This is a genomic window from Nonomuraea gerenzanensis (genome assembly GCF_020215645.1).
In the GTDB taxonomy this organism is placed as follows: Bacteria; Actinomycetota; Actinomycetes; order Streptosporangiales; family Streptosporangiaceae; genus Nonomuraea; species Nonomuraea gerenzanensis.
Window position 1 is genome coordinate 7931109 of sequence record NZ_CP084058.1, and the last position, 57671, is coordinate 7988779.

The 57671-nt window shown below is 70.6% G+C and carries 55 protein-coding genes (2 of these 55 cut by a window edge); 10 read left to right on the top strand and 45 right to left on the bottom strand.

All coding sequences use genetic code 11. The features are described from left to right. From LCN96_RS36680 to LCN96_RS36690, 3 genes are all read right to left on the bottom strand, one after another. Positions 1-973: the 5' portion of a hypothetical protein gene (locus LCN96_RS36680; protein WP_225267008.1), read on the bottom strand. 77 nt of this gene lie to the left of the window's left edge; 973 of the gene's 1050 nt are visible here — the first part of the coding sequence; it begins with the start codon at positions 971-973; the stop codon falls past the left edge of the window. Between the two features lie 285 nt (positions 974-1258). Further along, positions 1259-2074: a maleylpyruvate isomerase family mycothiol-dependent enzyme gene (locus LCN96_RS36685; protein WP_225267009.1), complete on the bottom strand. Its 816-nt coding sequence runs from the start codon at positions 2072-2074 to the stop codon at positions 1259-1261. Positions 2075-2215: 141 nt separating this feature from the next. Then, entirely contained in the window at positions 2216-3829 is a 1614-nt protein-coding gene (locus LCN96_RS36690) for an endo-1,4-beta-xylanase (protein WP_225267010.1), read from the bottom strand. A gap of 305 nt (positions 3830-4134) precedes the next feature. Here LCN96_RS36690 and LCN96_RS36695 point away from each other — a divergent pair, with 305 nt between their 5' ends. The 6 genes from LCN96_RS36695 to LCN96_RS36720 all read left to right on the top strand — a co-directional run bounded on the left by LCN96_RS36695 (position 4135) and on the right by LCN96_RS36720 (position 9014). Further along, entirely contained in the window at positions 4135-5796 is a 1662-nt protein-coding gene (locus LCN96_RS36695; protein ID WP_225267011.1) for a class I adenylate-forming enzyme family protein, read from the top strand. 59 nt (positions 5797-5855) lie between these two features. Next, entirely contained in the window at positions 5856-6023 is a 168-nt protein-coding gene (locus LCN96_RS36700; protein WP_225267012.1) for a hypothetical protein, read from the top strand. Positions 6024-6317: 294 nt separating this feature from the next. Beyond that, the gene (locus LCN96_RS36705) at positions 6318-6614 is read left to right on the top strand and encodes a hypothetical protein (protein ID WP_225267013.1); all 297 of its coding nucleotides are present in this window, start codon (positions 6318-6320) and stop codon (positions 6612-6614) included. A gap of 142 nt (positions 6615-6756) precedes the next feature. After that, positions 6757-7164, top strand: a complete 408-nt coding sequence (locus tag LCN96_RS36710; RefSeq protein ID WP_225267014.1) for a hypothetical protein — start codon at positions 6757-6759, stop codon at positions 7162-7164. Between the two features lie 73 nt (positions 7165-7237). Next, positions 7238-7591 carry a nuclear transport factor 2 family protein gene (locus LCN96_RS36715; protein ID WP_225267015.1) on the top strand — a complete coding sequence of 118 codons (354 nt, stop codon included), beginning with the start codon at positions 7238-7240 and terminating at the stop codon, positions 7589-7591. A gap of 100 nt (positions 7592-7691) precedes the next feature. Then, complete coding sequence (locus tag LCN96_RS36720; RefSeq protein WP_225267016.1) at positions 7692-9014, top strand: MFS transporter; 1323 nt, start codon at positions 7692-7694, stop codon at positions 9012-9014. A 305-nt stretch (positions 9015-9319) separates the two neighbouring features. Here the strand turns inward: LCN96_RS36720 and LCN96_RS36725 are convergent, their stop codons facing one another. The 20 genes from LCN96_RS36725 to LCN96_RS36820 all read right to left on the bottom strand — a co-directional run bounded on the left by LCN96_RS36725 (position 9320) and on the right by LCN96_RS36820 (position 29166). After that, entirely contained in the window at positions 9320-10063 is a 744-nt protein-coding gene (locus LCN96_RS36725; RefSeq protein WP_225267017.1) for a metallophosphoesterase family protein, read from the bottom strand. A gap of 61 nt (positions 10064-10124) precedes the next feature. After that, positions 10125-10358 (bottom strand): hypothetical protein, encoded by a 234-nt coding sequence (locus tag LCN96_RS36730; protein ID WP_225267018.1) that lies wholly within the window; start codon positions 10356-10358, stop codon positions 10125-10127. Between the two features lie 410 nt (positions 10359-10768). Beyond that, positions 10769-13321 (bottom strand): phenylalanine--tRNA ligase subunit beta, encoded by a 2553-nt coding sequence (locus tag LCN96_RS36735; RefSeq protein ID WP_225267019.1) that lies wholly within the window; start codon positions 13319-13321, stop codon positions 10769-10771. Continuing rightward, on the bottom strand, positions 13321-14361 hold the full coding sequence (pheS, locus tag LCN96_RS36740; RefSeq protein WP_225276142.1) for a phenylalanine--tRNA ligase subunit alpha: 1041 nt from the start codon (positions 14359-14361) through the stop codon (positions 13321-13323). The genes LCN96_RS36735 and pheS overlap by 1 nt, the downstream gene beginning before the upstream one ends. 131 nt (positions 14362-14492) lie before the next feature. Continuing rightward, positions 14493-15584, bottom strand: coding sequence for a sensor histidine kinase (locus LCN96_RS36745; protein WP_225267020.1), 1092 nt, complete (start codon positions 15582-15584; stop codon positions 14493-14495). Positions 15585-15634: 50 nt separating this feature from the next. Continuing rightward, positions 15635-16438 carry a TrmH family RNA methyltransferase gene (locus tag LCN96_RS36750; protein WP_225267021.1) on the bottom strand — a complete coding sequence of 268 codons (804 nt, stop codon included), beginning with the start codon at positions 16436-16438 and terminating at the stop codon, positions 15635-15637. A 74-nt stretch (positions 16439-16512) separates the two neighbouring features. After that, positions 16513-16896: a 50S ribosomal protein L20 gene (gene rplT / locus LCN96_RS36755; protein WP_043622113.1), complete on the bottom strand. Its 384-nt coding sequence runs from the start codon at positions 16894-16896 to the stop codon at positions 16513-16515. Positions 16897-16923: 27 nt separating this feature from the next. Next, positions 16924-17118 (bottom strand): 50S ribosomal protein L35, encoded by a 195-nt coding sequence (rpmI, locus tag LCN96_RS36760; protein WP_090761693.1) that lies wholly within the window; start codon positions 17116-17118, stop codon positions 16924-16926. 122 nt (positions 17119-17240) lie between these two features. Beyond that, positions 17241-17849, bottom strand: coding sequence for a translation initiation factor IF-3 (gene infC / locus LCN96_RS36765; protein ID WP_084772887.1), 609 nt, complete (start codon positions 17847-17849; stop codon positions 17241-17243). A gap of 250 nt (positions 17850-18099) precedes the next feature. Further along, on the bottom strand, positions 18100-18957 hold the full coding sequence (locus LCN96_RS36770; protein ID WP_225267022.1) for a shikimate dehydrogenase: 858 nt from the start codon (positions 18955-18957) through the stop codon (positions 18100-18102). A gap of 87 nt (positions 18958-19044) precedes the next feature. After that, a complete protein-coding gene (gene mltG, locus LCN96_RS36775) occupies positions 19045-20193 on the bottom strand; it encodes an endolytic transglycosylase MltG (RefSeq protein ID WP_225267023.1) in 1149 nt (382 codons plus the stop codon). A gap of 211 nt (positions 20194-20404) precedes the next feature. Beyond that, positions 20405-21595 (bottom strand): endolytic transglycosylase MltG, encoded by a 1191-nt coding sequence (gene mltG / locus LCN96_RS36780; protein ID WP_225267024.1) that lies wholly within the window; start codon positions 21593-21595, stop codon positions 20405-20407. A gap of 70 nt (positions 21596-21665) precedes the next feature. Beyond that, on the bottom strand, positions 21666-22145 hold the full coding sequence (gene ruvX, locus LCN96_RS36785) for a Holliday junction resolvase RuvX (protein WP_225267025.1): 480 nt from the start codon (positions 22143-22145) through the stop codon (positions 21666-21668). Position 22146: 1 nt separating this feature from the next. Next, on the bottom strand, positions 22147-24819 hold the full coding sequence (gene alaS / locus LCN96_RS36790) for an alanine--tRNA ligase (RefSeq protein ID WP_225267026.1): 2673 nt from the start codon (positions 24817-24819) through the stop codon (positions 22147-22149). Positions 24820-24915: 96 nt separating this feature from the next. After that, on the bottom strand, positions 24916-25149 hold the full coding sequence (locus LCN96_RS36795; protein WP_225267027.1) for a hypothetical protein: 234 nt from the start codon (positions 25147-25149) through the stop codon (positions 24916-24918). Further along, positions 25146-25547 carry a DUF948 domain-containing protein gene (locus LCN96_RS36800; RefSeq protein WP_225267028.1) on the bottom strand — a complete coding sequence of 134 codons (402 nt, stop codon included), beginning with the start codon at positions 25545-25547 and terminating at the stop codon, positions 25146-25148. Before LCN96_RS36800 ends, LCN96_RS36795 begins: the two co-directional genes overlap by 4 nt. Before the next feature lie 85 nt (positions 25548-25632). Beyond that, positions 25633-26436 carry an oxygenase MpaB family protein gene (locus tag LCN96_RS36805; protein ID WP_263657368.1) on the bottom strand — a complete coding sequence of 268 codons (804 nt, stop codon included), beginning with the start codon at positions 26434-26436 and terminating at the stop codon, positions 25633-25635. 136 nt (positions 26437-26572) lie between these two features. Beyond that, the gene (locus LCN96_RS36810) at positions 26573-27322 is read right to left on the bottom strand and encodes a cyclase family protein (protein ID WP_225267030.1); all 750 of its coding nucleotides are present in this window, start codon (positions 27320-27322) and stop codon (positions 26573-26575) included. Positions 27323-27344: 22 nt separating this feature from the next. Beyond that, positions 27345-28586, bottom strand: coding sequence for a replication-associated recombination protein A (locus LCN96_RS36815; protein ID WP_397351998.1), 1242 nt, complete (start codon positions 28584-28586; stop codon positions 27345-27347). Positions 28587-28686: 100 nt separating this feature from the next. Then, positions 28687-29166 carry a DUF2231 domain-containing protein gene (locus LCN96_RS36820; protein WP_225267032.1) on the bottom strand — a complete coding sequence of 160 codons (480 nt, stop codon included), beginning with the start codon at positions 29164-29166 and terminating at the stop codon, positions 28687-28689. Between the two features lie 170 nt (positions 29167-29336). Here LCN96_RS36820 and LCN96_RS36825 point away from each other — a divergent pair, with 170 nt between their 5' ends. Continuing rightward, positions 29337-30251, top strand: a complete 915-nt coding sequence (locus tag LCN96_RS36825) for a peptidylprolyl isomerase (protein ID WP_225267033.1) — start codon at positions 29337-29339, stop codon at positions 30249-30251. 57 nt (positions 30252-30308) lie between these two features. Here LCN96_RS36825 and aspS read toward each other — a convergent pair whose 3' ends face one another. From aspS to LCN96_RS36840, 3 genes are read right to left on the bottom strand one after another with little or no spacing between them, the layout of a single operon-like run. Continuing rightward, entirely contained in the window at positions 30309-32045 is a 1737-nt protein-coding gene (gene aspS / locus LCN96_RS36830; RefSeq protein ID WP_225267034.1) for an aspartate--tRNA ligase, read from the bottom strand. Between the two features lie 43 nt (positions 32046-32088). Continuing rightward, positions 32089-33345, bottom strand: a complete 1257-nt coding sequence (gene hisS, locus LCN96_RS36835; protein ID WP_225267035.1) for a histidine--tRNA ligase — start codon at positions 33343-33345, stop codon at positions 32089-32091. Continuing rightward, a complete protein-coding gene (locus tag LCN96_RS36840) occupies positions 33345-34025 on the bottom strand; it encodes an MBL fold metallo-hydrolase (RefSeq protein ID WP_225267036.1) in 681 nt (226 codons plus the stop codon). The genes hisS and LCN96_RS36840 overlap by 1 nt, the downstream gene beginning before the upstream one ends. Positions 34026-34163: 138 nt before the next feature. On the opposite strand from LCN96_RS36840, the gene LCN96_RS36845 reads away from it, so the two are divergent. From LCN96_RS36845 to LCN96_RS36855, 3 genes are all read left to right on the top strand, one after another. After that, entirely contained in the window at positions 34164-35045 is an 882-nt protein-coding gene (locus LCN96_RS36845; RefSeq protein ID WP_311132009.1) for a peptidylprolyl isomerase, read from the top strand. A gap of 62 nt (positions 35046-35107) precedes the next feature. Next, positions 35108-36337 carry a DUF349 domain-containing protein gene (locus tag LCN96_RS36850; RefSeq protein WP_225267038.1) on the top strand — a complete coding sequence of 410 codons (1230 nt, stop codon included), beginning with the start codon at positions 35108-35110 and terminating at the stop codon, positions 36335-36337. A gap of 82 nt (positions 36338-36419) precedes the next feature. Then, positions 36420-37511: a cupin domain-containing protein gene (locus LCN96_RS36855; RefSeq protein WP_225267039.1), complete on the top strand. Its 1092-nt coding sequence runs from the start codon at positions 36420-36422 to the stop codon at positions 37509-37511. A 14-nt stretch (positions 37512-37525) separates the two neighbouring features. Here the strand turns inward: LCN96_RS36855 and LCN96_RS36860 are convergent, their stop codons facing one another. From LCN96_RS36860 to LCN96_RS36950, 19 genes are all read right to left on the bottom strand, one after another. Further along, positions 37526-39718 carry a RelA/SpoT family protein gene (locus LCN96_RS36860; RefSeq protein ID WP_225267040.1) on the bottom strand — a complete coding sequence of 731 codons (2193 nt, stop codon included), beginning with the start codon at positions 39716-39718 and terminating at the stop codon, positions 37526-37528. A 204-nt stretch (positions 39719-39922) separates the two neighbouring features. Then, positions 39923-40441: an adenine phosphoribosyltransferase gene (locus LCN96_RS36865; RefSeq protein ID WP_225267041.1), complete on the bottom strand. Its 519-nt coding sequence runs from the start codon at positions 40439-40441 to the stop codon at positions 39923-39925. A 306-nt stretch (positions 40442-40747) separates the two neighbouring features. Beyond that, positions 40748-41743, bottom strand: coding sequence for a protein translocase subunit SecF (gene secF, locus LCN96_RS36870; protein ID WP_225267042.1), 996 nt, complete (start codon positions 41741-41743; stop codon positions 40748-40750). Position 41744: 1 nt separating this feature from the next. Then, positions 41745-43616, bottom strand: coding sequence for a protein translocase subunit SecD (secD, locus tag LCN96_RS36875; RefSeq protein ID WP_225267043.1), 1872 nt, complete (start codon positions 43614-43616; stop codon positions 41745-41747). Between the two features lie 91 nt (positions 43617-43707). Beyond that, a complete protein-coding gene (gene yajC / locus LCN96_RS36880) occupies positions 43708-44100 on the bottom strand; it encodes a preprotein translocase subunit YajC (protein WP_225267044.1) in 393 nt (130 codons plus the stop codon). Between the two features lie 211 nt (positions 44101-44311). Continuing rightward, on the bottom strand, positions 44312-45346 hold the full coding sequence (gene ruvB, locus LCN96_RS36885; protein ID WP_225267045.1) for a Holliday junction branch migration DNA helicase RuvB: 1035 nt from the start codon (positions 45344-45346) through the stop codon (positions 44312-44314). A gap of 21 nt (positions 45347-45367) precedes the next feature. Further along, positions 45368-45508 carry a hypothetical protein gene (locus LCN96_RS36890; protein ID WP_225267046.1) on the bottom strand — a complete coding sequence of 47 codons (141 nt, stop codon included), beginning with the start codon at positions 45506-45508 and terminating at the stop codon, positions 45368-45370. 141 nt (positions 45509-45649) lie between these two features. Then, positions 45650-46270, bottom strand: a complete 621-nt coding sequence (gene ruvA / locus LCN96_RS36895) for a Holliday junction branch migration protein RuvA (RefSeq protein ID WP_225267047.1) — start codon at positions 46268-46270, stop codon at positions 45650-45652. 151 nt (positions 46271-46421) lie between these two features. Next, positions 46422-46955: a crossover junction endodeoxyribonuclease RuvC gene (gene ruvC, locus LCN96_RS36900; protein ID WP_225267048.1), complete on the bottom strand. Its 534-nt coding sequence runs from the start codon at positions 46953-46955 to the stop codon at positions 46422-46424. Between the two features lie 81 nt (positions 46956-47036). Continuing rightward, on the bottom strand, positions 47037-48179 hold the full coding sequence (locus LCN96_RS36905; protein WP_225267049.1) for a GNAT family N-acetyltransferase: 1143 nt from the start codon (positions 48177-48179) through the stop codon (positions 47037-47039). Between the two features lie 11 nt (positions 48180-48190). Further along, complete coding sequence (locus LCN96_RS36910; RefSeq protein WP_225267050.1) at positions 48191-49921, bottom strand: hypothetical protein; 1731 nt, start codon at positions 49919-49921, stop codon at positions 48191-48193. A 221-nt stretch (positions 49922-50142) separates the two neighbouring features. Beyond that, positions 50143-50895, bottom strand: a complete 753-nt coding sequence (locus tag LCN96_RS36915; protein ID WP_225267051.1) for a YebC/PmpR family DNA-binding transcriptional regulator — start codon at positions 50893-50895, stop codon at positions 50143-50145. Between the two features lie 3 nt (positions 50896-50898). Further along, complete coding sequence (pdxT, locus tag LCN96_RS36920; protein WP_225267052.1) at positions 50899-51477, bottom strand: pyridoxal 5'-phosphate synthase glutaminase subunit PdxT; 579 nt, start codon at positions 51475-51477, stop codon at positions 50899-50901. Between the two features lie 65 nt (positions 51478-51542). Then, on the bottom strand, positions 51543-52385 hold the full coding sequence (locus LCN96_RS36925; RefSeq protein WP_225267053.1) for an endonuclease/exonuclease/phosphatase family protein: 843 nt from the start codon (positions 52383-52385) through the stop codon (positions 51543-51545). A 14-nt stretch (positions 52386-52399) separates the two neighbouring features. Continuing rightward, positions 52400-53578 carry an MFS transporter gene (locus LCN96_RS36930; protein WP_225267054.1) on the bottom strand — a complete coding sequence of 393 codons (1179 nt, stop codon included), beginning with the start codon at positions 53576-53578 and terminating at the stop codon, positions 52400-52402. A gap of 80 nt (positions 53579-53658) precedes the next feature. Continuing rightward, entirely contained in the window at positions 53659-54093 is a 435-nt protein-coding gene (locus LCN96_RS36935) for a MarR family winged helix-turn-helix transcriptional regulator (RefSeq protein WP_225267055.1), read from the bottom strand. A 287-nt stretch (positions 54094-54380) separates the two neighbouring features. Beyond that, the gene (locus LCN96_RS36940) at positions 54381-56063 is read right to left on the bottom strand and encodes an alkaline phosphatase D family protein (RefSeq protein ID WP_225267056.1); all 1683 of its coding nucleotides are present in this window, start codon (positions 56061-56063) and stop codon (positions 54381-54383) included. Positions 56064-56291: 228 nt separating this feature from the next. Then, on the bottom strand, positions 56292-57206 hold the full coding sequence (pdxS, locus tag LCN96_RS36945; RefSeq protein ID WP_225267057.1) for a pyridoxal 5'-phosphate synthase lyase subunit PdxS: 915 nt from the start codon (positions 57204-57206) through the stop codon (positions 56292-56294). 105 nt (positions 57207-57311) lie between these two features. Then, positions 57312-57671: the final stretch of a DUF3048 domain-containing protein gene (locus LCN96_RS36950; RefSeq protein ID WP_225267058.1), read on the bottom strand. Its footprint extends 657 nt past the window's final position; the window shows 360 of its 1017 coding nt (coding positions 658-1017); its start codon lies off the right edge, out of view; its stop codon occupies positions 57312-57314.

Sequence of the window (57671 nt, forward strand, 5' to 3'; positions counted from 1 at the left end):
TCCGCTCTCCGAACTCATGCCGAAGCGAAGTGGTGCTGTCCGCTGACAAGAAGTATCTGACATCGGCGAGACTCGTCCAGGAATAGTACTCGCCTTTGACGGAGTTCGCTTGCCCGATGAAGGCCGTGCCCGCCACCCCGCCTCTTCCGGTGAGGCATGCCACAATCAGATCCCGCAACGCTTCCATGTGATCCCAGGAGGAGGGCGGATTGTGCTCCCTGGCGACCTGGTCGGCAAGTCGGAGCGCCTCCTTCTCCTGACCGACGGCGGCGGCCATCAAGCCCACGACCAACCTCGCACCTTGGGCAGTGACGCCTTGAAGCTGGATATCCGCCTGTGCCGCCTGGAACGACTCCGAGAGATCACCTTCCTTTGCGTAGAGCCTGTAGAGCACCGCAAGCGGGGGCACTACCAGTTGGTCCGATCCAGAAGGTTGCCGCGACCAGAGCTGCAACCAGGCGTCCTGCTTCGAGTGGCGTGCGCGGGCAAGTGACGTGATCGAGCGCTCGAGATAGGAGATGTACCGACGGGTGTCCAGACCCAGGTGATATCGCGTGTAAGCCAGATTCGCGACGGCTACGGGTTTCCACCAGGTTTCCTGAATCGACGGTATCTGGTGGAACAGATTGAGCGCGTCGTTGAACTGCCCGTCCCACACAGCCGCACACGCAACGTTGTTGAGCCATCGGGCGAACTCCTCGCTATCCCTCGCAGAATGGCGAAGAATGTCTTCCAGACCGACCTGATAGGCTTCCGGATAGCGCTCCGAGTCGAACAGGAAGAAGAAATAGTCGATACTGTTACGGAGATCTTCCGTCTTGGTCCAATTGAACGAGGCAATGTTCCCCAGAGTGCCTCCGAGGACGGCGAGCGTCGTGGCCGCGATCGCCCCGATGAAGGCGCGACGCGTTTTGAGCAGGGTCAATCCGGTTGAGTCGGCAGTGTCGTCCGGAGCGGGAGCCGCCTTCTCCACGGGCCGAGTCGCCTCCGGCGATATCGCTCGGGCCGGCGCCCTGGACGGAGCATTTCGCCCAACAGGCACGCTGCGTCGCATCTGACCCTTTCTGGAACGACGCTTCTTCTTTCGCCCCAACTACATCATCTCCATCAGAAGATCGCCTGAAGTCTCGGCATACCTCCTGAACGCTCAACAATCGCCGCAGGTTCCTTTTCGCCATTGCGGATCTATTGATATACGGCCCTGCTCGGTGACCCGTCGGCGCCCTCGACCGACAGGTCACAAATCCGCAGGGCAGCGTCAGATGCGGAAGAACAGGTTCAGGTACCGATCGGCGACCCCCAGATCACCGCGCACCGTCCCCGCGTTGCTCCGCCCGAACGTCGTGAGCACCATGCTCCCGGCATCGAACTCGATCACCGCCGGCAGCCCCTCCAGGCCACCCGGCTCGTACGTCATCCCCTGCGAGCCCACCGAGACCCGGAAGTCACCCCCGTTGACCCCACCGACCCGGATCCCGATCTCGAACGGCGTCAGATCGGCCCCCTGCCGGATCGTGGACTGCCACAGCACGAACATGAACGGCACCAGCAGATCGGCCGCCTCCCCCGGCAGCCCGTGCGCGCGCCCGCTCCCCTGCCGGATGTCCCACGAGTGCACCGCGTAGTCCATGAGCTGGCCCGCCGCGTAGAAGTAGGCCGGCAGCGGCCCCATGTAGAAGTGCGGGACGGTCAGCCCGGCCCACTCGGGCTCGGCGAGCCCCCGCAGGATCTGCTGCATCCGCTCGAAGTCGGTCCTGAGCCGGTCGAGCAGTTCCTTCTGCGGGACCCCGCGCAGCGCCAGGGCCTGGGAGTTGACCCGGTCGCCCATCCCGGGCAGCCCGTACGCCGTCCCGGGGTCACCGCCGCGCCGGGCGACGTCGAAGGCGGCGAAGTACCCTTCGGTCGTGTCGACGAGGTGCGCGACGACGTCGCGCGTCGTCCAGCCCGTGCAGGCGGTCGGTGCCTCCCAGGCGTCCTCCGGCTCGGCCAGCGCGAACAAGCGCTCGGCCTCCTGGCGGACGACTCGCAGGATCGTGTCCTTTCCCGCGTACGAGGTGGCATCCCATTCGTTCATGCCGTTCACCTCCTACGGCGAACGACAGTCCTCGACGGTTCACATGTCAATGTTCCAGGCGGAGAGAATCCCCTGGGGCGGGTGCCGATGCCGGGCGGGCAGGCGGGCAGGCCCCAGGGGATCCCCGATCAGGCGCCCGGATCAGGCACAGGTGTAGCCCGACGGCGTCTGCGTGTTGCCGTTCGGGCGGTTGACCTGGAAGCCGAACGTGGTGCTGGCGTTCGGTGCCAGGTTGCCGTTGTAGGCGGCGTTCCTGGCGGTGACGGTCTGGCCGCTGACGGTCAGGGCGGCGTTCCACGACCCGGCGAGCGTGTGGCCGGCGGGCAGCGTGAACGTGACGGTCCAGCCGGTGATCGCCGACGAGCCGCTGTTGGTGACGGTGACGGGCTGGACGACGTAGCCGTTGTTCCACTGCGTCTGCACGGTGCCCACGGCGGTGCATCCGCCACCCACGGGGCCGGACTGCGTGGTGAACGTGGCCAGCGCGGAGTTCGCCGAGAGGTTCCCGGCTCCGTCACGGGCGCGGACGTACACCTGGTACTGGGTGTTCGGGGTCAGCCCGGTGAGGTTGATGGAGTTGCTCGTGCTCTGGCCGAGCTGCGTGTCGGTCGTCCCCTGCTCGCGGTAGACGTTGTAGCCCGCCAGGCCGCTGCCGCCGCTGTCGGTGGAGGCGGTCCAGGTCAGCGTGGCGGAGTTGGACGTCACGTTGCTCGCGGTGGGCGTGCCCGGCGTGGTCGGCGGGGTCGGGTCGGTGGTGGTGCCGCCCGCCAGCGCGTCGTGCACGGCGGTGTAGGACGGCTTCTGCTGGTAGTTCTCGTCGTAGATCAGCGCTGCGCCCTCGCCGGGGAACGTGTCCGGCACCCAGGAGTACCTGTCGGTGAAACCCCAGATCGTCACGCCGGCGCAGGCGGTGACGGCGTTGCAGGCGTTGATCACGTTGCGGTAGTAGGTGGCCTGGGTGGTGTCCTTGCTGGTGCTCCTGGGCATCTGCATGCGCACGTCCAGCTCGGTGACGCGCACCTGGACGCCGAGGTCGGCGAAGCGCTGCATGTTCTGCTGGATGTCGCTGGGGAAGCCGTACTGGATGGCGAGGTGGCCCTGGAAGCCCACGCAGTCCACCGGCACGCCCTGCTGGCGCAGCGACGAGACCAGGTTGTACATCGCGGTGCTCTTGGCGTTGATGCCCTCGACGTTGTAGTCGTTGATGCACAGCCGGGCGTTGGGGTCGGCGGCGCGGGCGGCGCGGAAGGCGTCGGCGACGAAGCTCTGGCCGAGCGTGTTGTACCAGAACGAGCTGCGCCAGCCACCGTTCTCGTCGAAGATCTCGTTCACCACGTCCCACGACACCACGGCGGCGTTGCTGGCGTAGCGGCCGACGAGCTGGCTGATGTGGTTCTGCATCGCCGTACGCATCGCGCTGGCGCTCAGGCCCTGCACCCACCCGGGGGTCTGGCTGTGCCACACGAGGGTGTGGCCGTGGACCTGCTGGTTGTTCTGGGTGGCGAAGTTGACGATGGCGTCGGCGCCGGAGAAGTTGAACTGGCCCTGGCTGGGCTGGACGGTGTCCCACTTCATCACGTTCTCGGCGGTCACCTGGCTGAACTCCGTGGCCGCGATGTTGCGGTAGGCGGTCTCGTTGGCCAGCGGGCTGGTGGCGAGCGCCGTACCGATGAACTTGCTCCTCGCGGCGGCGTGCGTGCGCAGCGGCGCGGACGCTTCGGCCGAGGAGGCGGGCAGGAGGAAGGCTGCGAACATCCCCACTAACGTGAGGAGTCGTAGGAGCGAGGACGAATGCACGGTCATGACCTCCGGATGCAGGCACTCGATTCCGAAAGTTTCGGCCTGCTTCAGGCCGCACGGCAGACGGTATTGACATGCGAATCGCCGGTCAATGGCAAGCTCACAGCGACGCTAAAGCAGCAGTTGGAGAGCAGAAACTATCGGTAGATCAATGAAACTTTCACGTGCCCGGGGTGCTCGATCGACCGTCTAGCGCTACGTACCTACCGGTCGGTACTGTGAAATCTCCGGAATAATCGTCCAATGCGGGAGTTCTGCGTATGTCTCTTTCGCACGCCCAGGTCCAGGCCCAGCTCACCGCCCCCGGCCAGCTCTTCGAGATCGAGGAGATCGGCGACACCGGCGTACGCACGTGGAAGCATGCTCCCGCCCACTTCCGCGCCCTGCTGGAGATGAGCAGGTTCCACGGCGAGAAGGTCTTCCTGGTCTACGAGGACGAGCACATCACGTTCGAGGAGCACTTCCGCCGCGCCGCCACCCTGGCCAACCGCCTGGTCGAGGAGTACGGCGTGGCCAAGGGCGACCGGGTGGCCGTGGCGATGCGCAACTACCCCGAGTGGGTGGTCTCCTTCTCGGCCGTGCTGGCGGCGGGGGCCATCGCCGTACCACTCAACGCCTGGTGGACGGAGGCCGAGCTGGCCTACGGCGTGCGCGACTCCGGAGCCAAGGTGCTGATCGCCGACGGCGAGCGCGCGGTCCGGCTGGCGGCCACGGGCGTGCCGATGATCGTCACCAGGGGCGAGGTGCCGGCGGGGGCGCGGGCGTTCGACGAGCTCCTGGGCGAGGTCGTGGCGGACGTGAAGCTGCCCGACGTCGAGCTGGCCCCGGAGGACCCGGCGACGATCTTCTACACCTCGGGCACGACCGGCAGCCCGAAGGGCGCGCTCGGCAGCCACCGCAACATCGGCCAGTCGCCCATGACGGTCGCGTACGGCCTGATGAAGGCCGTCGCCATGGCCGGCAAGGACGTCGGCGCGGCGGCGGGCACCCGCAGGATCACGCTGCTGACCGTCCCGCTCTTCCACGTGACCGGCTGCTTCTCGGCCATGACGACGACGATGTTCAGCGGCGGCGGCCTGGTGCTGATGTACAAGTGGGACCCCGAGCAGGCGCTGCGCCTCATCGAGCGGGAGCGGGTCACCGCCATGATCGGCGTGCCGACCAACGCCTGGCAGCTCATGTCCCACCCGGACTTCGGCAAGTACGACCTGTCGTCCCTGGCCACCCTCGGCTACGGCGGCGCCCCCGCCCCGCCCAAGCTGCTGGAGCGCATCACCACGAACCTGCCCAACCGCGCCCCCTCCAACGGCTACGGCATGACCGAGACCTCCGCCCTGGCCATCGGCAACGGCGGCGCCGACTACCAGGCCAAGCCCGACAGCATCGGCCTGCCGTCCGCCGTGGTGGACGTGCGCGTGGTGGACCCGATGGGCACCGAGCTGCCGCCGGGCGAGGTCGGCGAGCTGTGCGTGCGCGGCCCGAACGTCATCCTCGGCTACTGGAACAAGCCGGAGGCGACCGCGCAGACGTTCGTCAACGGCTGGCTGCACACCGGCGACCTGGCCAAGATCGACGAAGAGGGCTTCGTCTACATCGTCGACCGCGCCAAGGACATGGTGATCAGGGGCGGCGAGAACGTCTACTGCGCCGAGGTGGAGGCGGCCCTGTTCGAGCATCCGGCCGTGGACGACGCCGCCGTGATCGGCGTGCCCCACGACGAGCTGGGCGAGGAGGTCGGGGCGGTCATCCGGCTGGCGCCCGGCAAGACGGTCACGGCCGGGGAGCTGCAGGCGTTCCTGGCGGAGCGGATCGCCAAGTTCAAGATTCCGGTGCACGTCTGGTTCCGGGAGGGTGAGCTGCCGCGGAACCCTGGCGGGAAGATCCTCAAGACGCATCTGCGGCGGGAGGTTCTGGGCGGCTGAGCCTGATCATCCTCCTGGGGGATCGCTAGGTTGGGCGCCTCCGTCCCCCAGGAGTGCCGGTGCGCCGCTACCGTTTCGGGTGGTTCGCCGCCTTTGTCACTGTCGTTCATCTGGGCGCGGTGTCGGTGCTCGCCGGAGTCGCGTTCGTGGGTGGTGACGGCGAGGGCTTGTGGTGGCTCGTCATCCGGGACGCGCCGCCCCTGCCCGTCTCCCCGGGTGGCTGGTGATCCTCCTGGCGGCGGCGACGGGCGGCTTGCAGGGCTGGGCCTGGTGGCAGGTGCTGTGCGGGCCCCGGCGCGGCGAGCCGCCCGCCGCCGCCCGAAGGCTGCGCGCCCATCCCGGTGAGTCACCTGCCACCGACCGGCAGATGCGCCTGCTGCGCGCCGCCCTCTCCACCTACGCCGCCCTCAGCCTGCTCGGCGCGCCGCTGACCACGGTGACGCAGACGCGGTGGCCGCTCCTCGCGGCCCCAGCCGCGCAACTGGCCGTGGTCTGGCTGCTCTTTCCGCGTCCTGGCCGGGGTGATCCCCCTTTTCGTCCTCCAGGGCGGCAGCGTGTCCCTGCGCCTGGCCTGGCTCGCCCTCGACCTGCCCGTCGGCATCGGCACCCCCGCGATCCTCCTCCTGACCGCCGTCCTGCGCCGCACCCGCCGCCTCCTGCGCGCCACCGTCGCCGCCCTGTTCCTGTCCGCCCTCCTCCCGCTGATCTCGTACGCCGCCCCGCCCCGCCTCACGCACCGCCGCGACCCGTGGCCACCATCCGCCCCCGGCCACGCAGGCGACGGTGTCACCCGCCCAAGTGTCCGACCACCCGTGTGACGGCCCTCACACCACCCCCGTTCCCCCTGCTCAGCACCGAAATCACCACCTCGCATTACCTGGCGCGTAATCGCGGCCCCTACCCCCTGGCTGACATCTTTCAACTGTCAGCACGAACAAGGCCATCTCCAAGGAGCCCGATATGACCGCCCTTACCGTCACCACCGACCGGATGAAGTTCCTGCGCCTGGCGCTGGCCGCGGACGCCGTCGTCACCGGCGGCAACGGGCTGATCTACCTCGCCTTCGCCGGCCCGGTAGGCACCCTGCTCGGCCCGGACGCCGGCCTGCTGCGCGGCATCGGCGTCTTCCTCCTCGTGTACGGCATCGCCGTCGGCCTCCTGGCCACCCGCCGCGAGATCAGCCCCGCCGGCACCAAGGCCGTCATCGCCCTGAACATCATCTGGACCCTGGCCAGCATCGCCGCCGTCGTCACCGGCGCGGCCGGCTTCACCACGATCGGCGCCATCTGGGCCATCGCCCAGGCCCTGGTGGTCGCGCTGTTCGCCGAGCTCCAGATCACCGGCCTGCGCAAGACCCGCACCGCCTGACCCGCACCGCCTGACCCGCACCGCCTGATCCCGAAGCCGTACCCGACCACCCCTCGCAAGGGAGAGCACACCCATGAACCTCATCGACCGCTACATCGCCTGCTGGAACGAGACCGACCCCGAGGCCCGCGCCAAGGCCGTGGCCGAGCTGTGGACCGAGGACGCCACCTACACCGACCCGCTCGCCGACGTCGCCGGCCACGCCGGCATCGCCGCGGTGATCGAGGGCGCGCAGGGCATGTTCCCCGGCCTGGTCTTCACCCCCGGCGACCTCTACGACGCCCACCACCACCTCGCCCGCTTCACCTGGCACCTCGGCCCGGAAGGCGGGGAGCCGGTCGCGGTCGGGTTCGACGTGGTCGAGCTGGCCGAGGACGGCAGGATCAGCAAGGTCCTCGGCTTCCTGGACAAGGTCCCGGCCGCCTGAAGGCCACATCACCACGGCCCTCCGGAACCTCCCGGAGGGCCGTTCTCCTGTCCGAAAACGATTTGCCCAACGGTCAGCGCCTGACGGACAATTTCACTTCGTGCTGCCTGTCGTGAAACGCCTGCTCCGTCACCTTTCGCTGGACTTGAGCCCGCTGCGCGATTCGCGCGACTATCGGCTGCTCTTCAGCTCCGGCGTCATCACGATGTTCGGCACGATGATCACGATGGTCGCGGTGCCGTACCAGATGAAGGAGCTGACGAACTCCTACCTGGCCGTCGGCCTGGTGAGCCTGGCGGAGTTCGTGCCGATGGTGGTGTGCGGCCTGTGGGGCGGTGCCATCGCCGACGCGCTCGACCGCCGCAAGATCATCGCCCTGAGCGAGCTGGGCCTGCTGGTGACCTCCGCGGCCCTGCTGATCAACGCCATGCTGCCCAGCCCGCAGGTCTGGGTCCTGTACGTGGTCGGCGCCCTGTCCACCGGCCTGGGCTCGTTGCAGCGCCCGAGCCTGGAAGCCGTGATCCAGCAGGTGGTCAAGCACGATCAGCAGGCCGCGGCCGCCGTGCTGTCGAGCCTGCGCTGGAACTTCGGCGCCATCGTCGCCCCCGCGCTCGGCGGCCTGCTCGTCACGTGGAGCACCGCCGCCGCCTACGCCCTGGACACGCTGACGTTCCTGGTGTCGTTCGCCCTGCTCTGGCGCGTCCGGTCGATCCCGCCCGCCGAGGACGCCGCGCCCGCGTCGCTGCGGTCGCTGGTCGAGGGCGTGCGGTACGCCGTGAGCCGCAAGGACCTGATGGGCACCTACCTCGTGGACATCGCGGCCATGGTGTTCGCGATGGCCACGTCGCTGTTCCCGTTCCTGGCCGACGAGTTGCACGCGCCGCAGGCACTCGGGCTCCTCTACTCGGCCGCCGCCGTCGGCGCCCTGATCGCCTCGCTCACCGGCCGCTGGACGGCCCGCGTGCAACGCCAGGGGCTCGGCGTGATCGTCGCGGCCGTGCTCTGGGGCGCGGGCGTGGCCCTCACCGGCCTGGCGCCGAACGTCTGGCTGGTCTTCGTCTGCATCGCGCTCGCGGGCGCCGCCGACATGATCAGCGGCATCTTCCGCATGACCATGTGGAACCAGACCATCCCACCGGAGTACCGCGGCCGCCTGGCCGGCATCGAGCTGCTCTCCTACGCCAGCGGCCCCATGCTCGGCAACGCCAGAGCCAGCCTGATGGCCAACTTCGGCGGCACCCGTTTCTCCCTCACCAGCGGCGGCATCCTGTGCGTCGCCGCCGTCGTCGGCCTGGCCGCCGCACTGCCGAAGTTCCTGCACTACGACGCCAGGACGGACGAGCACGCCCTACGCGAGAAGGCCCGCCGCGAAGCCGCCGCCGCAGCGGAAGCCGCCGAGTCGGAGGCCAAGGCCACCACCTGACACAGGCGTCCGGCTACAGGCAGCGCGTGCGCGGGCCGAAGGCAGCATGCGCGGGCCGAAGGCAGCATGCGCGGGCCGAAGGCAGCATGCAGGCCGCAGACAGCGGCACAGGCCGCAGACAGCGGCACAGGCCGCAGACAGCGGCACAGGTCGCAGACAGCGGGGCGCATTGGCAGCAGGCAGCGCGCAGACCGTAGGCAGCGCGCTGGCCGCAGACAGCGGGCGCAAGACAGCGGGCGCAAGACAGCGGGCGCAAGACAGCGGGCGCAAGACAGCGGGCGCGCGGGCCGCAGGCCGTGGACCGCTCAGCCCCTCCCCTCCGCCGCAGCGAACACCCGCAACGCCTCCGCATCGGAGTACACGCCTGTCACATACTCCCCCACCCACTCCTCAATCCCCCCGAACCCACTCCCCTCCCGCAGCCGCTCCCCCACCCACCCGGCATCAAGCGCCGTGCACCGCAACGTCACCGCGCCACTCTCCCCGTCGAGCAACGCCCAATGCGCCCCATACGTCCCGTACGGCATCCCCACCGACCCGGGATTCACCACCCGCACCCGATCGACCAGCCGCACGAACGGCATGTGCGTATTCCCCACCACCACGGTCGCGGCGCTCTCCCCCGCCAGCACCGCACCCCACCGCGCCAGCGAGCTGTCGACCAGGATCACCTCCTCGTCACTGCGCGGCGTCGCATGCACGAACAGGGTCTCCCCCAGCCGCCCCAGCTCCAGCACCTGCCGCTCCGGCAGCCCCGCCAGCAACGCGACCTGGTCCTCGCGCAGCTCCCCGGCCGCCCACTGGGAGACGGCATGATGGCTCACCTTGCCCGCCACCGCCTCGACCAGCTCCCGGTCGGCGTTCCCGCTCACCCACAGGGCCCGCTCCCCCAGCGAGACCAGCAGGTCGAGCGTCTCCACCGGCATCGGCCCCGCGGCCAGGTCACCGGTCAGCACGATCAGATCGGCCCCGGCCACCTCGGGCTCGGCCAGCACGGCTTCGAGCGCGGGCAGCACCCCGTGGATGTCGGAAAGCACGGCGACTCGCATGCCCCTACTCTTCCGCGCCGCGACGCCGCCCGGGCCCGTGTTCGCTAGCCGGGGAAAACCGTCAGCCCGCCTCGCGCCACCCGTCGTACCGCCCGACCAGCTCATCCACCTTGCCCAGCGCCTCGTCGTCCAGCCCTTCAAGCACGACCAGCCACTGCGCGTCCTCGGCGTCGTCCTCACCGGCGAGCGTCTCCCGCACCACCCTCGGCACGCCCAGCTCCGGGAACCATTCGCCGAGCGTCTCGGCGACCTCCTCGGCGTCGTCCCTCTCGACGAAGACGAGCAACTGCGTCATCGACCGCCCTCCGTTTCGTGACGTTCACCAGGCGTGCGCACAACAGGTCGGTGGCGTTCGCGCCATGACTGCCGAAGCGGTGACTGTTGAGACGACACCGCCCTCGCTCCCCGACTGGATCTTCCCGCCGCCCCAGGGCTTCGCGGCAGAGGACCTCCATCGCTTTCCGGGCAGACGCCATCAAGGGCGGAGAGCGGACGTTCTTCCACGCACGTGATGTCCTGCTCCCCGTCGAGGTGGCCTCACCTGAGTCGCGAACCCGCGGCCGTCAGCGCAAGCCGGAGCTCTATGCCCAAGCCGGCATCTCGCCGTCCCTTTCGACATCGACATCGACCTCACCGAGATCGACCACATGTGACGCGAGGGGGACCGGCACGGCATCCACCACACCGGCCCCCCGCGAACCCACGTCACCCGCGCAGCTGAGCCCCCACCCGATCCGCCGCCATGGCCACAGCAGCATCCCGCGCCGCCGTGGTCTCCTCCACGGTCAACGTCCGATCGGCAGCCCGGAACCGCATCGAGTAGGCGAGCGACTTGTTCCCCTCACCCACCTGCGCCCCCGCGTACACATCGAACAGCCGGATCGACTCCAGCAGCTCCCCGGCCCCGTCGCGCAGCGCCGCCTCCACGTCGGCCACCGGCGTGAAGTCGGGCACGATCAGCGCGACGTCCTGCGTGGCCACCGGGTAGGCCGACACCGACGGTGTCTGCACCGGCCCCGGCATGACGGCCTCCAGCCGGGTCAGCTCCAGCTCCATGGCCGCCGTGCGCGCGGGCAGCCCGTAGGCCTCGATCACCCGCGGATGCAGCTCACCGGCATGCCCCACCAGCGTGTCGCCCACGTAGAGGGCGGCGCACCGGCCGGGGTGCCAGGGCTCGTGCTGGTCGGCGCTGATGGACAGCTCCACCCGCGCCTCGGCCGCCACCAGGCGGGCGGCCTGCACCGCGTCGGCCCAGGAGGCCGCGCGGCCGGCGCCCCACCAGCCGGACCGCTCGAACTCGCCGGCCAGCACCACCGCTACCCGCAGCGGCTGGTCGGGCAGCGCCGCCTCGATGGAGGCGACCTCCTCGGCGGTCGGCCTGCGCTCGACGCCGAGCACGGGGGCCGCCTCGGGCGCGCTCGGGCGGGGCCGGTAGACCGAGCCCGTCTCGAAGATCGCCACGTCGGTGAAGCCGCGCCCGACGTTGCGCACGAGGGTCTTGAGCAGCCCCGGCAGCAGCGTCGTGCGCATCAGCGGCTCGTCCTCGGACAGCGGGTTGGCCAGCCGTACGGCCGCGCGCCTGGCGTCGTCGGCGGGCAGCAGCAGCCGGTCGAAGTCGTCGCCGCTGATGAACGGGTAGCTGAGCACCTCGACGTAGCCGCCCTCGGCCAGCGCCCGGCCGACGCGCCTGCGCAGCCGCTGGCCCTCGGTGAGGCCGGCGCCGGCGGGGGCGGAGGGCAGCACCGACGGGAGGCTCTCGTAGCCCTCCAGCCGGATGACCTCCTCGGCCAGGTCGTTGGGGTCGGTGAGGTCGGGACGCCAGGACGGCGGCGTCACCGTGATCATGTCGTCGCCGGTGACGGCCAGCTTGGCCGCCAGCGCACCGCCGGTCACGACGCCGGTGGGGGCCACGCCGCCCTTGCGCACGGCCGGGTCGTCGCCCTCGGCCACCACGCAGCCGACCTGCTCCAGCCGCGCGATGACGGTGTCGCGGGAGTACTCGACGCCCGCCACCCGGCTCGGGTAACCGGCCGGGATCGCGATGCGCGCGGGCTCCACCTCGACCTCGGCGTGCGTGACGCCGGGCTGCACGGTGGCGCCGCCCAGCTCGGCCAGCAGCCGCACGGCCCGCCAGGAGGCGACCAGCGGCAGCTCGCGGTCCACGCCGCGCTCGAACCGCTTGGAGGCCTCCGACACCAGCCCGTGCCGGCGTGACTCGCGGGAGATGCCGGTCGCGGAGAAGTGCGCGGCCTCGATGACGATCTCGGTGGAGACGTCGGAGATCTCGGTCTCCAGCCCGCCCATCGTGCCCGCCATCGAGATCGGCCCCGACTGGTCGGTGATGAGGATGTCGTCGGGGTCGAGCTCGCGTACGACGTGGTCGAGGGTCTCCAGCCGCTCGCCGGCCACGGCCCGCCGCACGACGATCTCGCCGCGCAGCTTCGAGCGGTCGAACGCGTGCAGCGGCTGGCCCAGCTCCAGCATCAGGTAGTTGGTGATGTCGACGGCCAGCGACACGGGACGCATGCCGGCCCGCGTCAGGCGTACGCGCATCCACAGCGGGCTCTGCGCGGCCGGGTCGAAGCCGCTCACCTCGCGCAGCACGAACCGGTCGCACGCCGTCGGGTCGGCGATGAAGGCCGGCCAGGCGGGCGCGCTCTCTGCTGGTAGCTCGACGTCGGCGGGGTCGCGGAAGGCCACCCCGAACGCCGTCGCGGCCTCGCGCGCCACGCCTCGGATCGACAGGGCGTAGCCGATGTCGGGCGTGATCTCCAGCTCGATCACGTCCTCGCGCAGCCCGAGCAGCTCGACCACGTCGGTGCCGATCGGCGTGCCGGCGGGCAGCACCATGATGCCGTTGTGGTCGTCGCCCAGGCCGAGCTCGCGCTCGGAGCAGATCATGCCCTCGGACATGCGCCCGTACGTCTTGCGCGCCCCGACCTCGAACCCGCCGGGCAGCACGCCGCCGGGCAGCACGACGGGCACGCGGTCGCCGGCCACGAAGTTGGTGGCGCCGCAGACGATCTCGCGCGGGGTGGCCTCGCCCACCTCGACCTTGCAGTGCCTGATCGGCTTCTTGAAGCCGGTCAGCTCCTCGATCTCGAGCACCTCGCCGACCACGACGTTCTTGACGTCGTAACCGTGGGAGGTGATCGACTCGAGCTTGAGCCCGGCCGCGGTCAGCTTGTCGGCCACCTCGTGCGCGGTGACCGCCGGGAGATCGACGTACTCCCGCAGCCAGGAGAGCGGGACCTTCATCAGATCTCCAATCCGAACGGGAGGGTGAAGCGGATGTCGCCTTCGACCATGTCACGCATGTCGTCGGCGTTGTGGCGGAACATCAGCGTCCGCTCGATGCCCATGCCGAACGCGAAGCCGGAGTAGCGCGCGGGGTCCACGCCGCACGCGATGAGCACGCGCGGGTTGACCATGCCGCAGCCGCCCCACTCGATCCAGCCCTCCGACTTGCAGGTGCGGCAGGGCGGGTTGCCGGGGATCGCCGAGGCGCCGCGGCAGACGAAGCACTTGAGGTCCATCTCGGCGGACGGCTCGGTGAACGGGAAGTAGTTCGGCCGGAAGCGGGTGGTGATGCCCTTGCCGAACATCACCTCGGCGAACCGGTCGAGCGTGCCCTTGAGGTGGGCCATGGTCAGGCCCTCGTCCACGGCCAGGCCCTCGGTCTGGTGGAAGACCGGGGTGTGGGTGGCGTCGAGCTCGTCGGTGCGGAACGTCTTGCCCGGCGAGATCACGTACACCGGCAGCTCGCGCTGGAGCAGCGCGCGGACCTGCACCGGCGAGGTCTGCGTGCGCAGCACCATGCCGGAGTCGGTGGAGCCGACGAAGAAGGTGTCGTGGTCGGAGCGGGCCGGGTGGTCCTTGGCGATGTTGAGGGCGTCGAAGTTGAACCACTCGCCTTCGAGCTCCGGCCCCTCGGCCACCTCGTAGCCCATGGCCACGAACGCGTCGGCGATGCGCTCCTGCAGGGTGGTCAGTGGGTGGCGGGCGCCGCGCGGGCGGCGGTCCCACGGCAGGGTGACGTCGACGGTCTCCTCGACGAGCACCCGCGCGTCGCGCTCGGCCTCGAGCTCGGCCTGGCGCGCGGCCAGCGCCTCGTTGATCGCCTTGCGGGCGCCGCCGACCCGCTTGCCCGCCTCGGCGCGGGCGGCCGGGGGCAGGGCCCCGATCTCACGGTTGGCCAGGGCGATGGGCGAGCGGTCGCCCGCGTGCGCCAGCCTGGCCTGCTTGAGTGCGTCGAGGTCGCCGGCCGCCTTGATCGCCGCGATGGCGTCGGCCTCCATCCGGGACAGCTCGTCGGCATGCAACGGTGTCACCTCGACGGGATCGTAGTCAGACAAGAGTGGGCTCCGTATCCAGGGCTTGAGCGGAAAAGAGTCTAGTGGGGCCCGCCCACCGGGCCCGCATTCGGCAACTAGACGCTGGCGAAGTCGGGCGTGCCGGTGGGCACGGTAAATCGGAACTCCGCCCCGCCCTCGGGCGCGCGCTGCACCGTGATCGTGCCACCGTGTGCCTCGACCAGGCCCTTCACGATGAACAGGCCCAGCCCGGTGCCGCCGCGGCGACGGCTGTTGCCGCCCCGCCAGAACTGCCTGAAGACGCGCGGGGCCAGCTCGGGCTCGATGCCCTCGCCCTCATCGCGCACCGACACGGCAACTCCCCATCCGACGGACTCGATCTCTATTGTCACAGTGCCGCGCCCGTGACGCAGCGCGTTTTCCACCAGGTTACCCAGGATCTGGTCGATCTTGTCCTGGTCGAGCCACATCTCGGGCAGGTCGTCGCCCACGAGCAGCCGGAACCGGTCCTCCGCCTCGCCGGCCGCCACCCGGCCCGCGATCAGCCTGCGGGCCCTGGCCGGCAGGTCGACGACCTGGCGGCGCACCTCCAGCCGCCCGGACTCGATGCGCGAGACGTCGAGCAGCTCGGTGATGAGCCGGGTGACGCGGTCGGCGTCGTTGTTGACGGTCTCGAGCATGACGCGCTTCTGCTCGTCGGTGAAGCGGGTCCACTTGGCCAGCAGCGTCGCGGTGAAGCCCTTGACGCTGGTCAGCGGCGAGCGCAGCTCGTGGGCCACGGTGGAGACCAGGTCGGCGCGGCTGCGCTCCAGCCGGGTGCGGGCGCCGCCGTCGCGCAGGGTGATCGTGACGCGCTCGACCTCGCCGGCGCGCTCGGGCTCGCGGACGAGCCTGGCCGCCACGTACAGCTCCTGGCCGCCGGGCAGGTGCAGGGGCCGCTCCGGGGCCCGGCTCCTGGTGCGCAGCCCGCCCTCGGGGTCGAGCGCCTTCCACCAGTCGCGCCCGTCGTGGTCGCGGAAGGGGAACACGTCGTTCATGTGCCGGCCGACCGCGCGCTCCATGGCGACGCCGGTGAGCCGCGCCGCGGCGCGGTTGACGGCCAGGACGCACCCATATCGGTCGGTCACGATGAGGCCGTCGGGGAGATCGTCGATGGCTATCGTGCACGCGGCGGCCACAACTCGCCCGTCGGTGTCTGCGCCGTGCACGACCTCGCCTCCTCCGCCTACAACGCCGACAATAGCGGGTTTCCGGCCGCCTAGGGCACTCGCTGAGCCCTGGCAGAGGAGTAAAGGCATACCGCCGCGGCGGTGGCCAGGTTCAGGCTTTCAGCCTGTCCGTAGATGGGCACTCTGACCACATCGTCCGCCTCGGCGAGTATCTCCTCCGGCAGTCCCCAGGCCTCGTTGCCGAAGATCCACGCGGTGGGTCCGGAAAGATCGACATCGTCGAGCGTGTGCTTGCCCGCGCCGTCGGCCGCCAGCACGCGCAGGCCCCGCTCCCTCAGTTGACGCACGGCGGCGCCCACCGGTGCACCGATCGTGACGGGCAGATGGAACAGGCTGCCGACGCTGGCGCGCACGCACTTGCCGTTGTACGGATCCACGGAGGCGTCGGTGAAGATCACCGAGTCGGCCCCGGCGGCGTCGGCGGCCCGCATCACGGTGCCCGCGTTGCCCGGGTCGCGCACGTGCGCGAGCACCGCGACCAGCCGCGGCTCGCCGCTCAGCGCCTGCTCCAGCGGCACGTGCACGAGCCTGCAGACGGCCACCAGCCCTTGCGGGGTCACGGTCTGGGACAGCTCGGACATGACCTCGCCGCTGGCCCGGTGGACCGGGATGCCCTTGTCCGCGGCCTCGCTGACGAGCTCGGGGTGGCGCAGCTCCGCCTCGGCCGTGGTGAACAGCTCCACCGCCACGTCGTCGAGCTTGAGCGCCTCGCGTACGGCCTGCGGCCCCTCCGCCAGGAACTTCCTGTCCTGCTCGCGGAAGGCGCGCTTGGTGAGCCGCCTGGCGGCCTTCACCCGCGGCGACCTGACGTTGGTCAGCTCGGACCCGGCCAAAACTTCCCCCACTCGTTCAGACAGCAACAAAGGGCCCACCGGCATCGGTGGGCCCCTCGGTCAGATCGACCGCTTCAGCTCGCGGCCGGAGCGTTCACGTTCGCCGGCAGCGCCTTCTTGGCGGCCTCGACGAGCGTGGCGAAGGTCTGGCTGTCGTTCACCGCGAGGTCGGCCAGGATCTTCCTGTCGACCTCGATGTTGGCCAGGCGCAGACCCTGGATCAGGCGGTTGTAGGTCATGCCGTTCTGACGAGCGGCGGCGTTGATGCGCTGGATCCACAGACGACGGAAGGCGCCCTTACGGTCCTTGCGGTCCCGGTAGGCGTACGTCATCGAGTGGAGCATCTGCTCCTTGGCCTTGCGGTAGAGACGCGACCGCTGGCCACGGTAACCGCTCGCCCTCTCGAGAACGACCCTGCGCTTCTTCTTGGCGTTGAGCGCCCGCTTCACGCGTGCCATTTTTCTTCTCCCCGGGGAAAGTTCGCGCTACTTGGCGAGCAGCTTCTTGATCTTCTTGGAATCGGCGTCGGAAAGGACGACCTCGTTCTTGAGACGGCGCGTCAGCGTGGACGACTTCCACTCGTTGTAGTGCGCGCGGTTGGCACGGCGACGCTTGATCTTGCCGGTGCCGGTGACCCGGAACCGCTTCTTCGCACCGCTGTGCGTCTTCATCTTCGGCATGTCGCCGTCTCTCCTCGTTTCGGTCGTGCCGGTGGCCGGGCCGGTGCTGGCCGGCCCGGTCGCGGCGTCTTACGTCTGCCGGTGGCTGCTGGGGTGCTTGTAAGGCTAACCCCAGCCGCGGGTCACGCTTCCGGTGCGGAAGGCTCCTCGCCGCCACGCTGCGCCTTGGCTGCGGCCTTTTCGGCCTTGGCCTCGGCCTTCTTCTTGTGCGGACCGATCACCATGATCATGTTACGACCGTCCTGCTTGGCGTGGGACTCCACGAAGCCGAGCTCCTGGACGTCGTCCGCCAGCCGCTGCAGCAGCCGGAAGCCGAGCTCCGGCCGGGACTGCTCACGTCCGCGGAACATGATCGTGACTTTGACCTTGTCCCCCGCCTTGAGGAACCGCACCACGTGACCCTTCTTGGTCTCGTAGTCGTGCGGGTCGATCTTCGGCCGGAGCTTGATCTCCTTGATGATCGTGTGCGCCTGATTCTTGCGCGCCTCGCGCGCCTTCATCGCGGACTCGTACTTGAACTTGCCGTAGTCCATGAGCTTGCACACGGGCGGTCGAGCCGTGGCCGCGACCTCGACCAGGTCGAGGTCGGCCTCCTGGGCGAGCTTCAGCGCGTCGTGAATCGAGACGATGCCTACCTGCTCGCCGTTCGGGCCCACGAGGCGAACCTCGGGAACTCGGATACGCTCGTTGATGCGGGGCTCAGTGCTGATGGGGCCTCCTAGGTTTGCGATCCCTACGTGCTCGTCGTATCGGAGCTTGACGCATTCCCCCGAATGCGAAAAGCCCCGCACGTCGCGCATGCGGGGCCACTGAGCTCTGTGGCTTTCGTGGCCTCGAGCTCCCCGGAGAAGTCCGGCGTGATCCTGGACCCGGCCACCTCGCGGTGACTCAGGTGGGAGGGAGACCTCCGCTTGCGCGTCCAGCAAGGCATGCCGGACCGATCAGAGAGCTACATTACCACAACGCCCGAGCGAGCTCGAATCATCCCGTACGGGTGGCCGACCGGCGCAGGATCTCGGCCTCACCGGCCGCCCGCATGGCCTCCACCGGCACTCCGGACACCCCGGTCATCAGCTGCACCTGCCGCACCGCCTGGTGCAGCAGCATCGCGAACCCGCCGACCACGATGCCGCCCGCGGCCGTGACGGCCGCCGCGGCGTCGGTGGGCCAGGGCGAGTAGACCACGTCGAAGAGCGCGGGCACGCGCGCCAACCGGCCGGCGAAGGCGTCGGCGGCCCCGCCCGGCAGCGTGGAGACCATGAGGTCCACCCCCGCGTACGCGTCGAGCTTGTCGAACGTCTCCACCGCCAGCGCCACGCCCAGCCGCTCGGCCACCGCCACCGTCTCCCCCGCCCGGGCGGGATCGCGGACGAGCAGCGTGGCGGAGAACAGCCCGAGGTTGCGCAGCGCGGCCAGCGCGGAGGCCGCCGTGGCCCCGCCGCCCAGGACGGTGGCCGAGCGCGGCGCCGGCACCCCCGCCTCGGCCAGCGCCTGCTCGATGCCGTAGACGTCGGTGTTGTCGCCGTGCCGCCGCCCGTCGCGGAAGACCACGGTGTTGGCCCCGCCCACCTCGACGGCCAGCTCGGAGACCGTGTCGAGCAGGGGGAGCACGGCGCGCTTGAGCGGCATCGTGAGCGAGAGCCCCGCCCAGGCGTCCTCGCCGGCCCCGGCCTGGCCGCGCACCGGCCCCAGCCCGGCCAGCAGCCCCGGCAGCCGCGCCTCGTCGCACTCGAACGCCTCGTAGCTCCACCCGCCGAGCCCCATCGCCTGATAGGCGGCCCTGTGCAGGTAGGGCGAGAGCGAATGGCCGATGGGCGACCCCATCACCGCAGCCCGCATCCCCCACTCCTTCCGAACCAGCACGACCTTACAGCGAGCGGCCGCCCGGAGAGGTCCGGGCGGCCGCTTCAGGCCGGGCTCAGGTTGTCAGCCGCCGTTGGCGCGGTACTCGGTCAGCAGCTTGTTGAACTCCGCCTCCGTGGTGGCGAACTTGGTGACGTTGCTCTTCGGGTCGGTGGCGACGAAGTAGAGCCAGTCACCCTTGGCCGGGTTCAGCGCGGCCTCGATGGCGTGGTCGCCGGGGTTGGTGATGGCGCCCGGCGGCAGCCCGTCGACGTAGTACGTGTTGTACGGGTGCCTGGTCTGCGTCTCGGCGTTGGTGGCGGCGGTGCCGAACTTGCCGAGCGCGTACATCGTCGTGCTGTCCATCTGCAGCTTCATCGGCAGCTTGAGCCGGTTGTAGATGACCCTGGAGATCTTCGCCATGTCCTCCTGCCGGCCCGCCTCGGCCTGCACGATGCTTGCGATGACGACGATCTCGTGCGGCGTGCGGCCCAGCGCCTTGGCGCCGGCTTCGAGCTCCGCCTGGTCGGCCGCCTGCTTGAACCGGTCGACCATCGTCGCCAGCATCTCCTTGGGCGTGTCCTTCGGCTGGAACTCGTAGGTGGCGGGGAAGACGTAGCCTTCGAGCTTGCCCTTGGCGTACGGCGGCAGGTCGAGGGCGTCGACGTCCTTGGCCGCCGCGGCGAACTCCTTGGCCGGCTTGCCGGTCTGCTTGGCCAGCTCGTTGTAGGCCTGCGAGAGCCGCAGCCCCTCCGGGAGCCGGACCTTGGCGAGCAGCTTGTTACCGGGGACGAGCAGCGCGGCGGCGCTGGCGGCCGACATCTGCTTGCGCAGCTTGTACTCGCCGGGCTGCAGCGAGGCGCTCATGTTGGCGTTGGAGATGGCGTTGGTGAAAGCTCTGGCGCTCGCGACGACGCCCTGCTTCTCCAGCTCCTGTGCCACCTCCGACGCGCTCTGGCCGGGCTTGATCTCGATGATGACCTCGCCGGTCCCCTGACCGGTGTAGTCGTCGGGCACGAGAGCGTCGCTGAGCCAGAGGTAACCGTAGTAACCGCCGCCGCCGATGATGCCCGCCAGCACGACGAAGGCGAGCAGCGGCGCGATGAATCCGCCCCGGTTGCGGCGGCGGCGCCGCCTGCGGCCGCCTCGCTTGCCGGAATTCCGGGAGCGGCGCCGGGACGAGCCTTCGTCGTCCTCGGCACCGAGCAGGGTGTTCAGGTCGAGATCGTTCATAGGTGCGCTGGCCAATCTCCCGGTACCGCCGGTCGGTCGTCAAGCGGAACTGCCCAACCGGCTGGTGTCACCGAGCGAAACTGGGGGAGCCGCCGTACGAGTCGCGCCGCACGGCGGGGGTCACTCTGGGTAGCCATGCTAGGGGACGGAAAGAGGACACACGCCCCACTTTGGGACCTTTGTGCGGGAACGAAGGGGATCCCGTCGAACATCAGCTAGCCCCGAGGTTCTTGTTCAACTCTTCCCGGTATCTCACGAACTCGCTCTCTTTGCTGGTGAATTTGGTGATTCTATGCGCTGGATCCGTCGTTACAAACCACCGCCAATCACCCTCGGCAGGGTTCAGGGCCGCCATCAGCGCCTTCTCGCCAGGATTGGCGATGGGCCCGGGTGGGAGTCCTTTGTGGCGATAGGTGTTGTATGGGGAGTTCACCTTGGTGTCACGCTCCGTGACCTTCAGGGTCCTGCGGTTCTGCGCGTACAGGACCGTGCTGTCGATCTCCAGCGGCATGTCCCCCGCCAGGCGGTTGTAGATCACCCGGGAGATCTTGGGATAGTCGGCGTCCGTGCCGCCCTCGGCCTGGATCATGCTGGCCACCGTGACGACCTGCAGCGGCGACAGCCTCACCTGCGCGGCCTGCTCCTCCAGGCCCACGTGCCGCGCGGCTGCGGCGAAGCGCTCGGCCATGGCCGCCAGCACGTCCACAGGCGTGTCGCCGGGCTCGATCTCGTACGTGGCCGGGAACAGGAACCCCTCCAGGCCCTTGGCGTACTCGGGCAGGCCGACCAGGGCCTGGTCCACGCTCTTCAGCGCCTGGAGCGACAGCCCGGCCTGCTTGACCAGGCGGTCCAGCACCTCCGGCACCCGCAGGCCCTCGGGCACGGTCACCCGCCGCACGATCCGCGCGGCCGGGGAGAGCAGCAGGTCCAGCGCCGCACCCGCGGCCATGCCCTTGCGCAGGCGGTAGTGGCCGGGCCGCAGCCGCTCGCTGACCGCGCGGTCCTCGGTCACGTTCACGAACGAGCGCGCGCTGGCCACCACGCCGGCCTCGGCCAGCGCGGAGCCGATCGCCTCCGCGCTGGAGCCGGGCGCGATCCGCACGGTCACCGCGCCGTTGCCCGGCCCGTCGAAGTCGGCGGGGCTCAGGTACGGCTTGAGCACCGCGATGGCGCCCCCGCCCAGGGCCAGCGCCCCGGCCAGCAGGCCCGCAGAGAGCAGGCCCACCTTGCGCACGGCCCGGCGGCGCGGCGCGGGCAGCGCGATGACGTCCGCCTCGGGGACGGCCTGCCCGGCCGCCGCCTCCGGCTGCTGCTCCGGGCGGGGCGGCTCGTCCTGCCCCTCCCCCTGCCGGAACGGGATCACGTCGCCGACGTCGTTCTCGTCCTCAGGACCCCCGGTCACGAGAGCACCCCGCTCCCGAGCCGGACGCCGGTCACCTGACCGGCGGGGCGGACCCCCGTCGTCCGCCCGCTCATGAGGCAGGTCCGTCGGCCGCCGATGGCGGTTCGACGGGCCTGCCTGGTGGTCTTTCCGTCGCGCGCTCGGAGTCGAGCGCGTCCTGCAGCAGCACGACGGCCGCCGCCTGGTCGACGACGCCCCGCTGCTTCTTGGCGCGCACGCCGCTGGCCCGCAGCCCCTGCTGCGCCGCGACGGTCGTCAGCCGCTCGTCGAACAGCCGCACGGGCGTGGGCGCCAGCTTGGCCGCCAGCTTGGCGGCGAACTCGCGCGCCAGCCCCGCGGCCTGGCCCTCACGCCCCGACAGCGAGGTGGGCAGCCCCACGACGACCTCGATCGCCTCGTGCTCGGCGACGATCGCCGCGATGCGGTCGAGGTCGCCCTTGCCCCGCCTGACCGTCTCGACCGGCGTGGCCAGCATCCCGCTGGGGTCGCTGCGGGCCACGCCGACACGTACGGAGCCGACGTCCACGCCGATCCGTGAACCGAACCTCATGTCAGCCGAGCTGCCCAGAAATCGCCTCTTCGACCAGCCGCAACGCGTCGCCGATCGCCTCCGGCCGCGTGCCACCGCCCTGCGCGACATCGTCCTTGCCGCCACCGCCACCCCCAAGAGCCTTGGCGGCGACGCCGACCAGCTGTCCGGCCTTGAGCCCCCGCTCGCGCCCCGCCTCGTTGACCGTGGCAACCACCACCGGCCGGTCGGAGGGGGCACCGGCGATCACGACGACCGCCGGCCTGTCGGCCGGGAACCTGCCACGCACATCAAGCGCGAGCTTACGCAGGTCATCGGCGCCGGTTCCATCAGGCGCGCGGTGTGTCACCACGGAGACACCCCGCACGTCACTCGCCTGGGACACCAGCTCGCCCGCCGCCTGGAGCACCTGGGCAGAGCGGAGCTTCTCCAGCTCCTTCTCCGCCGTGCGCAGCCGGGTGACGATGCCGTCGATGCGCTCGGGCAGCTCCTCGCGGCGTGCCTTGAGCTGCTCGGTGAGCTGCGCGACCAGCACGCTCTCGCGCGCCAGGAAGCGGAAGGCGTCGATGCCGACGAGCGCCTCGACGCGGCGCACGCCCGCGCCGACCGACTGCTCGCCCAGCACCTTGACCAGGCCGAGCTGGCCGGAGCTGTGCACGTGGGTGCCGCCGCACAGCTCGCGCGAGTAGTCGCCGATCTCGACCACGCGGACCTCGTCGCCGTACTTCTCGCCGAACATCGCCAGCGCGCCCATCGCCCTGGCCTCCGCCTGCGAGGTGTAGAACGCGTTGACCTTGAGGTCGTTCACCAGCACGGCGTTGACCTCGTCCTCGACGTCACGCAGCACGCTCGGCGGCACCGCGCCCGCGGAGGTGAAGTCGAAGCGGAAGCGGCCGGGCGAGTTCTCCGAGCCCGCCTGCGCCGCCGTCTCACCCAGCGCGTTCTTGAAGCCGCGGTGGACGAGGTGGGTGGCGCTGTGGCTGCGCGAGATCGCGCGGCGGCGCTCCAGGTCGATCTCGGCCTGCGCCTCGTCGCCGACCTTGAGCTCGCCGCTGCGGATCTTGCCGCGGTGCACGACGAGGCCCGCGAGCGGCGACTGCACGTCCACCACCTCGACCTCGGCGCCGCTGGTGCGGATCACGCCCTGGTCGGCGAGCTGGCCGCCGCCCTCGGCGTAGAACGGGGTGCGCTGCAGCACGACCTCGACCGTGGTGCCCGCGCCCGCCGCCGGGACGGGCACGCCGTCCACCAGGATGCCGACCACGCTGGTGTCGGCCTCGGTCTGGTCGTAGCCGAGGAACTCGACCCGGCCCGCGGTCTCCAGCAGCTGCCCGAAGACGGAGATGTCGGCGTTGCCGGTCTTCTTCGCCTTGGCGTCGGCCTTGGCCCGCTGCCGCTGCTCCTTCATGAGACGGCGGAAGCCCTCCTCGTCCACCTGGAGCCCGTGCTCGGCCGCCATCTCCAGCGTCAGGTCGATCGGGAAGCCGTAGGTGTCGTGCAGCTGGAACGCCTGGTCGCCGGAGATCGTGCTGCCGGACTTGCGCTTGGTCTCCTCGACCGCCACGTCGAAGATCGCCGTGCCGGTGCGCAGGGTGCCGAGGAAGCTCGCCTCCTCGGCGTCGATGACCGAGTGGATCTGCGGCGCGTCGGTCTTCAGCTCGGGGTACTGCTCGCCCATCACGTTGATCGCGACGTCGGTCAGCTCGTGCATGTACCGCTCGTCGCCCGAGCCGAGCAGCCGCAGGTTGCGGATCGAGCGGCGCAGGATGCGACGCAGCACGTAGCCGCGGCCCTCGTTGCTCGGCAGCACGCCGTCGGCGACCAGCATGGTGCCGGTGCGCACGTGGTCGGCGATCACGCGCAGGCTTACGTCGGAGCGGTGGTCGCGGCCGTAGCGGGTCTTGGTGAGGTCGGCCGCCCTGTCGAGGATCTTGTAGGTGGTGTCGATCTCGTAGATGTTGTCGACGCCCTGCAGGATCGCCGCCATGCGCTCCAGGCCCATGCCGGTGTCGATGTTGCGGCTCGGCAGCTCGCCCGCGACGTCGAAGTCGACCTTGGAGCGCACCGCGCTGAGCTGGTACTGCATGAAGACGAGGTTCCACACCTCGAGGTAGCGGTCCTCGTCGGCGACGGGACCGCCCTCCTTGCCGTACTCGGGGCCGCGGTCGTAGTAGATCTCCGAGCAGGGGCCGCCGGGGCCGGGCACGCCCATGTGCCAGTAGTTGTCCTCCAGGCCGCGGCGCTGGATGCGGCTCTCCGGCAGGCCGACCTTGTCACGCCAGATCTCGAACGCCTCGTCGTCCTCGAGGTAGACCGTCGCCCACAGCTTGTCCTCGGGGAAGCCGAAGCCGCCGTCGGACTCGGACTTGGTCAGCAGGTCCCACGCGAACGGGATCACTTCGGCCTTGAAGTAGTCGCCGATCGAGAAGTTGCCCAGCATCTGGAAGAACGTCGCGTGCCGGGTGGTCTTGCCGACCTCGTCGATGTCGGGGGTGCGCACGCACTTCTGCGCGGTGGCCAGCCGTGGCGCCGGAGGCTTTCGCTGCCCCAGGAAGTACGGCTTGAACGGTGCCATACCCGCGTTGACCAGGAGAAGCGTCGGGTCCTCAGCGATCAGGCTGGCCGAGGGCACTACCTTGTGCCCACGCTCCTCGAAGAAGCGCAGGAAGCGGCGCGCGATCTCTGCCGACTCCATTGTGGCCATCCTTTGCTGTAGTCAGTTGTTTTCTAGCGTTGACGATCGCCGTGCTCGGCGACGCCGCCACGGCGGGCGCCCTTGCCAGGGGGCTCGTCAGCGGCTGCTGTCCTCAGCGTTGTCGAGCCCGAAGCGTGCTCGCAACTCCGTTTCGCGCGCCGCGGCCTCGCCGAGCGCGTCGGAAGTAAAGTCTCTCACCCTCCGGAGCATCCCCGCCGCGCCGTCGGCCGTGCGGCGGGCGACGTGGTCGGGGTGCAGCGCCTGCAGCCTGCGCATCACCCAGAGGGCCAGGAACGCGCCGAGCAACAGGTAGAACAGCCTTCTTATCATCGCACCCGCCCCTGCTCGCGCCGTCTCACGCGGGCCCTGGGCCGGCTGACGCGGCGGGCCTCGATGGCCCGGCGCACGCCGTAGCCGAGCGCGGACACCTTGACCAGCGGCCCGGTGAAGATCGTCTGCGTGACGGCGCTCAGCTTGGCCGCGTGCCCGCTGACCTGCTTGACGTCCTTGGCGATGGCTTCCACGGCGACCAGCTGCCTGTTGGTCTCGTTGACCGTGACGCTCAGGTCGTCGAGCAGCGGCGCGAGGCGGTTGTTCAGGTCGGAGACCGCCTTGCTGGTCTCGGTGAGCAGCCTCGCGAGCTTGACGAGCACCATCGCCATGACGCAGACCAGGACCACCCAGCCCGTGGCCGCGATCAGCCCGGCGACCTCTCCAGCGGTAAGCATCCGCTCATCTCCCTCGTACGCTGGGCCGGAACGGCAAGACCCTATCGCGTTCGAGTGACAACGTTAGTGGCGTATGCGGCCTTGATCAGGCTGCCACGTCGGCCCCTGGCACTTCCGTGACCGCGCGCATGAGCCCTCGTGCCGCCCTGATCTCGGGCGCCACCAGCCGTTCCGGCAGCGCCATGGCCGCCGTGCGCAGCGCCTTGAGCGCCGCGTCCGCCGCGTACCCGGCCGCCCGATGGCCGCGGCAGCCGTACAGCTGCCTGGCCCACGCGGGCAGCGTCGCGAACGCCAGCGCGCCCACGGCGGGCAGCGAGCCGAGCGCGAGCGGCGGCGCGATGAACGCCAGCCGGAGCGAGAGCTGCGGGCTGAGGCTGCGGCGCAGCGCGTCGCGCGCCTCCTCGGTGGCCGACAGGTAGGGGCGCATGCCGGCGAAGTAGTCGTCCAGCTCCCCCGTGTCGCGCGGGACGTCCCCGAGGCCCACGAGGCGGGCGCTGCGACACTGCTCGGCCACGTACGCGTCGCGCTCGGCCGCGCTGAGCGGCACGCCGGAGCGCCTGGCCACCTCCAGGTAGGAGGAGACCTCCACGCAGTGCACCCAGCGCAGATTCTCCTCCTCGTTGACCCGGAACAGCGTGCCGGTGTCGGTGTCGAGGCCGATGAGGCGGGCGTGCACCCGCCGGGCACGCTCGGCCGCGTGCTCGGCCTGCTCCCGGGTGCCGAACGTGCGCACCGCGAGGTAGTCGCGCTGGCGCCGGAGTCGGGCGCGGGCCACCTCGGGGTCGTCGAGGAGGCAGTTCTGGGCGATGCCGCGGATCGTGCGGGGGTGCAGGGACTGGAGCTGGAAGGCGCGTACGGCGGCCGGCCAGCCGGGCGTCTCGACGTGCACGCGCCAGGTGATCGACTGTGGGCCGAAAAGGCCGCCGCCGGGGGTAACCGTTGCCTTCACATGGTGGTGATTCCCCGCGATCGCCTACTTAGTACGACTTTGCACGATTCGACGGCGAAGCAGACGCAGGCCCAGATCACGGCAGGCGGGCGTAGGCACGCACCGGGACTCGGCCGACGCCCAGCACGCGCGGCGGCGCGGCCGTGAACAGCGCGCCGGTCGGCGGGAGCTGCTCCAGGCCGGTCAGCCGCTCGACGACGGGCACGCCGCCGGCGAGCAGCGCCTGCCGTGCGGGGCGCGCCTCGTGGGCGCAGTCGTCGAGGCCGTCGGCGTCGGTGCCGACCAGCACCGCCCCGTGCTCGACGAGCCAGGTGGCCGCCTCCGGGGCCAGGCAGTGGCCCTCGCGTACGCCGGTGTGCAGCAGCACGGCGTGGCCGCGTACGTCGAAGGGGGCCAGCGAGCCGACCCCGACGGGGGTGCGCCGCGCGCCCGTCACCCGCACGACCACGGCGGGCAGGTCCACCGAGCGGGACAGCTCCACGGCGCCCAGGTCGCCGGCGGGGGCCTCCAGGTAGGTGCCGCCCTCCTTGGGCGGGTGGCTGAGCTCGGCCAGCCGCCCCCGGCCGCCGCCGGCCGCGGGCGGGCCGCTGCGGCGCGGGTCGGACGGGCCGCCTCTGGTGCCCTTGTGCGCCTCGGGGAAGACGCGCACGCCGGCCAGCTCGACGGTGTCGGTCATGAGCAGGCCGAGCGAGGCCACGAACAGCTCGGCGATGTCGGCTTCGGAGGCGTCGGGGCCGGGCAGGTCCACCCGGAAGCCGTGCACGGTCAGGTCGCCGCCGTTGCTGAAGGCGATGCGGGCGTCGAAGCAGGCGCGGTACTCGGTCATCTCGCGATCAACCTATCGCGGGTCAGGGCTTGCGGAGGAAGTCGCGGATCTTCGCCCAGCGCTCGGCCACCGGCCCTTCGGCCCCGTGCCGGGTGGGCTCGTAGTAGCGCCGCTCGCGCACCTGCTCGGGCGCGTAGTCCTGGCGCACCAGCCCGTGCTCGTAGTCGTGCGGGTACTTGTAGCCGTCGCCGTGCCCGAGCTTGGCGGCACCGGAGTAGTGGGCGTCGCGCAGGTGGCCGGGCACCTGCCCGATCAGGCCCTTGCGGACGTCGCCGATGGCCGCGCCGATGGCCTTGACCACGGCGTTGGACTTGGGGGCCATGGCGCAGTGGATCACGGCGTGCGCGAGGTTGATCTGCCCCTCGGGCAGCCCGATGAGCTGCACCGCCTGCGCCGCCGCCACGGCCGTCTGCAGGCAGGTCGGGTCGGCCATGCCGACGTCCTCGGAGGCGAAGATGACGATGCGGCGGGCGATGAAGCGCGGGTCCTCGCCGGCCTCGATCATGCGGGCCAGGTAGTGCAGCGCGGCGTCGGCGTCGGAGCCGCGCATCGACTTGATGAACGCGCTGATCACGTCGTAGTGCTGGTCGCCCTGCCGGTCGTAGCGGACGGCCGCCTTGTCGACGGCCTTCTCCACCACCTCGACCGTGATGTCGTCGGCCAGCAGCGCCGCCGCCTCCAGGTAGGTCAGCGACCGGCGCGCGTCGCCGCCCGCCAGGCGCACCAGGTGCTCCAGCGCCTCGGGGGCGAGGGTGGCCCGGCCGGCCAGGCCGCGCGGGTCGGCCACGGCACGCCGCAGGACGGCGCGCACGTCGTCGTCGGTCAGGGACTCCAGCGTGAGCAGCAGCGAGCGCGACAGCAGCGGCGAGATGACCGAGAAGAACGGGTTTTCCGTGGTGGCGCCGATGAAGGTGACCCAGCGGTTCTCCACGGCGGGCAGCAGGGCGTCCTGCTGGGCCTTGTTGAAGCGGTGCACCTCGTCGACGAACAGCACCGTCTGCCGCCCCGTCATGCCGAGCTCGCGGCGCGCGTTGTCGATGGCGGCGCGCACGTCCTTGACGCCCGCGGACACGGCGGAGATCTCCACGAAGCGGCGCTTGGTGACATTGGAGACGACGTAGGCCAGCGTGGTCTTGCCGGTGCCGGGCGGGCCCCAGAGGAACAGCGACATGGGAGCCTCGCTCTCGACCAGGCGCCGCAGCGGGGTGCCGGAGCCCAGCAGGTGCCGCTGGCCGATCACCTCGTCGAGCGTGCGCGGGCGCATGCGCACCGCGAGGGGCTGCGGGGTGGCCTCCTCAGCCGCCGAGTCGAACAGGCTATCCACAACGCGAGATTACACGGTGCGGCGCGCCCGACGGTCCGCGTCAGGACCACACGGCTCTGGCCCCCGAGTCGCCGGCCTGGAAGACGTAGTAGCCGCAGACCGCCGCCAGCACCACCGTCAGCGCGGACAGGATCACGGTGACGGTGCTGCCGAAGCGGTCGCGGCCGACGGAGTCGCGGGCGGGGCGGGTGGCGTAGACCAGCAGCAGGGCGACGGCGCCGAGCCCGAGCACCGACATCAGCAGCGGGGTGGCGAAGCTCTCGTGCGCCGAGATGCGGGCGGCCATCTCGCCCTCCGCCGTGCTGAAGCGGGCCGCCTTGAGGCTCTCCCCGCTCTGCCTGGCCGCGAAGACCGCCGCCGGCGCGGCCAGACTGAGCAGCACCACGGCCCAGGCGAGGTTCGCGCGCCGGCGCGGCAGCAGCGCGTGCGCGATCGCGACCAGCACGAGCAGCGGGGTCAGCACCACGGCGAAGTGAATGATCAGGGGGTGGGCCGGCAGGCCCATGATCTCGTCGAACATGGAACGCCTCCTCAGTGCTCATTTCAACTACGTTTGCCGACACCATAAGGTTCGCTACCACAACAGTCGCAGTCTGCGGCTTTCGCCACTTACGTCCGTCACATATCGGAGGCCGGTAGCATGCGCGGAGTTGTTTGGTCATGCCTTGGCAAAGACGAGAGGACATAGCGGTGAGCGGCGACGACCGCCAGAACGAAGAGGACCGCCAGAAAGAGCTGGCGCGGGAGCATAAGGAACGGCAGGCGAAGCGCGCCGCCGAGCAGAGCGCCAAGTCGAGGCGGAACACGTTCATCGGCGCGGCTGTGGCCGTCGTCGTGGTCGCGGGCGGCATCTTCGCGGCGACCACCCTGGTCAACAACGACTCCGGGGAGGCGGCGGCGCAGAGCAGCGCCTCGCCCAGCGCCTCGGCGTCGCCGTCGGCATCGGCGTCCATCCCCGTGCCGTCCACGAGCCCATCGAAGGCCGCCCCCGTGAGCTGCACCTACAAGCGGGAAACCTCGGTGCCGAACAAGTTCGTGGGCCTGCCGGGCAAGAAGCCGAACATGAAGCTGAAGAAGATGACGATCGAGCTGAACCGCGGCACGGTCGTCGTCGACCTCATGACGGACATGGCGCCCTGCACGGTCAACTCGCTGAACTTCCTGGCGAAGAAGAAGTTCTACGACAACATGAAGTGCCACCGCCTGGTCACGCCCGACGTGTCCGGCGTGCACATGCTGCAGTGCGGCGACCCGCTGGCCAAGGCCGACGGCAAGAACCCGACGGACGGCCAGGGCACGGCCGGGTACGTCTACGCCGACGAGAACTTCGAGATCCCGCTCGGCAAGGGCGTGGTGTTCATGACGCAGCCGGGTGACGCGGCGGGCCAGAACAACAGCCAGTTCGCGATCTCGCTGTCGGACGAGAACGTGCAGATCGGCGACGGCTACTCGGTCGTCGGCATGGTCAGCGAGGGCATGGACATGCTCGTCGGCCTGGCCTCCAGCGGCAAGGACCTGATCGTCAACGAGGCCGACATCACGGGCGACGGCGGCACCACCGTGCCGAAGAACCCGGTGATCATCAAGCGGATCACGTTCTCCTGACGCGACGCGCACACAGGAAGGGCCGGGGCGAGGCGCCCCGGCCCTTCGTCATGACCGCTAGACCTCGGACTTGGGCTTGGCGTCCACGCCCGCTTCCTTGCGCTGGTCGGCCGTGATCGGCGTCGGCGCGCCCGTGAGCGGGTCGAAGCCGGAGGCCGTCTTCGGGAACGCGATCACGTCGCGGATCGAGTCACCGCCGGACAGCAGCATGCAGATCCGGTCCCAGCCGTAGGCGATGCCGCCGTGCGGCGGCGGGCCGTACTTGAACGCCTCCAGCAGGAAGCCGAACTTGCTCTCCGCCTCCTCCTTGGAGATGCCGAGCACGTCGAACACGCGCTGCTGCATCTCGGCCCGGTGGATACGGATGGAGCCGCCGCCGATCTCCATGCCGTTGCAGACCATGTCGTAGGCGTAGGCCAGAGCCTCGCCCGGGTGGTCCTGGAAGTTGTCGGCCCACTCCGGCTTCGGGCCGGTGAACGGGTGGTGCACGGCCGTCCAGCCGCCTTCGCCGTCCTCCTCGAACATGGGGGCGTCGACGACCCACAGGAACGACCACTGCGACTCGTCGATGAGGCCGCAGCGCCGCCCGATCTCCAGACGGGCCGCGCCCAGCAGGTCGCGGGAGGCGCTCCTGGCGCCGGCGGCGAAGAAGATCGCGTCGCCCGGCTGCGCGCCCACCTTGGCGGCCAGGCCGGACAGCTCCTCCTCCGACAGGTTCTTGGCGACCGGGCCGCCGAGCGTGCCGTCCTCCTGGACCAGGACGTACGCCAGGCCCTTGGCGCCGCGCGAGCGCGCCCACTCCTGCCAGCCGTCGAGCTCCTTGCGGGTCTGCGAGGCCCCGCCCGGCATGACGACGGCGCCCACGTAGTCGGCCTGGAAGACACGGAAGGTGGTGCCGGCGAAGTACTCCGTCATCTCGACCAGCTCCTGGCCGAAGCGCAGGTCCGGCTTGTCGGAGCCGTAGCGGGCCATGGCGTCGGCGTAGGTCATGCGCGGCAGCGGGGTCGGCAGCTCGTAGCCCACGATCTCCCGCCACAGCCGGCCGATCAGCTTCTCGCCGACCTCGATGACGTCCTCCTGGTCCACGAAGGACATCTCGACGTCGATCTGCGTGAACTCCGGCTGCCGGTCGGCCCGCAGGTCCTCGTCGCGGTAGCACTTGGCGAGCTGGTAGTAGCGCTCCAGGCCGGCCACCTGGAGGAGCTGCTTGAACAGCTGGGGCGACTGCGGCAGCGCGTACCAGTTGCCGGGCTGCAGGCGCACCGGCACCAGGAAGTCACGCGCGCCCTCGGGCGTGGAGCGGGTCAGCGTCGGCGTCTCGACGTAGACGAAGCCCAGCTCGTGCATCACCTCGTTGGCCAGGTAGGTGGCCTTGGAGCGGGTGCGCATCGCGCCGGCGACCTGCTGGCGGCGGATGTCGAGGTAGCGGTACTTCAGCCGCGCCTCCTCCGACACCCCCACGTTGCCCTCGATGGGGAACGGCAGCGGCGCGGACTCGCTCAGCACCTCGACCCGCTCGGCCACCACCTCGATCGCACCCGTCGGCAGCTCGGGGTTCTCGTTGCCCTCGGGGCGCACCCTGACCTGGCCGGTGACCTGCACGCAGTATTCGGCGCGCAGGTCGTGGGCGTGGTCCTCCTCGCGGAAGACCACCTGCGCCGAGCCGGAGGCGTCACGCAGGTCGATGAAGACGACGCCGCCGTGGTCACGGCGGCGGGCCACCCATCCTGCGAGCGTCACCTGCTGCCCGGCGTGCTCCTCACGGAGCGACCCGGCGGTATGCGTGCGGATCACTGCACAATCCCTTCGTACGGATAGGGGGAGAAGGGCGAGCCGATCACTGCACCTTCTCCTTCAAGACGTCGACGACCTTGGCCAGCGGCACCTCGGACTGCTCGGCGGTGGCCAGGTCCTTCACTTGCACGGCACCGGCCGCGAGGTCGCGCTCGCCGAGGATCAGCGCGAAGCGGGCGCCGGAACGGTCGGCCCCCTTCATCGCCCCCTTGAGCCCCTTGCCGCCGAAAGCCATGTCGGCGGCGACTCCGGCCGCGCGCAGCTCGCTCAGGAGCTTGAACATCGCCCGCGCCGCCTCGTCGCCCAGCGCCACACCGTACACCTCGCAGCGGGCCGGGACATCGAGAGTCACACCTTCGCGCTCCAGGGCGATGACGGTGCGGTCGAGGCCGAGCCCGAAGCCGATGCCGGGCAGCCGCGGCCCGCCGATGGCCTCCGACAGGCCGTCGTAGCGGCCGCCGCCGCCGATGCCCGACTGGGCGCCCAGCAGCGGGTGGTCGAACTCGAACGTGGTGCGCGTGTAGTAGTCGAGGCCGCGCACCAGCCGGGGCTGGTCCTCCCACGGGATGCCCAGGTCGGCCAGGAGCCGCTTGACGCGGTCGTGGTAGGCCCGGCAGTCGGCGCACAGGTGGTCGCCGATCAGGGGCGCGTCGTCGAGCTGCGCGCGGACCTCGGGGCGCTTGTCGTCGAGCACCCGCAGCGGGTTGACCTCGATGCGGGCGCGGGTGGCTTCGTCGAGGTCCAGCCCGCGCAGGAACTCCTGCAGGCGGGCGCGGTAGACCGGGCGGCACTCGGCGCAGCCGAGCGAGTTGAGCAGCAGCCGGACCTGGGTCAGGCCGAGCGAGGTGTACCAGCTCCAGGCCAGCGCGATGGTCTCGGCGTCCACCGCCGGGTCCTCGCTGCCGATGGCCTCCAGGTCGAGCTGGTAGAACTGGCGGTAGCGGCCCTCCTGCGGCGCCTCGGCGCGGAAGACCGGCCCGTCGGTCCACACCTTGACCGGGAGCTGGCCGCGGTGCAGGCCGTACTCCAGGACCGCGCGCAGCACGCCCGCGGTGAACTCCGGGCGCAGCGTCAGCGACCTGCCGCCGCGGTCGGTGAAGGTGTACATCTCCTTGCTGACGACGTCGGTCGACTCGCCGACGCCCCGTGCGAACAGCTGGGTGTCCTCGAAGACCGCGGTCTCGAGGTAGGAGTAGCCCGCACGCCTGGCCGTCTCCGCGAACGCCCCGCGGATCGCGTAGAACGTCGACGCCTGCGGTGGGACGTACTCCTTGACGCCTTTGGGTGCTTGGAAAGTCATTAGATCCCTCGTGTGGGACCGGCGTGCGGCGCTGCTTCCTTGAGGTACGGATTGGTCGCGCGCTCGCGGCCGATCGTGGTCTGTGGTCCGTGGCCCGGCAGGACGACCGTATCGTCAGGCAGCGGCAGACACTTGGTAGCCAGGCTGCGCAGAATCGTCGGGTAGTCGCCGCCGGGAAGATCGGAGCGGCCGATGGAGCCGGCGAACAGCAGGTCGCCCGAGAACATGATCTCGTCGTCGGGCAGCCGGAAACTCACCGACCCCCTGGTATGGCCGGGCGTGTGGTCGACCACGAGCTCCAGGCCGGCGAGCCGCAGCACGGCGCCGTCGGACAGCTCGCGCACGTCGTCGGGCTCGCTCAGCGTGATGCCGCCGAACAGCGAGGCGCTGGTGTCGGACCAGCCCGCGGCGGGGTCGCTCAGCAGGTGGCGGTCGTCGGGGTGGATCCACGCGGGCACGTCGCGCGCGCCGCACACGGGGGCGACGGACCAGACGTGGTCGAGGTGACCGTGGGTGAGCAGGACGGCGACGGGCTTGAGCCGGTGCTCGCGCAGCAGCTCCTCCACGCCCTCCGTCGCGTCCTGACCTGGATCGACGATCACGCACTCCTCGCCGGCCGCGGGCGCGACGACGTAACAATTGGTCTGGAAGGCCCCTGCGGGGAAGCCTGCGATGAGCATCTGCCTCAGGTGATCTCGTCGAAAAGCCAATGGGAATGTAACCGAAGGGTACCGGTGCGGGTCGCCGGGCTGCGAATCATTACCCGTTGGCCGATACGATTCGCCCACCTCAGTTGATTGACTATGGGAGGCAAAGCGGTGGCCACGGGGAAGGACCGGCAGAAGCAGCTGGCACGCGAGCACTACGAGCGGCAGATGCAGCGCCGCATCGAGCGCGAGCAGAAGGCCAAGCGCACGGCGATCATCGGCTCCACCGTGGGCGTGGTGATCGTGGTCGGCGGCATCGTGGCCGCGGTCGCGCTGCTCGGTGGCAACGACACGGGCACGGAGGCGGCCGCCTCGCCGTCCGCGTCGGCCTCGCCCGCCGAGACCGCGCAGGCGTCGGCGAGCACGGGGCCCAAGCCCTACGACGCCAAGACGGGCACGTGCGACTACGTCAAGGACACCTCCGGCGGCACGGTCAAGGACGTCGGCATGCCGCCGGCCAAGGTCAAGACCGAGCCCGCCACGAAGACGCTGACGTTCAAGACGAACCAGGGCGACATCGTGGTCGAGCTGAACAACGCCAAGGCGCCGTGCACGACCAACTCGCTGGAGTTCCTGGCGAAGAAGAACTATTACGACGGCAGCAAGTGCCACCGGCTCGGCAGCGAGCAGTTCCCGATGCTGCAGTGCGGCGACCCGACCGCCAAGGCCGACGGCAAGAGCCAGACCGACGGCCAGGGCGGCCCCGGTTACGTGATGGCCGAGGAGAACCTGGAGGGCGCCCAGTACAAGCGCGGCGTGATGGCCATGGCCAAAACGTCGGCCCCGGGCAGCACGGGCAGCCAGTTCTTCCTGGTTTACGGGGACATCGGACTCACCCCGGATTACACCCCGGTGGGTACGATCACCAAGGGGCTCGACATCCTGGACAAGGTGAACAAAGCAGGCAACATCCCCGGCGCCATGGGAGACGGGACTGGAGCACCAAAGCAAACCGTCGAAATCAAAGACGTGACAATCGCCGGCAAGAGCTGACGTAATACAAACTAGGGACGAAGTAGTCCCGAAGGGTCTGATGGATAGTGCGGGAGGACACGGTGAGCACCGACCCGTGGGGCCGGGTAGACGACGACGGCACCGTCTACGTGCGTACGGCTGAGGGAGAGCGGGCCGTCGGCTCCTGGCAGGCCGGTGAACCCGAAGAGGCACTGGCCTACTTCCATCGCAAGTACGACGAGCTGGCCGGTCAGGTGCAGCTGCTCGAACAGCGGGTCAGGGGCACCGATCTGGCTCCGGCCCAGGCCGAGGCGAGCATCGTCAAGCTGCGCGAGGCCGTCTCCGACGCGCACGCCATCGGGGACCTCGACGCGCTGGTGCGGCGGCTGGACGGCCTGACCGAGCTCGTCGCGCAGCGCCGCGAGGAGGTCAAGGCCGCTCGCGAGCACGCGCGGGCCGAGGCCAGGGCGGTCAAGGAGCGCATCGTCGGCGAGGCCGAGCGCATCGCCGAGGAGACCACCCACTGGAAGTCGGGTGGCGAGCGGCTGCGCCAGCTGGTCGAGGAGTGGAAGGCCGCCGATCGCATCGACCGGGTCACCGAGGCGGCGCTGTGGAAGCGGCTCTCGGCCGCGCGCACGGCCTTCGCCAAGCGGCGCAAGCAGTACTTCGCCGGGCTGGACGAGCAGCGCGAGGGCGTGCGCGCGGCCAAGGAGCGCATCGTCGCCGAGGCCGAGGCGATCGCCGACTCCACCGACTGGGGCCAGACCGCGGCGATCTACCGCGAGCTGATGCAGCAGTGGAAGATGGCCGGCCGGGCCTCGCGGGAGGCCGAGGACGAGCTGTGGGCGCGCTTCAAGGCCGCCCAGGACCAGTTCTTCCAGGCCCGTTCCGCGGTGTTCGCCGAGCGCGACGCCTCGCTGGCCGCCAACGCGGAGGTCAAGGAGGAGCTGCTGGCCGAGGCCGAGAAGATCCTGCCGGTCACCGACGTGCGCACGGCCAGGAACGCGCTGCGGCACATCCTGGAGCGCTGGGAGGCCGCCGGTCCCGTGCCGCGCGAGCAGCGCGACCGGCTGGAGGGCGGGCTGCGCAAGGTGGACGAGGCCGTGCGCAAGGCCGAGGACGCCGAGTGGAAGCGGTCCAACCCCGAGGCCAGGGCCCGCGCCCAGAGCACCGTGGACCAGCTGCGCACCTCGATCGAGCAGCTGGAGAAGCGGCTGGCCAAGGCGCAGGCCGCCGGCCGGGCCAAGGACGTCAAGGAGGCCGAGGAGGCCCTGATCGCCCGCCGCTCGTGGCTGACGGAGGCGGAGCGCACACTCGCCGAGTTCAGCTAGCCGTCTCGGCCGGCCGCTCCCCCGGGCCGCCGTCGCCGGATCGGGCGGCGCGCGACGGGGCCCGGGATCTAGGCTGGCCGGCATGGATCCCGTCTCGGCCGCGCGCGCGTTCGTCGAAGAGCTGTTCCCCGGCGCCCTGTACGCCTTCGTCGGCGGCAGCGTGCTCACCGAACGCCGCACCGCCACCTCCGACCTCGACGTGGTGGTGGTGCTCGACGGCCTGGCCGTCCCCTACCGTGAGTCGCTGCGCTGGCGCGAGTGGCCGGTGGAGCTGTTCGCGCACAGCGAGACCAGCCTTGCCGTCTACGTCGACGAGGGTTTCGAGCAGCGGCGCCCTGTCCTGGCGCGCATCTGCGCCGAGGGCGCGGTGGTGACCGACCGCACCGGCGGCAGGGCCAGCGACCTGCAGGCCGAGCTGGCCGACCGCCTCGCCGACGGCCCTTCAGGGCTGACGGACGGGCAGGCCGACCGGTTCAGGTACGTGCTGTCCGACCTGCTGGACGACCTGGCGGGCGCGAGCGACCCGGGCGAGCGGGCGTTCATCGGCTGGGAGGTCGTCCAGGCGACCGCGCGGACGGCGCTGGGCGTGGGGCGAGGGTGGCAGGGCAACGGCAAGTGGCTGCTGCGCGAGCTGCGCACGCACGATGCCAGGCTGGCCGATGAGCTGCTGGCCGCCCGCGACGACCCCGCCAGGCTGGCCGCGGTGGCCACGGACGTCCTTGAGCGGGCCGGAGGGCGCCTGTGGGAGGGTTACCGGGCCCAGGGTGACCCCTTCCACCAGCCGCTGCGTCACGTGGCCTCAGGGACGCTCTCGGGCGAAACGGCACAAAGCAGCGGCATGCGGCGGCTGGCGGCCGTCAGCGGCGCCACCACCGGCTCGTCGCGGCTGTGGATGGGGCAGACGCACGTCGCGCCCGCCACCCGCTCCTCCGACCATCACCACGGCGCCTCCGAGACCGCCATCTACGTGGTCAGCGGCACGCCGTCGTTCGTGTTCCTGGAGGACGGGCGGGAGCGGCGCATCGACGCCGGGCCCGGTGACTACGTCTTCGTGCCGCCGTACGTGCCGCACCGCGAGGAGAACCGCGACCCGTCGCGGGAGGCGGTCGTGGTGATCGCGCGCAGCACGCAGGAGGCCATCGTGGTCAACCTGCCCGACCTGCGCCAGCACTAGGGTGAGGGCCGGCGTCAGCCGCCGGCGCCGCTGACGCGGTAGACGTCGAACACGCCCTGGATGCTGCGCACCGCCTTGAGCACGTGGCCCAGGTGCTTGGGATCGCCCATCTCGAAGGTGAACTTGCTGATCGCCACCCTGTCGCGCGAGGTCGTGACCGAGGCGCTGAGGATGTTGACGTGCTGGTCCGACAGCGTACGGGTGACGTCGGACAGCAGCCGCGGCCGGTCGAGCGCCTCCACCTGGATGGCCACCAGGAACACGCTGTCGTCGCTGGGCGACCAGCTCACCTCGACCAGGCGGTCCGGCTGCGACTTGAGCTGCTGCACGTTGGTGCAGTCGGCCCGGTGCACCGACACGCCGTGGCCCCTGGTGACGAAGCCGACGATCTCGTCGCCGGGCACCGGGGTGCAGCACTTGGACAGGCGTACCCAGACGTCGGCGTCGCCGGCCACCACCACGCCCGCGCCGCCGCCACCGCGCGGACGGCCGCGCAGCCGCGTCGGCAGCGAGGTCTCGGCGATGTCCTCCTCGGCGCTGTCGACGCCGCCGATCGAGGCCACCAGCTTCTGCACCACCGCCTGGGCCGCGATGTGACCCTCGCCGACGGCCGCGTACAGGGCGGAGACGTCGGGGTAGCGCAGGTCGCGGGCCAGCGCCAGCAGCGCCTCGCCGGACATCAGCCGCTGCAGCGGCAGGCCCTGCTTGCGCATGGCCCGGCCGATGGCCTCCTTGCCCGCCTCGATCGCGGTCTCGCGGCGCTCCTTGGAGAACCACTGCCGGATCTTGTTGCGGGCCCGGCCCGACTTGACGAACTTCAGCCAGTCGCGCGACGGCCCGGCGTCCGGCGACTTCGAGGTGAAGATCTCCACCGTGTCGCCGTTGCCGAGCCGCGACTCCAGGGGCACCAGCCGGCCGTTGACGCGGGCCCCGATGCAGCGGTGGCCCACCTCCGTGTGCACCGCGTAGGCGAAGTCGACCGGCGTGGCGCCCTCGGGCAGGGCGATGACCTGGCCCTTCGGCGTGAACACGTAGACCTCGGAGACCGACAGGTCGAAGCGCAGCGACTCCAGGAACTCGCCCGGGTCGGAGGTCTCCTTCTGCCAGTCGAGGAGCTGGCGCAGCCAGGCCATGTCGCTGCCCGGCTTGACCTTGCCGGTGGGGCCGGGGGCGCCGACCTCCTCCTTGTACTTCCAGTGCGCGGCCACGCCGTACTCGGCCCTGTGGTGCATCGCGTGGGTGCGGATCTGCAGCTCGACCGGCTTGCCCTCAGGACCGATCACCGTGGTGTGCAGCGACTGGTACATGTTGAACTTGGGCATCGCGATGTAGTCCTTGAACCGGCCCGGCACCGGGTTCCACCTGGCGTGGATCGTGCCCAGCGCGGCGTAGCAGTCGCGCACGCTGTCGACCAGCACCCGGATGCCCACCAGGTCGTAGATGTCGTCGAACGCGACATCCCTGGCGATCATCTTCTGGTAGACCGAGTAGTAGTGCTTCGGCCGGCCCTTCACCACCGCGCGGATCTTCGCCTCGCGCAGGTCGCCGTGGACCTTCTCGATGACCTCCTGCAGGAACAGGTCCCTGCGCGGCGCCCGCTCCGAGACCATGCGGGCGATCTCGTCGTACCGCTTGGGGTAGAGCATGGCGAACGCGAGGTCCTCCAGCTCCCACTTGATCGTGTTCATGCCCAGGCGGTGGGCCAGCGGGGCGAAGATCTCCAGCGTCTCGCGCGACTTCTGGTGGCGCTTGTGCTCCGGCAGGTAGCGCATGGTGCGCATGTTGTGCAGGCGGTCGGCCAGCTTGATGATCAGCACGCGGATGTCGCGGGACATGGCCACGACCATCTTGCGCACGGTCTCCGCCTGCGCGGCGTCGCCGAACTTGACCTTGTCGAGCTTGGTGACGCCGTCGACCAGGGAGCCGATCGTGTCGCCGAAGTCGCCGCGCAGCTCGTCCAGGCTGTAGGCGGTGTCCTCCACCGTGTCGTGCAGCAGCGCGGCGCACAGCGTCTCGTCGTCGGTGCCCAGCTCGGCCAGGATCGTCGCCACGGCCAGCGGATGCGTGATGTACGGGTCGCCCGACTTCCGCTTCTGGTCACGGTGGTGGTAGGCGGCCACGTCGTAGGCACGCTCGATCAGCCGCAGGTCGGCCTTGGGATGGGTGGCCCTGACCGTGCGGAACAGCGGCTCCAGCACCGGGTTCATGGCCCCACCCCCAAACCGCCTTCGACGCACCGCCGGCACGCCGGGCGCCTCGGCATTGCCGGATTCGGTTACGTCGGGCACGACCGCATCACGGGGCACTCAGACTCCTCCCGCACTGACTCCCCACGCAAAAGGCTCCTCACGTTTCGAGTGCAGATCCCCCAGTGTATCCAGGTGGCGAACCCGGACCGCCGGGGGCCGGGCTCAGACGATCACGAGGGAGTGCAACTCCACCCCCGTCAGCCGCTCACGTCCCTTGAGGAAGGCCAGCTCCATCAGCACGGCGATGCCGACGACCTCGGCTCCGGCCCTCTCCACCAGCTCCACGGCCGCCTTCGCGGTGCCTCCCGTGGCCAGCACGTCATCGACGATGAGCACCCGGTCACCGGGGGCGAAAGCGTCGCGATGCACCTCGATGGTCGCGGAGCCGTACTCCAGATCGTAGGACTCTTCCAGGGTCGCGGCGGGCAGTTTCCCCTTCTTGCGCACCGGGACGAACCCGGCCGACGCCCGGTAGGCCGCCGGGGCGGCCAGGATGAAGCCCCGCGCCTCGATGCCCACGATCTTGTCCACCTGGTGGAGCCCCGCCAGCTCGTCCACCACGGCCGCCATCGCTACCGGGTCGGCCAGGAGCGGGGTGATGTCCTTGAACATGACCCCGGGCTTGGGGTAGTCGGGCACGTCCCTGATCCGGTCCAGGATCAGCGCGCTCAGCTCGGTCATGGGTGTTTTCCTCGCATTTCTCCACCGGCCGTCTGCCGGGCTCCATGATGGTGCATCCCGCCGCCACCTCACACCGCACACCGTATGGACGGATGCCCTGTCTTGCCCTGCCCTGCCCTCGCGCTCGCGCCCCGCCCTCGCGCCCCGCGCCCTCACGCCCCGCCTTCGCGCCGCCCTCGCGTTCGCGCCCGCGCCCGCGCCCGCGCGCCTGTGAGCCCCGCAGGCGCGCGCACAGCACCCCCGCCGCACACGACGGCGCCCCCACCCCGGTGCGGGGCGAGGGCGCCGTACGGAGGCCTGCGGCGGCTAACTCTTGGCTACCGCCGCGCTTTTGGAGCCCTTGGAGCCCTTGCCGCCTCCCGTGGAGGCCAGGCGCCTGGCGATGGCCTGGTACTTCGGCTCGCGCTCCTTCAGCGTCACCAGCAGCGGCGTGGCGACGCACAACGACGAGTACGTACCGACGATCATGCCCACGAACAGCGACAGCGACAGGTCCTTCAGCGTGCCCGCGCCGAGCACGGTGGTGCCGATGAACAGGATCGCCGCCACCGGCAGGATCGCGACCAGCGAGGTGTTCAGCGACCGGATCAGCGTGTGGTTGAGCGCGTTGTTGGCGGCCATCGAGTACGTCTGCTTGGACGTGTGCCCCAGCTTGGCCGTGACCTCCTTGATCATGTCGAACACCACGACCGCGTCGTAGAGCGAATAACCCAGAATGGTCAGGAAGCCCAGCAGCGTCGCCGGCGTGACCTCGAAGCCCGACCAGGCGTAGATGCCGGCCGTGATGACGAGGTCGTGCACGAGGGCGACGATGGCGGCCAGCGCCATCTTCGGCTCGAACGCCATCGACAGGTACAGGATGATCGCCAGCATGAAGACGCCCAGGCCGATCCAGGCCTTCTGCGACACCTCACCGCCCCAGGACGGGCCGATGGCCTGGATGCTGACCTGATCGACCGGGACGTTGAAGTCCTTGGCGATCGCGCTCTGCACCTGCGCCCGGGTGTCCTCCGACAGGCTCTCGGTGGTCGCCCGCCAGCCGTCGGTGCCGGCCTGCTGGACGATCACCTGGTGCACGCCCTCGTCGAGGACGGACTCGCGCACCTCCTGGACGGTGGTCTGGGTGGCCTTGAACGAGAAGATCGTGCCGCCCTTGAACTCCACGCCCAGGTTGAGCCCGTTGAACAGCAGCCCGGCCAGCGAGACGGCCAGCAGCAGGCCGGACAGGCTGTACCACAGCCGCCACTTGCCGACGAAGTCGACGTCGATCTCGCCGCGATAGAGGCGACGCGCAAGTCCCATCTCAGGCCTCCTGCGGAGTGGTCGTGCGGCCGGTCGACGACGTCTCGCTCATGCGCTCGGCATCGAGACCCGACAGCGGGTGCCCCTTGGCGAAGAACTTCATCTTCGCCAGCAGGGCGATGAACGGCTTGGTGAACAGGAACACCACCACGATGTCGATCAGCGTGGTCAGGCCCATCGCGAACGCGAACCCGGCCACACCGCCCACCGCCAGGAAGTACAGCACGATCGCGGCGATGAACATGACGGCGTCGGCGATCAGGATCGTGCGCCGGGCACGAACCCAGGCCACCTCGACGGCCGCCCGCAGCGTCCGCCGACCTTCCTTCATCTCATCACGGATACGTTCGAAGTACACGATGAAGGAGTCGGCGGTGATACCGATCGAGACCACCAGACCGATGATGTGCGGCAGCGAGAGCCGGAAGCCGGCGTTGTGGCCGAGCACGACCACCGCCGTGTACGTGATGATCGTGGCCACCACGAGGCTCAGCACCGCCACGATGCCCAGGCCGCGGTAGTAGAGCAGGCAGTAGAGCACCACGAGCCCCAGGCCGATGACGCCCGCGATCAGGCCGCCCTCCAGCTGGTCCTGGCCCAGGGTCGAGGAGACCGTGTCGACGGAGCTGCGGTTGAACTTCAGCGGCAGCGCGCCGTACTTGAGCTGGTCGGCCAGGTTGGTGGCGCTGAGCTGGTCGAAGCCGCCGGTGATCTCGGCCCGGCCGCCGGGGATCGGGCTCTGGATGACCGGGGCGGTGATGACCACGCCGTCGAGCACGACCGCGACCATGTTGCGCGGCTCGGGCGAGTTGTAGGCGGTCGTGGTGAGCTTGCCCCACTCGCCGGCGCCCTTGCTCTTGAAGTCGAGCTGCACGACCCACTCGGTGGTGCCCTGGCGCACGCCCGCCGAGGCCGTGTCGATGTCGGTGCCGACGACCTTGGCGACGTCGAGGACGTACTTGAAGCTGCCGTCGGTCTCGCAGGCCGCGTACTGCTTGGCCGGGTCGTCCTGGACGCCCTGGCCGCGGTTGGCCGGGTTGGAGCAGTCGAGCTTGTTGAACTGCTCCAGCACCGCCGGGTCGATGCCCGTGGTGTCGATGCCGGCGTTCGGGTCCTGCGCGGGCGGCGTGCTCGGCTGGGCGCTCGGGCTGGCCTTGGCCGACGGGGAGGTCTTGGCCTCCTGCCCCTTCTTGCCGCCCTGCTCCTGCTGCTTGCCGTCCTGGCCGGTCTGGGTCGTCTTGCCGTCCTGACCCGTCTGGGTCTTGCCGTCCTGGCCGGTCTTCTGCGTCGCGGCCGGCTTGGCCGTCGGGTCCGCCGCGCCCTGGGCCGGCGCCGAGGACGCCGGGGTGGGGGCGGTCAGAGCGGACGACAGCGCCTTCCCCGTGGGGGAGGCGCTGGGCGTCGTGATCGACTGCGACGTGGAGGGCTGGGACGACGGCTGCGTGGACGGTTGGGCCGTCGGGGAGGTGGAGGTGCCGGCCGACGGGCTGGCCGAGCCGCTCGGCGTCGGCGCGTTGGTGGCCAGGTCCTGCGGGGCCTGCGTGGCGGCCACGGCGAGCACCTGGCGGAAGCGCAGCTCCGCAGTGGTGGCGACCAGCTTGATGGCCTCGTTCTGACCGACGCCCGGGATGGAGATGATGATGTTGTCGCCGGACTTGGCAACCTCGGCGTCGGAGATTCCGGTGCCGTTGACCCGGTCGCGGATGATGTTGACCGCGCGGTCGAGGATCTCCTCAGGCGGCGACGCGTTGTTCTGGGTCACGGGTGTCAGAGTCACCGTGGTGCCGCCCGCGAGGTCGAGTCCCAGCTTCGGCGTGTACGCCTTCTGCAGGAACATCGTCCCGCCCAGGGCGAGGATGAGCGCCAGAAGCACGAGGAGCGTACGCCCCGGTCGGCTGTGGCGGCTGGTCGGTCGGGCCACTGGTCGTCAGTTCTTTCAGATAGAGGTTTGTCGCAGAGCTTAGTCAGGACTGCTTGGTACTGGAGCCCTGGTCGCCGTCGCGCTCTACGGTGGCCTCGGACTCCTTCTTGCCCTCTTCGTCGAGTTCGACCTGGTCAGCGGCCGACTCGTCGTCACTCACCGGGGCGTCGCCGGGAGCGACGACTCGGCCGATCGCGGCCTTCACCCAGCGGGTCTCGATCCCTGGCGCGACTTCGAGGACGACGTCCTCGTTGTCGACGGCCACGACGGTGGCGAACAGACCCGTCGTGGTCATGACCCGGGAGCCGGGCGTCAGGGAGTTCTGCATCTGGATCGCCTCTTGCTGACGCTTGCGCTGGGGGCGGATCAGCAGGAAGTAGAACACCACCACCAGAAGGATCAGCGGCAGGATGCTTCCGAGTTGTCCCATGTCCATAAGGGGCGACCTTCCATTGTCGTACAAGAAGTTGACACCGGCCTCGCGCCGGAAATTCCGTGCGTTGCGTCGGGCCGCGCCGCTCAGCCCGTCAGCCTACACAGCCAGCCAAGCCACGGAGTGTAGGCGCTTGTTATGAAACGCGGCAACGAGGCAGCGTTCCGGCGCGCGGGGAAGTTCCCATTTTGAAACGGTTGCAACCGATCTGTGATCACTCGAAATGTGACGCTCCGAACGCATCCGGTGGCGGTGTCATCCCCAGGTGCACCCAGGCCGCCGCCGTGGCGACCCGGCCGCGTGGCGTCCTGGCCAGCAGTCCTTGCCGTACGAGGAACGGCTCGGCCACCACCTCGACCGTCTCGGGCTCCTCCCCCACGGCCACCGCCAGCGTCGACAGGCCGACCGGGCCGCCGCCGAACTTCTTCAGCAGCGCGCCGAGCACCGCCCGGTCGAGCCGGTCGAGCCCTTCGCCGTCGACCTCGTACAGATTGAGCGCCGCCGCGGCGATATCGCGGTTGATCACGCCCTCGGCCCGCACGTCGGCGAAGTCCCGCACGCGCCGCAGCAGCCGGTTCGCGATGCGGGGCGTGCCCCGCGACCGCCTGGCGATCTCGTGCGCGCCGTCGTCGGGCAGGCTCACCCCGAGCAGCCTGGCCGAGCGGCGCAGCACCTGCTCCAGCTCGGGGGTGTCGTAGAAGTCCATGTGCGCGGTGAACCCGAACCGGTCGCGCAGCGGGGCCGGCAGCAGCCCGGCCCGCGTGGTGGCGCCCACCAGGGTGAACGGGGCGATGTCGAGCGGGATGGCGGTGGCGCCGGGGCCCTTGCCGACGACGATGTCGACCCGGAAGTCCTCCATCGCGAGGTAGAGCATCTCCTCGGCCGGCCTGGCCATCCGGTGGATCTCGTCGATGAACAGCACCTCGCCCTCGGCCAGCGTCGACAGGATCGCCGCCAGGTCACCGGCGCGCTCCAGCGCGGGGCCCGAGGTGATCCGCAGCGGGGCGTTCAGCTCGGCTGCGATGATCATGGCCAGGGTCGTCTTGCCCAGGCCGGGCGAGCCGCTCATGAGCACGTGGTCCGGCGGGCTCTGCCTGCGCAGCGCGCTCTCCAGCACCAGCGACAACTGCTCGCGCACCCGGCCCTGGCCGATGAACTCGCTGAGGCGCTTGGGCCGGAGCGCGGCCTCGATCTGCACCTCGTCGCCTCCGGCCGTGGACGACAGGATCTCCTCCCGCTCAAGCCCCACGCCCGCACCTCCTCCGCCTGGTCAGCAGTTGGACAACGGCGGGCGATCGGTCATCGCGATCGGCCGGCGCGTGGTGGGTTCGCGGCGCGTGATGGATTCGCGGCGCATGGCCGAGGCCCGGCACATGGTGAGCGGCGCACGCATGGTGAGCGGCGCACGCATGGTGCGTGACCGTCCGCGAGCCTCGCGGCATGGCGACGGCGCGGTCGTGCCATGCCCCGGGGCCCGAAGATGTCACCCCACGGCCCGCAGCCCTCACCCCGCCGTCGTGCCGGCGCGGCCCCGGGGTGGCGAAGGGGCGGATCATCGCACGCTCAGCGAGCGGAGTGCGGCCTTCAGCAGCGCGGCCACCTGGGGCTGGCGACCGGCGGCGAGCTCGGCGTCGGCGTCCGGCTCCACGGCGGCGACGGCCTCGTCGGCGTCCTTGCTGGAGTAGCCCAGCCCGACCAGCCCCGAGTGCACCTGGTCACGCCACACGGCCACCCGCCGCTCCCCGTTGAGCGCGGCGTTGACGGCCTCCTCCGGCGTGCCGAGCCGGTCCTTCAGCTCCAGGATGATGCGCTGGGCCCCCTTCTGTCCGATCCCCGGCACCTGCGTGAGCGCCTTGACGTCGGCGCTGGCCACCGCGACCCGCAGGGTGTTGGGGGTGTGCACGGCCAGCATCGCCAGGGCCAGCTTGGGGCCGACGCCGCTCGCCGTCTGCAGGAGCTCGAACACGGCGCGCTCGTCGTCGGTGGCGAAGCCGTAGAGGGTCAGGGACTCCTCGCGCACCACCAGCGACGTGGCCAGGCGCGCCTCCTCGCCCGTCCTGAGGGTGGCGAGGGTGCCCGGGGTGCAGTGGGTGAGGATGCCGACGCCGCCGACCTCGATCACGGCTCCGTCCGGCGCTATCGCCGCCACCTTGCCCGCCACCGAAGCGATCACGCCCGTCCTCCTGTCATCGGCCTCACCCTGCTCGCATCACCGGCTCCTGTCATAGCGCATCCCGCGCCACGGAGCCCACTCGCGCCACGCCCCCACCGGTCCCGCACCACAGCCGGGGGCGCCCACGCACCCCGCACCACAGCCGGAGGCGTCATCGGGCCAGGTTCTTCCGGGTGGTGGCGCGGGCCAGGGCCTCCGACAGGCGGTGCTGGGCGCCGCCACGCCACACGTGGCAGATGGCCAGCGCCAGCGCGTCGGCGGCGTCGGCGGGCTTGGGCATCTCGGCCAGCCGCAGCAGCCGGGTCACCATGGCGCCGATCTGCTTCTTGTCGGCCGTGCCGCTGCCCGTGATCGCCGCCTTCACCTCGGACGGCGTGTGCAGGGCCACCGGCAGGCCGCGCCTGGCGGCACACAGGACCGCGATGCCCGCCGCCTGCGCCGTGCCCATGACGGTGCGTACGTTGTGCTGGCTGAAGACGCGCTCCACCGCCACCGCGTCGGGACGCACCTCGTCGAGCCAGCGCTCGATGCCCGCCTCGATGCCGACGAGCCGGGCGCCGAGCTCCTCGTCGGCCCCCGTGCGCACCACCCCGACGGCCACCAGGCTGAGCGGTGCGCCGGGGCGCCCCTCGACAGCACCGAGGCCGCATCTGGTCAGCCCCGGATCGACGCCCATCACCCGCACCGGCCCACCCTCCCGTCGCCGAACATCTGTTCGGCATGAGACTTTACTCCGGCCGGGGTGGGCGCGCAGCGGAAGCGGAGGTCAGAAGTAGTCGAGCATGTACGGCTTGGCGGCGAACGCGGTGTCGAGGGCGTCGTCGTATCCGTCATGTCCGGACATGAGACCGGCGAGGCGGAGGGTTCGGGTGGGAATGCCGGCGTACAGGGCGGAGAAGCCGTTCACTGAGAGCGTGACGCCGGGCTCCTCGGCCGGGGCCGCTGTGCCGGATCCGCCGGAGATGTCCAGCCGCCAGGTGCCGCCGCCCCTGATGGGATCGTCCACGGTGACGACGGCCTGGCAGGACGCGTGCGCCGGGAAGCCCCTGCGCTCCACGGCCTTGGCCACGTCCAGCACCCTGAACATCCAGCGCACCTGCTGCACCGGCTCCTTCGTCCGCTCGCGCAGCAGCCACAGCACCGGGTCGTCGGGCGCCACCGAGGCGACGACCTCGCGGGCGATCGTGGAGGCGCTGCCCACCATGGACCACAGGGCCCGCAGGGTCTCGGGGGAGGCGGCGACGAGGTTCTCGACCGCCACGTCGTCGCCCTTCCATCGGTAGACCGCGTAGCCGTCGTCGGCGAGGTAGAGGAAGTCGTCCTCGTCGGCCAGCCACAGGTTCCACGTGTCCTCGTCCCAGGAGATCGGCCCGCTGGAACGGGCGGCGCCGTGCACGCGGTGCAGCACCGACATCAGCTCCGCGGCGTCTCCCGGCCCCATCCTGCGCAGCTTGACCTGCCCGGACGGCCGGATCCCGCGCAGCGACTCGGCCTGCAGGCGCACGTTGTACTGGGCGCCCGCGTGCTCGAAGCCGACCTTCCGGTAGATGGCCGTGGTGGCCGGGTACAGCGCGGAGACGGCGTCGCCGAGGTCGGCGGCGCGGCCGATGACGGCCCGCATGATCAGGCTGCCCACGCCGCGCCCGCGGTCCTCGGGGCTGACCGTGACGCCGGCGACGCCCGCCATCGGCTGCGGCTTGCCGTGCCACCACTGCGTGAACCGGCGCAGGCGGGCCGCGGCGGCCAGCCGCGTGCCGTCGAACGCCCCCAGGTAGCGGCCCTCCCCCAGCGCCGGGAGCACGGCCTTGCGCCACCTCTCCCTGTCGTCGGCCGACAACGGGCCGAAGGAACGCTTACGCAGGTCAAGGACGTCGTCAAGGTCTTCGGAAGTCAGGTCGCGTATTTCCACAAGCCGTCACCCTACGCAGCCGGTGTGCGAGGGTGCGAGCCGTTTGTCCGGATGGCGAGCCGGTCCAGGTACAGGAGCTGGGCGGCGACGAGCGCGGCCAGCGTGACGGCGACCACCAGCAGCGGCGTGGCGGCGCCCACGTCCGGCGCGGGCGCGGCGTAGCCGGCGAGCTGCTGCACCTGCGCGACCGGGGTGGTGAACAGGTCCGGCTTCTGGACGACCAGCAGCGGCCAGAGCAGGTCGTGGGCGTTGACGAGGGCGACGGCGCCGGTGAGGATGCCCGCCATCGGCAGCGACGGCAGCAGCACCCGGCCGAAGAAGTCGCCGCCACCCGGCCGCTCGGCCAGGCCCTTGCACAGGAGCGTGAGCACGAGCAGCGCAGGGACGCTCACCACGAGGGGCTGGATGAGGGCGGGGAAGGTGTCGATGAGGCCGAGGTTGTGGATGTTCTGCCAGTTGGCGACGGCGAGCGGGCCCGGCCCGACGAACAGCCAGGGCGCGAAGAGCAGCAGCAGCCACTCGCTGGCCCGGCCCAGCGGGCGCAGGCCGCCGATGCCGAGCGCCGCCAGGTACGCCACGCCCACCGAGACGATCGCGCCCGTGACGGCCGGGGCCCAGGTGTTGACCTGGGCGGAGACGGTGCCCGCCGGGGTGGCGGGGGAGGCCAGCACGCCGTCCATCCAGGGCCAGGTGAGGACGAAGGCGATGACGGTCACGAGGACGAGCGCGGCGACGCCCGCCACGGCCATCCCCGCGCCCGGCGTCCGCACGCCCGTCCCGCCGGTCCCACCAGTCCCAGTGGTCCCGCCCGCGATCCCGGCCCCTCCGCCGGTCCGGTACGGCGAGCCCGCCTTGTCCGGACTCGGAGCGCCCGCACCGTCCAGCGCCGGCGAGCCCGGCCCGGGTGTGCGCGGTGTCAGGGTGATGCTGAGCCGGGACGCCGCCGCGACGACCGTGGCGACGATCCCCAGCACGCCGAGAACCACCCCCGTGAGGGCCGCCACGGACGCCCCAGGCCCGAACTCGGCCAGCCGGAAGGCGTAGTCGTACTGCAGCCCCGCGAGCGTCTCTGTGGCCCGCTGAGGGCCGCCCTTCGTGAGCACCATCCCGAACGAGAAGGTCTGCAGCCCCACGGCGACCACGGAGAGCGCCACGAGCACCCCGACCACGAGCGTCGCGGGACCGGGCGTGCCGCCGCGCAGGGCGGGCAGGAACGCGATCACGGCCAGCGCGCACACCACGCCGAACGTCCCGGCAGCGACGATCAGCCGGAGCGTTCCCGGCGCCGTCGCGGGCTCGCGCAGCCCTTCCGCCAGCGTGACCAAACCGGACGCGTGCGGCATCAGCCCCCGCAGCCAGGCCCCCGCGACCGCCACCGGCGAGAACGCGACGACGGCCAGCGAGAGCACGATCCGCCCGGCGCGGCGCGGCCAGGTGCCCGCCCGGTCGAGCGCCAGCGCCAGCAGCGGCCCCACCACCACGGCCACCAGCAGCGGGATCACGGTCAGCGAGAGCGTGAAGCCGAGCGCCCGCCAGAAGTCGCTCCCGCCCAGCAGCTCACTGTAGTTCTCCGCCCCCACGTAGGCGCTCTCCCGCAGGACGCCGCCGCTCTGGAAGCTGAGCCAGATCGTCTGCGCGGTCGGCAGCACCAGGGTGATGAGGGTGCCGAGCAGCGCAGGCACGGCGAGGAGCCAGCCGAGGGCGGATGAGACGTAGGTCTGAGGAGGGGAGGGGGAAGTCACGTCGCCAGACCCTACGCTGCCCCGGGCCCCTCTCGCACGCGAAGGAACGCGTTGTGCGGGGTGTCGTCGCGATAGGGCCTGATATGCGCCGACAGGGCCTGCGGAAGCGAGCGCGGACGGGCGGGCGCAGGCGCGGGCGGGCGCAGGCGGGCGCGACGGCCGAAGGCGGGCACGACGGAAGGGCCCGGCGCGAGCCAGGCCCCTGCGAAAGCCTCCGCCCGCTAGTCGAGCGCCGCCAGCACCTCGTCCGACACGTCGAAGTTGGCGAACACGTTCTGCACGTCGTCGCTGTCCTCCAGCGCGTCGATGAGGCGGAACACCTTCTTGGCGCCCTCCTCGTCGAGCGGCACGCTCATCGTCGGCAGGAAGCTCGACTCGGCCGAGTCGTAGTCGATGCCGGCGTCCTGCAGCGCCTTGCGCACCGGCACCAGGTCGCCGGCCTCGGAGACGACCTCGAAGGTGTCGCCCAGGTCGTTGACCTCCTCGGCGCCCGCGTCGAGCACGGCCATCAGCACGGTGTCCTCGTCGAGCCCGTCGGCCTTGGGCACGATCACGACGCCCTTGCGGTTGAACATGTACGAGACGGACCCGGGGTCGGCCAGCGAGCCGCCGTTGCGGGTGAGCGCGACGCGCACCTCGGAGGCGGCGCGGTTGCGGTTGTCGGTGAGGCACTCGATGAGCACCGCGACGCCGCCGGGCGCGTAACCCTCGTACATGATCGTCTGCCAGTCGGCGCCGCCCGCCTCCAGGCCGCCGCCCCGCTTGCGCGCCCGCTCGATGTTGTCGTTGGGCACGGAGTTCTTCTTGGCCTTGAAGATGGCGTCGAAGAGGGTGGGGTTGGCGTCCGGGTCAGGGCCACCGGTCCGTGCCGCCACTTCGATGTTCTTGATGAGCTTGGCGAACAGCTTGCCGCGCTTGGCGTCGAGCGCGGCCTTCTTGTGCTTCGTCGTCGCCCATTTGGAGTGGCCGGACATTACCTAGAGCTCCCTCACCATGTCTACGAAGTAACGGTGCACGCTGACGTCCCCGGTGAGCTCGGGATGGAACGACGTCGCGAGCAACGGCCCTTGACGGACCGCGACGATCCTATCCCCAGGCTCGCACCTGCCCAGCACTTCGACGTCCGCTCCGAGCGATTCGACCCAGGGAGCCCTGATGAAGACCGCGTGCACCCGCTCCCCGGCGAAGTCGAGGTCCGACTCGAAGGAGTCCACCTGGCGGCCGAACGCGTTGCGCCTGACCACCATGTCGATGCCACCGATGGTCTGCTGCCCGGCGATGCCGTCCTCGATCCGGTCGGCCAGCATGATCATGCCGGCGCAGGAGCCGTAGGCGGGCATGCCCTCCTTGACGCGCATGCGCAGCGGCTGCAGCATGTCGAAGGTCTCGGCGAGCTTCCACATCGTGGTCGACTCGCCGCCGGGGATGACCAGGGCGTCGACCGCGTCCAGCTCGGCGGGGCGGCGCACGGGGGTGGCCGTGGCGCCTGCCTCCTGGAGCATGCGCACATGCTCGCGCACGTCTCCTTGAAGGGCGAGCACACCGATCGCGGGCACAGCCGATCCTTTCGTCCGGGTGTACGGGTTCCGAACATTCAACACCAGGATGGCCTGGCATCTTCCTAGAGGGTCACCTCGATGTGTGCGGGCTTGTGGTCCGACAGGGTGACGCCGCGCTCCACGTGGCAGCGCCGCACGCTGCCCTTGGGGGCGAAGAGGTAGTCGAGCTTCTTGCCCTCCCTGGTCCAGCCTCCGGTACGCCGTACGCCCCGCTGGTCGCACTCCTGGTAGAGCCGGTAGAAGGGGGCCACGGCCCGGCGTCCGGCGGCGCTGCCGTAACCGCTGTCGGGCGGCGAGACGTTGAGGTCGCCGCCGACGACGCTGCGGTAGCCGGGCTTGGCGGAGATCTCCAGCAGGCGCTGGAGCTGCTTGGTGCGGTACGGGGCGCCCGGCTGGTGGTCGTCGTACGGGGTGCCGGCGGACAGATGGGTGCCGCAGGCGCGTACCCTCCTGGCCGGCAGGTCGGCGCAGACGGCGGCCCGCTTGACGTACCAGGGCGGGGCGGGCAGCGCGTGGGTCTCGAACGCGACCGCGTCGCCCGCCACCGCGACCGCGATGCTCTGCGCGCCGCGCGGGCGGCCGAGCAGGTCGGGATGGCAGGCGTACGGTTCGCCGTCCTGGCCGGTCAGGCCCCAGGAGCCGATCGTCCAGCGCCGCCCGGTGCGCTGTTCGAGCCAGAGCTCCAGGGTGCCCGTCGCGCCCGTGCAGAACTCCTGCAGGAAGATCACCTCGGCGCGCCGGGCGAGCGCCCGCCCGCCGATGTGCCCGGCCAGCTCGACGGCGCTCGCGCGGTAGAGGCGGCAGTCGGAGTTGGTCCCCGTGCAGACGTTCCAGGTCATCACGGCCAGGCTCGCCTGCGGCACGGGAAGCATGCTCGCCAGGAGCAGCAGAACATGTCCCACCATGGTGAGACATGTAATCACATGGCCGGTGCGGCCTCGGCGGCGTCGTGCGCGGTGTGGTCGGCGTCCACGCGGGACAGCGCGCGCAGGTGGTGCCGCCGGGTGTAGAGGATGGCCATGCCGGCGACGCAGCAGAGCGCGCCCAGCACGTACGGCACCGCGACCCCGACCTCCTCCCCCAGCTTCGTCGCGACGAACGGGGCCAGCGCGCCGCCCATCCAGCGCACGAAGTTGTAACCGGCGGAGGCGACCGGCCGGGGAGCGTCGGAGACCTCCATGGCCGACTCGGTGAACACGGTGTTGTTGAGGCCGATGGGGATGCCCGACAGGATGGTGAACACGATGATGCCCGCGTGCCCCGACAGCGCGATGCCGATCTGGAAGACGGCCAGCAGGGCCAGCGCCAGGTGCAGCACGTTCACCGAGCCGATCCTGCGCTGCAGCGGCGGCGCCGCGAACACCGACGACAGCGCCACACAGACGCCCCAGCCGAAGAAGACCGCGCCGATGCCGTAGGCGGACATGCCGAGGATGAACGGCGTGAAGGCCAGCACCGTGAAGAACGCGAAGTTGTAGAACAGCGCGGTGAACGCGGTCGTGGACAGGCCGCCGTGCGCCAGCGCCCTGATCGGCGCGCTCAGCCGGGTCTTCTGAGCCGGCTTGGGCGTGGCTTTGAGCATCGTGACGATCAGCACGAAACCGACCGCCATGAGCGTGGCGGTGCCGAAGAACGGGGCCCGCCAGTTCCAGTCGCCGAGCAGGGCGCCGACGAGGGGGCCCAGGGAGATGCCGAGGCCGAGCGCGGCCTCGTACAGGATGATCGCCGACTCGGCGCCCCCGCTGGCGGCACCGACGATCACCGCCAGCGCGGTGGCCACGAACAACGCGTTGCCCAGCCCCCAGCCCGCGCGGAAGCCGACCAGCTCCGCCACGCTGGTGGAGGTGCCGGCCAGCGCGGCGAACAGCACGACCAGCACCAGCCCGACCAGCAGCGTCCGCTTGCCGCCGATCCGGCTGGAGACCCAGCCGGTGATCAGCATGGCGACGGCGGTGACCAGGAAGTAGCTGGTGAACAGCAGGGAGACCTGGCTGGGAGTGGCGTTCAGGCCTTGGGCGATGGACGGGAGGATGGGGTCGACGAGCCCGATTCCCATGAAGGCCACGACCGCGGCGAAGGCGGTGGCCCAGACGGACATGGGCTGGCGAAGGATTCCGCCGCCGGTTTGCATGTTGCTCCTTTTTCTACAGGCGTTCCTGAGAGCTGTGCTGTCAGCTCTTACGGGCTCTCCTTCGAGCGGCCGAGCTTGGCCAGCACGGGCAGGGCGGCCGCGAGTGTGGCCCGCTCGTCCTCGGTCAGTGCGGCCAGTTCCCGGGTGAGGTGGGCGATCCTGGCCTGCCGTACGGCCCTGAGCCGGGCGCGGCCCTCGGCCGTCAGCTCGACCGTCCTGACGCGCGCGTCCGCCGGGTCCGAGCCTCGGGCCACCAGGCCGGCGTCCTCCAGGCGGTTGATCTGGACGGTCATGGTGGGCAGTTGTACGGCGTGCTCCTCGGCCAGCTCGGTCATCCGGCGGGGGGCGGCTTCGAGGGAGCCGAGTACGCCGTATTGCTGGCTGGTGACGGGTTGGCCGGCGACGGTGCGCCTGAGCAGGAGGACCAGGTGCCGCAGCACTGTGGAGACCTGTTCGGCCAGGCGAGTGGGATCGTCCCTCATGGTTAGTGGAACTAAGTTAGCCTGGCTAATATTCCGGCGCTTCCCGTGCGTCTCGGAGGCGGCGCCTGAGGGAGGTACAGCTGCGCGGCACGCATGGCGTTGCGCGCGAACGGCGCAGGTGGCTGAGCGTCGGGCCGCGAGGGGTGCGCCGGAGCGCGGGGTGAGCGCGCAGGCCGAGCGCGGAAGGCGGGGCGCGCCAGGCGCCGAGCGTGAGCACGCCGAGGAGCCCGACGTGCTCACGCACACCAACAGGACGACCCACCACGCCACCCAGAATCAGGCAGCGACTAAGGCCGCTCAGTCTCCCACCGCACCGTCTCCTCCACACCCATCCCCGCCGCACTACGCATCGCCGGATCGAGCGGCCGCAGATACGTCTGCTGCACCCCCGGCACCCGATCCTCCACGACGAACGTAGCCCGGGTATACGCCTCACCCCCGGCCACCTGCACCTGCGGCACCACCTTGAAATCAGCCGTCAGCTGCTCCCGCTCGATCTTCGTCAGCACGTATCCGCGCTGGTTGTTGTAGAACTTCAGATGCGGATTGATGGCTAGGAACGGATGCGTCGCCGGATCGGAGTCGGCCCCGTTCCCTCCGGTGGAGATCGACGTGGCCACCAGCTCCGACCCCACGGTGGGCCCGGTCGGGTCGTCGTAGTCGAGCTTGAGGTCGCTGGCCCAGTGGGCGTGCACGTCGCCGGTCAGGACGACGGGGTTGCGCACCTCGGCGTCGATCCAGCCCTGCGTGATCCGCCGGCGGGAGGCGACGTAGCCGTCCCAGGCGTCCTGGGAGGTGACCTTGACGGGGCCGGCGTTGTTGTCGCGCTGGGCGAAGAAGACCTGCTGGCCGAGGATGTCCCACTGGGCGCGGGAGTGGCGGAAGCCGTGCAGCAGCCATTCCTCCTGGGCGGCGCCGGTGATGGAGCGGGCCGGGTCGACGGCGGCGGGGCAGTCGCGGTAGCCGTCGCCGCAGCCCTGGTCGTCGCGGTACTGGCGGGTGTCGAGCATGTGGAAGGTGGCCATCCGGCCCCACCGGATGCGGCGGTAGAGCTGCATGTCGATGCCGCGCGGGATGGAGGTGCGGCGCAGCGGCATGTTCTCGTAGTAGGCGCGGAAGGCGGCTTCGCGCCTGGTCGGGAAGTTCGGCTGGGGGATCTCGGGCTTCTCGGGCACCTCGTCGGCCCAGTTGTTGTCGAGCTCGTGGTCGTCCCAGACGACCAGCCACGGCGCGGCGGCGTGCGCGGCCTGGAGGTCGGGGTCGGCCTTGTACTGGGCGTGGCGCTGGCGGTAGTTCGCCAGGGTCTCGGTCTCGGGGCCCTCGTGGTGGCGGACGTTGCCGCCCGGGATGGTGTAGGTGTTCCTGGTGTACTCGTACTGGTAGTCGCCGAGGTGCAGGACGAGGTCCGGGTGCTCCTCTGCCAGGCGGCGGTAGGAGGTGAAGTAGCCGTGCTCGTACTGGGCGCAGGAGACGAAGGCCATGGCCAGGCCGCCGCCGTACGACAGGGGGTGCGGGGCGGTGCGGGCGCGGCCGATCGGCGAGAGGTAGGGGCCGACGCGGAAGCGGTACCAGAACTCGCGGTCGGAGCTCAGCCCCTGCACCTCGACGTGCACGCTGTGGCCCCACTCGGGGGTGGCGACGGACACGCCGGAGCGGACGACGCGCCGGGCGCGCTCGTCGGCGTAGATCTGCCACTGCACGGGGAAGGGCCGCTGCGGCATGCCGCCGAAGCCGTCCTCGGCCAGCGGCTGCTGGGCGAGCCTGGTCCAGATGACGAAGCCCTCGCTGTCGGGGTCGCCGCAGGCGACGCCGAGCGTGAACGGGTCGGTGGTCAGGCCGCGCGAGGCGAGGCTCTGGGCCGTCTCGGCGGACGGGTCGGGGTCGGCGTGCGCGGCACCCGCGGGGATCGCCGCGGCGGCGCCCGCAGCTAACCCTGTGACGAGGAAGTGCCTGCGGTTCAGCTTGGACACGTGTGGCTCCCGGGACGATCAAGTGACGAGGGTTGACCCGTAGCTTTACTGAGGATCATGACCACGTGGTGAACGCCACACAACACCAAAAAGGCGACATCCTTCGCGGATGCCGCCTTACTTGGCAATTTCCACCGCTGTCCGGTGGCGCCCCCGCCAGGCCGCCGTGGGCCTGCCGGGAGTGATCGTCTCACGCGCCCGGCGCGATGACCTGCACCGACGCGCCGTTTACCAGCCGCGCTCCGCCAGGCGGTGCGGCTGCGGGATCTCATCGACGTTGATGCCGACCATGGCCTCGCCCAGGCCGCGCGAGACCTTGGCGATGACGTCGGGGTCGTCGTAGAACGTCGTGGCCTTGACGATGGCCGCGGCGCGCTTGGCCGGGTCGCCCGACTTGAAGATGCCAGAGCCGACGAACACGCCCTCGGCGCCGAGCTGCATCATCATCGCCGCGTCGGCCGGGGTGGCGATGCCGCCGGCGGTGAACAGCACGACCGGCAGCTTGCCGGTCTTGGCGACCTCGACGACCAGCTCGTACGGGGCCTGCAGCTCCTTGGCGGCGACGTACAGCTCGTCCTCCGGCAGCGAGGTGAGCCGCTTGATCTCGGCGCGGATCGTGCGCATGTGGGTGACGGCGTTGGAGACGTCACCGGTGCCGGCCTCGCCCTTGGAGCGGATCATGGCCGCGCCCTCGGTGATGCGGCGCATGGCCTCGCCCAGGTTGGTGGCCCCGCACACGAACGGCACGGTGAACTGCCACTTGTCGATGTGGTTGGCGTAGTCGGCCGGGGTCAGCACCTCCGACTCGTCCACGTAGTCGACGCCGAGCGCCTGCAGCACCCTGGCCTCGACGAAGTGGCCGATGCGGGCCTTGGCCATGACGGGGATCGAGACGGCGTCGATGATGCCGTCGATCATGTCGGGGTCGCTCATCCGGGACACGCCGCCCTGAGCGCGGATGTCGGCGGGCACGCGCTCGAGGGCCATGACGGCCACCGCGCCGGCGTCCTCAGCGATCTTGGCCTGCTCGGGGGTGACGACGTCCATGATGACGCCGCCCTTGAGCATCTCGGCCATGCCGCGCTTGACGCGCGCGGTTCCGGTGACGGGGGTGCTTTCTGGCGTGCTGGTCGACACGGTCATCCTCACGGGCTCTCACGGCGATTCGGTAAAGTTTTCAAGCCCATCGTAGGTCCTGGAGGACCCCTCCCCCGACATGCCAAGATGTCAGGATTCGGCCGCCGACTTCTACGGAATGACGGGCTTGCGGCTGGCGAGGGCGACCCAGACCTGGCCGGGGGCGAAGTTCATCGGCTCGCCGCTCTCAGTGGTGAACGTCGTGCCGCTCTCCTCCGATTCCCGTTCCCAGCGCGCCTTGAAAGCTTTACCGTCACGCAGCACGATCGCGGAACCCTTGCCGGTGGTGTGCACGAGCGGCGTGTAGCTGTCGTTCTTGTCGTGGAACTCCGAGCGCTCGGTCTTGGTGTACTGGACGACGATCGTCGGCGCGCCGAGCTGGCCGCCCTCCGCGGCCATGTCCTTCTTGCCGTCCTGCCAGATCAGCCACTGCTTCTTGGCCTCCGACCAGGCGAAGGTGAAGCGGGCCGC

Excerpts from the sequence above, each read along its gene's own strand:
- pheS (WP_225276142.1), bottom strand. The coding sequence starts at position 14,361 with ATGGAGGCCGACGCCATCGCGGCGATCAAGGCGGCCGGCGACCTCGAC.
- yajC (WP_225267044.1), bottom strand. The coding sequence starts at position 44,100 with ATGGACATGGGACAACTCGGAAGCATCCTGCCGCTGATCCTTCTGGTG.
- ruvX (WP_225267025.1), bottom strand. The coding sequence starts at position 22,145 with ATGAGGTTCGGTTCACGGATCGGCGTGGACGTCGGCTCCGTACGTGTC.
- LCN96_RS36710 (WP_225267014.1), top strand. The coding sequence starts at position 6,757 with ATGACCGCCCTTACCGTCACCACCGACCGGATGAAGTTCCTGCGCCTG.
- LCN96_RS36690 (WP_225267010.1), bottom strand. The coding sequence starts at position 3,829 with ATGTTCGCAGCCTTCCTCCTGCCCGCCTCCTCGGCCGAAGCGTCCGCG.
- LCN96_RS36695 (WP_225267011.1), top strand. The coding sequence starts at position 4,135 with ATGTCTCTTTCGCACGCCCAGGTCCAGGCCCAGCTCACCGCCCCCGGC.
- LCN96_RS36840 (WP_225267036.1), bottom strand. The coding sequence starts at position 34,025 with ATGCTCATCGCAGGCTTCCCCGCAGGGGCCTTCCAGACCAATTGTTAC.
- LCN96_RS36795 (WP_225267027.1), bottom strand. The coding sequence starts at position 25,149 with ATGATAAGAAGGCTGTTCTACCTGTTGCTCGGCGCGTTCCTGGCCCTC.
- LCN96_RS36815 (WP_397351998.1), bottom strand. The coding sequence starts at position 28,586 with ATGCGCCCGCGCACGCTCGACGAGGTGATCGGCCAGCGGCACCTGCTG.
- LCN96_RS36715 (WP_225267015.1), top strand. The coding sequence starts at position 7,238 with ATGAACCTCATCGACCGCTACATCGCCTGCTGGAACGAGACCGACCCC.
- LCN96_RS36820 (WP_225267032.1), bottom strand. The coding sequence starts at position 29,166 with ATGTTCGACGAGATCATGGGCCTGCCGGCCCACCCCCTGATCATTCAC.
- LCN96_RS36800 (WP_225267028.1), bottom strand. The coding sequence starts at position 25,547 with ATGCTTACCGCTGGAGAGGTCGCCGGGCTGATCGCGGCCACGGGCTGG.
- LCN96_RS36730 (WP_225267018.1), bottom strand. The coding sequence starts at position 10,358 with ATGACGCAGTTGCTCGTCTTCGTCGAGAGGGACGACGCCGAGGAGGTC.
- pdxS (WP_225267057.1), bottom strand. The coding sequence starts at position 57,206 with ATGACCGTGTCGACCAGCACGCCAGAAAGCACCCCCGTCACCGGAACC.
- LCN96_RS36915 (WP_225267051.1), bottom strand. The coding sequence starts at position 50,895 with ATGTCCGGCCACTCCAAATGGGCGACGACGAAGCACAAGAAGGCCGCG.
- LCN96_RS36810 (WP_225267030.1), bottom strand. The coding sequence starts at position 27,322 with ATGACCGAGTACCGCGCCTGCTTCGACGCCCGCATCGCCTTCAGCAAC.
- secF (WP_225267042.1), bottom strand. The coding sequence starts at position 41,743 with ATGGGACTTGCGCGTCGCCTCTATCGCGGCGAGATCGACGTCGACTTC.
- rplT (WP_043622113.1), bottom strand. The coding sequence starts at position 16,896 with ATGGCACGCGTGAAGCGGGCGCTCAACGCCAAGAAGAAGCGCAGGGTC.
- mltG (WP_225267023.1), bottom strand. The coding sequence starts at position 20,193 with ATGAACGATCTCGACCTGAACACCCTGCTCGGTGCCGAGGACGACGAA.
- LCN96_RS36890 (WP_225267046.1), bottom strand. The coding sequence starts at position 45,508 with ATGCGTGCGCCGCTCACCATGCGTGCGCCGCTCACCATGTGCCGGGCC.
- alaS (WP_225267026.1), bottom strand. The coding sequence starts at position 24,819 with ATGGAGTCGGCAGAGATCGCGCGCCGCTTCCTGCGCTTCTTCGAGGAG.
- LCN96_RS36855 (WP_225267039.1), top strand. The coding sequence starts at position 36,420 with ATGGATCCCGTCTCGGCCGCGCGCGCGTTCGTCGAAGAGCTGTTCCCC.
- LCN96_RS36930 (WP_225267054.1), bottom strand. The coding sequence starts at position 53,578 with ATGTCCGTCTGGGCCACCGCCTTCGCCGCGGTCGTGGCCTTCATGGGA.
- LCN96_RS36935 (WP_225267055.1), bottom strand. The coding sequence starts at position 54,093 with ATGAGGGACGATCCCACTCGCCTGGCCGAACAGGTCTCCACAGTGCTG.
- LCN96_RS36735 (WP_225267019.1), bottom strand. The coding sequence starts at position 13,321 with ATGAAGGTCCCGCTCTCCTGGCTGCGGGAGTACGTCGATCTCCCGGCG.
- LCN96_RS36770 (WP_225267022.1), bottom strand. The coding sequence starts at position 18,957 with ATGCGGGCTGCGGTGATGGGGTCGCCCATCGGCCATTCGCTCTCGCCC.
- LCN96_RS36925 (WP_225267053.1), bottom strand. The coding sequence starts at position 52,385 with ATGGTGGGACATGTTCTGCTGCTCCTGGCGAGCATGCTTCCCGTGCCG.
- hisS (WP_225267035.1), bottom strand. The coding sequence starts at position 33,345 with ATGACTTTCCAAGCACCCAAAGGCGTCAAGGAGTACGTCCCACCGCAG.
- LCN96_RS36685 (WP_225267009.1), bottom strand. The coding sequence starts at position 2,074 with ATGAACGAATGGGATGCCACCTCGTACGCGGGAAAGGACACGATCCTG.
- LCN96_RS36865 (WP_225267041.1), bottom strand. The coding sequence starts at position 40,441 with ATGACCGAGCTGAGCGCGCTGATCCTGGACCGGATCAGGGACGTGCCC.
- rpmI (WP_090761693.1), bottom strand. The coding sequence starts at position 17,118 with ATGCCGAAGATGAAGACGCACAGCGGTGCGAAGAAGCGGTTCCGGGTC.
- LCN96_RS36725 (WP_225267017.1), bottom strand. The coding sequence starts at position 10,063 with ATGCGAGTCGCCGTGCTTTCCGACATCCACGGGGTGCTGCCCGCGCTC.
- LCN96_RS36860 (WP_225267040.1), bottom strand. The coding sequence starts at position 39,718 with ATGAACCCGGTGCTGGAGCCGCTGTTCCGCACGGTCAGGGCCACCCAT.